Annotated in this window: 52 protein-coding genes and 1 pseudogene (1 of these 53 cut by a window edge); 32 read left to right on the top strand and 21 right to left on the bottom strand. The window is 69.2% G+C overall.

Translation table 11 applies throughout. From position 1 onward, the window contains the following. The 5 genes from cobG to EK403_RS08455 all read left to right on the top strand — a co-directional run. Positions 1-78: the 3' end of a precorrin-3B synthase gene (gene cobG / locus EK403_RS08475; protein ID WP_128777064.1), read on the top strand. Its footprint begins 1,164 nt before the window's first position; only the last 78 of its 1,242 coding nucleotides appear in the window; the start codon falls outside the window, past its left edge; it ends in the stop codon at positions 76-78. 99 nt (positions 79-177) lie between these two features. After that, a complete protein-coding gene (locus tag EK403_RS08470) occupies positions 178-801 on the top strand; it encodes a precorrin-8X methylmutase (RefSeq protein ID WP_128777063.1) in 624 nt (207 codons plus the stop codon). Further along, the gene (locus EK403_RS08465; protein ID WP_128777062.1) at positions 798-1,523 is read left to right on the top strand and encodes a precorrin-2 C(20)-methyltransferase; all 726 of its coding nucleotides are present in this window, start codon (positions 798-800) and stop codon (positions 1,521-1,523) included. Before EK403_RS08470 ends, EK403_RS08465 begins: the two co-directional genes overlap by 4 nt. Then, the gene (gene cobJ / locus EK403_RS08460) at positions 1,520-3,226 is read left to right on the top strand and encodes a precorrin-3B C(17)-methyltransferase (RefSeq protein ID WP_128777061.1); all 1,707 of its coding nucleotides are present in this window, start codon (positions 1,520-1,522) and stop codon (positions 3,224-3,226) included. Before EK403_RS08465 ends, cobJ begins: the two co-directional genes overlap by 4 nt. A 9-nt stretch (positions 3,227-3,235) precedes the next feature. Then, positions 3,236-4,354, top strand: coding sequence for a cobalt-precorrin-5B (C(1))-methyltransferase (locus EK403_RS08455; RefSeq protein ID WP_128777060.1), 1,119 nt, complete (start codon positions 3,236-3,238; stop codon positions 4,352-4,354). Here EK403_RS08455 and EK403_RS08450 read toward each other — a convergent pair. The 8 genes from EK403_RS08450 to EK403_RS08415 form a co-directional block, all read right to left on the bottom strand. After that, positions 4,341-5,306, bottom strand: coding sequence for a glycosyltransferase family 2 protein (locus EK403_RS08450; protein WP_128777059.1), 966 nt, complete (start codon positions 5,304-5,306; stop codon positions 4,341-4,343). The genes EK403_RS08455 and EK403_RS08450 overlap by 14 nt on opposite strands. A 142-nt stretch (positions 5,307-5,448) precedes the next feature. After that, complete coding sequence (locus EK403_RS08445) at positions 5,449-6,462, bottom strand: hypothetical protein (RefSeq protein WP_128777058.1); 1,014 nt, start codon at positions 6,460-6,462, stop codon at positions 5,449-5,451. 47 nt (positions 6,463-6,509) lie between these two features. Beyond that, a complete protein-coding gene (gene aat / locus EK403_RS08440; RefSeq protein ID WP_128777057.1) occupies positions 6,510-7,199 on the bottom strand; it encodes a leucyl/phenylalanyl-tRNA--protein transferase in 690 nt (229 codons plus the stop codon). 155 nt (positions 7,200-7,354) lie between these two features. Next, entirely contained in the window at positions 7,355-8,713 is a 1,359-nt protein-coding gene (gene accC, locus EK403_RS08435) for an acetyl-CoA carboxylase biotin carboxylase subunit (RefSeq protein WP_128777056.1), read from the bottom strand. A gap of 8 nt (positions 8,714-8,721) precedes the next feature. Beyond that, entirely contained in the window at positions 8,722-9,186 is a 465-nt protein-coding gene (gene accB, locus EK403_RS08430; RefSeq protein ID WP_128777055.1) for an acetyl-CoA carboxylase biotin carboxyl carrier protein, read from the bottom strand. 37 nt (positions 9,187-9,223) lie between these two features. Further along, entirely contained in the window at positions 9,224-9,691 is a 468-nt protein-coding gene (gene aroQ, locus EK403_RS08425) for a type II 3-dehydroquinate dehydratase (protein WP_128777054.1), read from the bottom strand. A 144-nt stretch (positions 9,692-9,835) separates the two neighbouring features. Further along, positions 9,836-10,591, bottom strand: a complete 756-nt coding sequence (locus tag EK403_RS08420) for a DsbA family protein (RefSeq protein WP_128777053.1) — start codon at positions 10,589-10,591, stop codon at positions 9,836-9,838. A 92-nt stretch (positions 10,592-10,683) separates the two neighbouring features. Continuing rightward, a complete protein-coding gene (locus EK403_RS08415; RefSeq protein ID WP_128777052.1) occupies positions 10,684-12,090 on the bottom strand; it encodes a M48 family metalloprotease in 1,407 nt (468 codons plus the stop codon). 305 nt (positions 12,091-12,395) lie between these two features. Between EK403_RS08415 and pyrG the strand changes: the two genes are divergently transcribed. The 3 genes from pyrG to kdsA all read left to right on the top strand — a co-directional run bounded on the left by pyrG (position 12,396) and on the right by kdsA (position 15,884). Continuing rightward, positions 12,396-14,024: a CTP synthase gene (pyrG, locus tag EK403_RS08410; RefSeq protein WP_128777051.1), complete on the top strand. Its 1,629-nt coding sequence runs from the start codon at positions 12,396-12,398 to the stop codon at positions 14,022-14,024. Between the two features lie 149 nt (positions 14,025-14,173). Next, positions 14,174-14,995, top strand: a complete 822-nt coding sequence (locus tag EK403_RS08405) for a VOC family protein (RefSeq protein WP_128777050.1) — start codon at positions 14,174-14,176, stop codon at positions 14,993-14,995. Positions 14,996-15,035: 40 nt separating this feature from the next. Continuing rightward, positions 15,036-15,884, top strand: a complete 849-nt coding sequence (gene kdsA / locus EK403_RS08400) for a 3-deoxy-8-phosphooctulonate synthase (RefSeq protein WP_128777049.1) — start codon at positions 15,036-15,038, stop codon at positions 15,882-15,884. 51 nt (positions 15,885-15,935) lie between these two features. Here kdsA and EK403_RS08395 read toward each other — a convergent pair whose 3' ends face one another. Together EK403_RS08395 and queF are read right to left on the bottom strand one after the other, a co-directional pair. After that, on the bottom strand, positions 15,936-16,961 hold the full coding sequence (locus EK403_RS08395; RefSeq protein WP_128777048.1) for a hypothetical protein: 1,026 nt from the start codon (positions 16,959-16,961) through the stop codon (positions 15,936-15,938). A 190-nt stretch (positions 16,962-17,151) separates the two neighbouring features. Then, positions 17,152-17,598 (bottom strand): preQ(1) synthase, encoded by a 447-nt coding sequence (queF, locus tag EK403_RS08390; protein WP_128777047.1) that lies wholly within the window; start codon positions 17,596-17,598, stop codon positions 17,152-17,154. A 121-nt stretch (positions 17,599-17,719) separates the two neighbouring features. Between queF and eno the strand changes: the two genes are divergently transcribed. Beyond that, a complete protein-coding gene (gene eno, locus EK403_RS08385; protein ID WP_128777046.1) occupies positions 17,720-19,003 on the top strand; it encodes a phosphopyruvate hydratase in 1,284 nt (427 codons plus the stop codon). A 14-nt stretch (positions 19,004-19,017) separates the two neighbouring features. Here the strand turns inward: eno and EK403_RS08380 are convergent, their stop codons facing one another. Beyond that, positions 19,018-19,707 (bottom strand): hypothetical protein, encoded by a 690-nt coding sequence (locus EK403_RS08380; RefSeq protein ID WP_128777045.1) that lies wholly within the window; start codon positions 19,705-19,707, stop codon positions 19,018-19,020. Between the two features lie 194 nt (positions 19,708-19,901). Here EK403_RS08380 and recO point away from each other — a divergent pair, with 194 nt between their 5' ends. From recO to EK403_RS08365, 3 genes are all read left to right on the top strand, one after another. After that, positions 19,902-20,633, top strand: a complete 732-nt coding sequence (recO, locus tag EK403_RS08375; RefSeq protein ID WP_128777044.1) for a DNA repair protein RecO — start codon at positions 19,902-19,904, stop codon at positions 20,631-20,633. Between the two features lie 126 nt (positions 20,634-20,759). Beyond that, positions 20,760-21,029, top strand: a complete 270-nt coding sequence (locus EK403_RS08370; RefSeq protein WP_128777043.1) for a hypothetical protein — start codon at positions 20,760-20,762, stop codon at positions 21,027-21,029. 36 nt (positions 21,030-21,065) lie between these two features. Next, on the top strand, positions 21,066-21,329 hold the full coding sequence (locus EK403_RS08365) for a hypothetical protein (protein WP_128777042.1): 264 nt from the start codon (positions 21,066-21,068) through the stop codon (positions 21,327-21,329). A gap of 33 nt (positions 21,330-21,362) precedes the next feature. Here the strand turns inward: EK403_RS08365 and EK403_RS08360 are convergent, their stop codons facing one another. Next, complete coding sequence (locus tag EK403_RS08360; RefSeq protein ID WP_128777041.1) at positions 21,363-22,376, bottom strand: LLM class flavin-dependent oxidoreductase; 1,014 nt, start codon at positions 22,374-22,376, stop codon at positions 21,363-21,365. A gap of 160 nt (positions 22,377-22,536) precedes the next feature. Here EK403_RS08360 and parC point away from each other — a divergent pair, with 160 nt between their 5' ends. Next, positions 22,537-24,777, top strand: coding sequence for a DNA topoisomerase IV subunit A (gene parC, locus EK403_RS08355; RefSeq protein ID WP_128777040.1), 2,241 nt, complete (start codon positions 22,537-22,539; stop codon positions 24,775-24,777). Positions 24,778-24,996: 219 nt separating this feature from the next. On the opposite strand, the gene EK403_RS08350 is transcribed toward parC, so the two are convergent. Both EK403_RS08350 and EK403_RS08345 read right to left on the bottom strand, forming a co-directional pair. After that, the gene (locus EK403_RS08350) at positions 24,997-25,749 is read right to left on the bottom strand and encodes an arginyltransferase (RefSeq protein WP_128777039.1); all 753 of its coding nucleotides are present in this window, start codon (positions 25,747-25,749) and stop codon (positions 24,997-24,999) included. An 82-nt stretch (positions 25,750-25,831) separates the two neighbouring features. Beyond that, positions 25,832-26,335 (bottom strand): RDD family protein, encoded by a 504-nt coding sequence (locus EK403_RS08345; RefSeq protein WP_128777038.1) that lies wholly within the window; start codon positions 26,333-26,335, stop codon positions 25,832-25,834. 169 nt (positions 26,336-26,504) lie between these two features. Here EK403_RS08345 and EK403_RS08340 point away from each other — a divergent pair, with 169 nt between their 5' ends. Continuing rightward, the gene (locus EK403_RS08340; RefSeq protein ID WP_164919539.1) at positions 26,505-27,020 is read left to right on the top strand and encodes a TlpA family protein disulfide reductase; all 516 of its coding nucleotides are present in this window, start codon (positions 26,505-26,507) and stop codon (positions 27,018-27,020) included. Between the two features lie 19 nt (positions 27,021-27,039). Then, complete coding sequence (locus tag EK403_RS08335) at positions 27,040-28,128, top strand: transglutaminase-like domain-containing protein (RefSeq protein WP_128777036.1); 1,089 nt, start codon at positions 27,040-27,042, stop codon at positions 28,126-28,128. 19 nt (positions 28,129-28,147) lie between these two features. Here EK403_RS08335 and EK403_RS08330 read toward each other — a convergent pair whose 3' ends face one another. Then, positions 28,148-28,660 (bottom strand): DinB family protein, encoded by a 513-nt coding sequence (locus tag EK403_RS08330; protein WP_245479587.1) that lies wholly within the window; start codon positions 28,658-28,660, stop codon positions 28,148-28,150. Positions 28,661-28,831: 171 nt separating this feature from the next. On the opposite strand from EK403_RS08330, the gene ndk reads away from it, so the two are divergent. From ndk to EK403_RS08310, 4 genes are all read left to right on the top strand, one after another. After that, positions 28,832-29,254, top strand: coding sequence for a nucleoside-diphosphate kinase (gene ndk, locus EK403_RS08325; RefSeq protein ID WP_128777034.1), 423 nt, complete (start codon positions 28,832-28,834; stop codon positions 29,252-29,254). A 225-nt stretch (positions 29,255-29,479) separates the two neighbouring features. Continuing rightward, complete coding sequence (locus EK403_RS08320) at positions 29,480-30,181, top strand: TerC family protein (protein ID WP_128777033.1); 702 nt, start codon at positions 29,480-29,482, stop codon at positions 30,179-30,181. Between the two features lie 72 nt (positions 30,182-30,253). After that, positions 30,254-31,021 (top strand): TerC family protein, encoded by a 768-nt coding sequence (locus tag EK403_RS08315; protein ID WP_128777032.1) that lies wholly within the window; start codon positions 30,254-30,256, stop codon positions 31,019-31,021. Positions 31,022-31,187: 166 nt separating this feature from the next. Then, positions 31,188-31,466 (top strand): hypothetical protein, encoded by a 279-nt coding sequence (locus EK403_RS08310; protein WP_128777031.1) that lies wholly within the window; start codon positions 31,188-31,190, stop codon positions 31,464-31,466. A gap of 23 nt (positions 31,467-31,489) precedes the next feature. Here the strand turns inward: EK403_RS08310 and purN are convergent, their stop codons facing one another. Next, complete coding sequence (gene purN, locus EK403_RS08305) at positions 31,490-32,137, bottom strand: phosphoribosylglycinamide formyltransferase (protein WP_128777030.1); 648 nt, start codon at positions 32,135-32,137, stop codon at positions 31,490-31,492. After that, complete coding sequence (gene purM / locus EK403_RS08300; RefSeq protein WP_128777029.1) at positions 32,134-33,216, bottom strand: phosphoribosylformylglycinamidine cyclo-ligase; 1,083 nt, start codon at positions 33,214-33,216, stop codon at positions 32,134-32,136. Before purM ends, purN begins: the two co-directional genes overlap by 4 nt. A gap of 152 nt (positions 33,217-33,368) precedes the next feature. Here purM and EK403_RS08295 point away from each other — a divergent pair, with 152 nt between their 5' ends. The 6 genes from EK403_RS08295 (at position 33,369) to EK403_RS08270 (ending at position 40,016) form a co-directional block, all read left to right on the top strand. Further along, positions 33,369-33,896 (top strand): CDP-alcohol phosphatidyltransferase family protein, encoded by a 528-nt coding sequence (locus EK403_RS08295; RefSeq protein ID WP_128777028.1) that lies wholly within the window; start codon positions 33,369-33,371, stop codon positions 33,894-33,896. A 35-nt stretch (positions 33,897-33,931) separates the two neighbouring features. Then, positions 33,932-35,107, top strand: a complete 1,176-nt coding sequence (locus tag EK403_RS08290) for an AI-2E family transporter (protein ID WP_128777027.1) — start codon at positions 33,932-33,934, stop codon at positions 35,105-35,107. A 2-nt stretch (positions 35,108-35,109) separates the two neighbouring features. Beyond that, a complete protein-coding gene (locus EK403_RS08285) occupies positions 35,110-35,790 on the top strand; it encodes a P-loop NTPase family protein (RefSeq protein ID WP_128777026.1) in 681 nt (226 codons plus the stop codon). A gap of 97 nt (positions 35,791-35,887) precedes the next feature. Next, positions 35,888-38,086, top strand: coding sequence for an RNA degradosome polyphosphate kinase (locus EK403_RS08280; RefSeq protein ID WP_128777025.1), 2,199 nt, complete (start codon positions 35,888-35,890; stop codon positions 38,084-38,086). Continuing rightward, complete coding sequence (gene ppx, locus EK403_RS08275; RefSeq protein ID WP_428979585.1) at positions 38,079-39,632, top strand: exopolyphosphatase; 1,554 nt, start codon at positions 38,079-38,081, stop codon at positions 39,630-39,632. The genes EK403_RS08280 and ppx overlap by 8 nt, the downstream gene beginning before the upstream one ends. A gap of 9 nt (positions 39,633-39,641) precedes the next feature. After that, positions 39,642-40,016 (top strand): hypothetical protein, encoded by a 375-nt coding sequence (locus EK403_RS08270; RefSeq protein ID WP_245479586.1) that lies wholly within the window; start codon positions 39,642-39,644, stop codon positions 40,014-40,016. Positions 40,017-40,032: 16 nt separating this feature from the next. On the opposite strand, the gene rnd is transcribed toward EK403_RS08270, so the two are convergent. Then, entirely contained in the window at positions 40,033-41,268 is a 1,236-nt protein-coding gene (rnd, locus tag EK403_RS08265; RefSeq protein WP_128777024.1) for a ribonuclease D, read from the bottom strand. 185 nt (positions 41,269-41,453) lie between these two features. Between rnd and aspS the strand changes: the two genes are divergently transcribed. Beyond that, positions 41,454-43,307, top strand: a complete 1,854-nt coding sequence (aspS, locus tag EK403_RS08260; RefSeq protein ID WP_128777023.1) for an aspartate--tRNA ligase — start codon at positions 41,454-41,456, stop codon at positions 43,305-43,307. 12 nt (positions 43,308-43,319) lie between these two features. On the opposite strand, the gene EK403_RS08255 is transcribed toward aspS, so the two are convergent. Continuing rightward, the gene (locus EK403_RS08255) at positions 43,320-45,305 is read right to left on the bottom strand and encodes a hypothetical protein (RefSeq protein WP_128777022.1); all 1,986 of its coding nucleotides are present in this window, start codon (positions 45,303-45,305) and stop codon (positions 43,320-43,322) included. Positions 45,306-45,480: 175 nt separating this feature from the next. Between EK403_RS08255 and EK403_RS08250 the strand changes: the two genes are divergently transcribed. The 4 genes from EK403_RS08250 to EK403_RS08235 all read left to right on the top strand — a co-directional run bounded on the left by EK403_RS08250 (position 45,481) and on the right by EK403_RS08235 (position 50,611). Beyond that, positions 45,481-47,799 (top strand): NADP-dependent malic enzyme, encoded by a 2,319-nt coding sequence (locus tag EK403_RS08250; RefSeq protein ID WP_128777021.1) that lies wholly within the window; start codon positions 45,481-45,483, stop codon positions 47,797-47,799. A 78-nt stretch (positions 47,800-47,877) separates the two neighbouring features. Then, entirely contained in the window at positions 47,878-49,518 is a 1,641-nt protein-coding gene (locus tag EK403_RS08245; protein ID WP_128777020.1) for an EAL domain-containing protein, read from the top strand. Beyond that, positions 49,487-50,212, top strand: coding sequence for a hypothetical protein (locus tag EK403_RS08240; RefSeq protein ID WP_128777019.1), 726 nt, complete (start codon positions 49,487-49,489; stop codon positions 50,210-50,212). Before EK403_RS08245 ends, EK403_RS08240 begins: the two co-directional genes overlap by 32 nt. Before the next feature lie 111 nt (positions 50,213-50,323). Continuing rightward, positions 50,324-50,611 (top strand): YMGG-like glycine zipper-containing protein, encoded by a 288-nt coding sequence (locus tag EK403_RS08235; RefSeq protein WP_128777018.1) that lies wholly within the window; start codon positions 50,324-50,326, stop codon positions 50,609-50,611. A 58-nt stretch (positions 50,612-50,669) separates the two neighbouring features. Here EK403_RS08235 and trpE read toward each other — a convergent pair whose 3' ends face one another. Next, positions 50,670-52,187, bottom strand: coding sequence for an anthranilate synthase component I (trpE, locus tag EK403_RS08230; RefSeq protein ID WP_128777017.1), 1,518 nt, complete (start codon positions 52,185-52,187; stop codon positions 50,670-50,672). A gap of 49 nt (positions 52,188-52,236) precedes the next feature. Further along, complete coding sequence (locus tag EK403_RS08225; RefSeq protein WP_245479585.1) at positions 52,237-54,120, bottom strand: SurA N-terminal domain-containing protein; 1,884 nt, start codon at positions 54,118-54,120, stop codon at positions 52,237-52,239. A gap of 223 nt (positions 54,121-54,343) precedes the next feature. Between EK403_RS08225 and tpiA the strand changes: the two genes are divergently transcribed. Next, complete coding sequence (gene tpiA, locus EK403_RS08220; protein WP_128777015.1) at positions 54,344-55,105, top strand: triose-phosphate isomerase; 762 nt, start codon at positions 54,344-54,346, stop codon at positions 55,103-55,105. A gap of 99 nt (positions 55,106-55,204) precedes the next feature. After that, positions 55,205-55,654, top strand: a pseudogene (gene secG, locus EK403_RS23045) (preprotein translocase subunit SecG); the annotation flags it as partial. Positions 55,655-56,005: the final 351 nt, after the last annotated feature.

Genomic DNA, 56,005 nt, shown 5'->3' with positions numbered 1-56,005 from the left:
AGGCCGGGCCAAGAACTCGGCCGGCTCGAAGCGCCAGGCGCGGCCGAGGCGCTCGCGCTGCTTGCGACAACCCGTTGACCGCATGGAAGGAAACTACGCCTTGCCTTGCGCCCCCGCCGCCGTCACAAGGCTGACGCACGACGGACGGGTGGCCTTCTCGGGCTTTGAAAGGCAGGCATGCGCTACATCAAGGACGGCGCGGAGATCTATCGTCGCTCCTTCGCGACGATCCGCGCGGAGGCGGACCTGTCGGCCCTGCCAGAGGACGTGGCCGGCGTCATGGTCCGCATGATCCACGCCTGCGGCATGACCGACCTTCCCGCCGAGACACGCTATTCGGCTGACGTCGTCGCCGCCGCGCGCGCCGCCCTGCAGGACGGCGCCCCGATCATCTGCGACGCCAAGATGGTCGCGTCGGGCGTCACCCGGTCGCGGCTGCCTGCCGCCAACGAGGTGCTGTGCTTCCTCGACCAGCCGGAGGTCGCGGACCTCGCCCGAAACCTTTCAACGACGCGCTCGGCCGCTGCCGTCGAGCTCTGGCGCGACCGCCTCGATGGCGCGGTGGTCGCGATAGGCAATGCGCCCACCACGCTGTTCCATCTGCTCGACCGGCTCGACGACGGCTGGCCGAGGCCGGCCGCGATCCTTGGGCTTCCGGTCGGCTTCATCGGCGCGGCCGAGTCCAAGGAGGAGCTTTCCCGCAATCCGCGCGGGACGCCGTTCCTGACGCTGCTCGGCCGCCGGGGCGGCAGCGCCATGGCGGTCGCGGCCCTCAACGCCGTCGCGGACGCGCGGGAATGACCGCTGGCCGCTTCTCCGGCGTCGGCGTCGGGCCGGGCGACCCCGAGCTTCTCACGCTGAAGGCCGTGCGGCTGATTGGGGAGGCCGACGTCGTCGCCTACCCGGCCGCCAAGGCGGGCTCCGGCGTCGCGCTGTCGGCCGCGCGGCCGCATCTGCGCGACGGCCAGGAGCTCTTGCCGCTGGTCTATCCGGTGACGGCTAGCCCGGAGGCGGACCTGCCGTCCTACCCGTCCGTGATGCGCGCCTTCTACGACGAGACCGCGGCCCAGATCGCTGCACGGCTCGACCGCGGCCAGAACGTCTGCGTGCTGTGCGAGGGCGACCCGTTCTTCTACGGCTCGTTCATCTACTGGCACGCGCGGCTGAAGGATCGCTACGACACGACCGTCGCGCCCGGCGTGTCGTCGATCATGGCGGGCCCCGCGGCGCTCGGACGTCCGCTTTGCCTGCGCAAGGACACGGTCACGGTCATCCCCGGCACCTTGCCGGAGGACGAGCTGGTCCTACGGATCGCCGCCGCCGACGCCGCGGTCGTGATGAAGCTCGGCCGGACCTTCGGGAAGGTCCGGGCCGCGCTCGAGACCGCGGGCGCGCTCGACCGCGCCTTCTATGTCGAGCGGGCGAGCCAGCCGGGAGAGCGCGTGATGCGGGCCGCCGAAGTCGCGCCGGAGTCGGCGCCGTATTTCTCGATCATCGTGGTTCCGAGCCGGGAGGTCCCATGAGCCGCCCTGCCGCCGACAGGCCGTGCGCGGCCCGGCCCGCCGTGCTCGCCTTCAACCTCGCGGGCGTGGAGCTCGCGCGCCGAATCGTCGACGCGATCGGCGGGGACTCCTATGGCCTAGCGGGCCGCGCCGACGGTCTCGACAGCGCTTTCGAGGACGCCGCTGCGCAGACCCGCGACCTGTTCCGCGCCGGGCGTCCCATCATCGGCATCTGCGCTTCGGGCATCCTGATCCGCCTGCTCGCGCCGCTTCTCAAGGACAAGCGCGCCGAGCCGCCGGTGCTTGCGGTGAGCGACGACGGCGCGACTGTCGTGCCGCTGCTCGGAGGCCTGACGGGAGCCGATCCGCTTGCCCGCCGGCTCGCTGCGGCGCTTGGCGGGACGCCGGCGCTCACCGGCGCCGGCGCGCGCCGGTTCGGCGTCATCCTGGAGGCGCCGCCGCCCGGCTACGCGCTCGACAACCCCGACGACGCCAAGACCGTGACCGCCGCGCTCCTGTCCGGGGCGGAGGCGCGGCTGGAAGGGTCCGCCGCATGGCTCGAAAACTCGAACCTCCCGCTCGCCCCCGATGGCGAGGTGGTTCTGAGAATCTCGGCGGAAGCCGGCGCGCCGCCGGAGGGCGGGCTTCTCTACCATCCCAAGATCCTGGTCGCCGAGTTCGATCGGCCCGACGCCGCGATGCTGGAGCGCATGACGCAGGCGGTCGACACGCTTGGCCTGTCGCAGTCCGCGATCGCCTTTTCGACGGCGCCCGAGGGGGCGCCTATCCACCACCTGTTCACGGGCGGCCTCGCGGCGAAGGGCGTCCCGCTCCGGCTCGTCGAGCATCGCGTCGAGGGCGGGGAGTTGGTCCATGGCGAGCCCGGCCTGCGGCTCCACCGCTACGCCGAGCCGCAGGATCCGCTGGAGCTCGGCCGCGCGCCCGGCCGAGTGACGGTCGTCGGCCTTGGCCCGGGCGCCAAGGGCTGGCTCACGCCGGAGGCCGCGGCCGCGCTCGACCGCGCGGACGACCTCGTCGGCTATGAGGGCTATCTCGCCATGGTGCCGGAGCGCCCCGGCCAGCGCCGGCACGGCTCCGACAATCGCGTCGAGATCGAGCGGGCCCGCGCCGCGCTCGCGCTCGCGGGACAAGGCCGCGAAGTGGCGGTCGTCTCGTCGGGCGACAGCGGCGTATTCGGCATGGCGGCGGCCGTAATGGAGGCCGTAGCCGCCGAGCCCGTCCGCTGGCCGAGCGTCACGATCGAGGTGACGCCGGGCGTCTCCGCCATGCAGGCCGCCGCCGCCCGGCTCGGGGCGCCGCTTGGGCACGACTTCGCGACCATCTCGCTCTCCGACCAGCTGAAGCCGTGGGCGGTCATCGCGGCGCGGCTCGAAGCGGCCGCTGGCGCGGATTTCGCGCTCGCGCTCTACAACCCGGCGTCGCTGCGCCGGCGCCGGCAGCTCGTCGACGCCCTGGAGGTGATCCGTCGCCACCGCTCGGACGCGACCCCGGTCGCGCTCGCCCGCAATGTTGGCCGCAAGGGCGAATCCGTGACCTTGACCACGCTCGGCGAGATCGACCCCGCGGTGGTGGACATGCGCACTCTCATCATCGTCGGCTCGTCGCGCAGCCGCGTTTTCGCGCGCGCGGACGGCCGGCAATGGATGTACACGCCGCGCGTCTACGAGCTCGAAACCGAAGCGCTGACCGAGGACATCGGCTAGTTTCGCCCGATGGACGAGGGACCCGACGCGCCGCCCGAGCCCGGCCGGCCGCTGAGGCGCGGCTGGACCACCGGCGCCTGCGCGACCGCGGCCGCCAAGGCCGCCTACCGGGCGCTGCTCACCGGCGCTTTCCCGGACCCGGTCGAGATCGTGCTGCCGAAGGGCGAGCGCCCGTCCTTCGCGCTTGCGCTCGAGGAGCGGGGCGAAGGCTTCGCGCGCGCCGGGATCGTCAAGGACGCCGGCGACGACCCGGACGTCACGCATGGCGCGCTGGTGATGTCCTGCGTGCGGCTCGCCGCTCCCGGTTCGGGGGTCTCGTTCCGGGCCGGCGAGGGCGTTGGAACCGTGACGCTTCCCGGGCTGCCGCTCGCGCCGGGCGAGCCCGCCATCAACCCGAAGCCGCGCGAGATGATGCGCGCCGCGATCGCCGAGGTCGCGGCAGAGGAGGGCGCAGCCGGCGACGTCGAGATCGAGGTCTCGATCCGCGACGGCGCGGCGCTCGCCCAGAAGACCTGGAATCCGCGCCTCGGGATCGTCGGCGGCCTCTCCGTGCTCGGCACGACCGGGGTCGTGGTGCCATATAGCTGCTCGGCCTGGATCCACTCGATCCATCGCGGCGTCGACGTCGCGCGGGCCGCCGGCTACCCGCATGTCGGCGCCGCGGTCGGCGCGACCTCGGAGGCCGCGCTGCAGCGCCTCTACGGCCTGCCCGAGACGGCGCTGATCGACATGGGCGATTTCGTGGGCGGGTTGCTCAAGTATCTGCGGGCGCATCCGCTGCCTCGGCTGACCATCGCGGGCGGCTTCGCCAAGATCTCGAAGCTTGCGGCGGGCCGTCTCGACCTGCATTCGGGGCGCAGCCAGGTCGACGCCGGCTTTCTTTCCGCGCTCGCGGCGGAGCGCGGCGCAAGCGAGGAGCTTGTGGCGCGCATCGCAGCGGCCCCGACCGGGCTCGCGGCGCTCAGGCTCGGACATGAGATCGGCCTCGCGGACGCTGTCGCGGCGCAGGCGCGCGCGACCGCGATCGAGGCGCTGCACGGTTCGGAGGTCTCGATCGAGGTGCTGGCGGTCGATCGGGAAGGAGCGGTCGTGGGACGCGCGGCCGACGACGCGTTCAGGCGCGCCTGAGCTCGAGATAGCGCAGCCGCTTGGCCTCGCGCCGGGCTTCGGCCACGGCCTCGACGATCACGCCGCAGACGACGCTCAGCACCGCGAGCTGCATGACGCTCGCGGCGAGCACGGCGGTCGGCAGCCGCGGCACGAGCCCGGTCTCCACGAACTCGACGACGACCGGCGCGCCAAGCGCGACCGACAGGGCGGCGAGACCGAGGCCGATCGCGCCGAAGAAGCGGAACGGTTTCACGGCCCGGTACATCATCGCGATGGTCCAGAGGATGCGGAGGCCGTCGCGGACCGTGGACAGCTTCGAAGCCGAATTGTCGGGCCGCCGGCCGTAGCGAACCGGCAACTCATCGACCGCGAGGCGCAGGTCGAGCGCATGGATCGACAGCTCCGTCTCGATCTCGAAGCCATCTGAGGCCGTCGGGAAGGACTTGGCGAAACGGCGCGAGCAGGCGCGGTAGCCCGACAGTATGTCGGTGAAGCCCGCCCCGAACAGCCGCGCAATGATCCGGTTGAACATCCGGTTGCCGGCGGCGTGGCCCTTGCGGGCCAGCATGCCGTCGCCCTCGCGCGTCGCCACCACCATGTCGAGCTGCCGGGAGACAAGGCGGTCGATTAGCAGGGGGGCCGCGAGCGGATCGTAGGTGAGGTCGCCGTCGGCCATCAGATAGACGTCGGCCTCGACGTCGGCGAGCATCCGGCGCACCACCGCGCCCTTTCCCTGGCGCCGCTCGGTCCGGACGATCGCGCCCGCTTCTCGCGCGCGCTCGACGGTCTCGTCCGTGGAGTTGTTGTCGTAGACATAGATGTCGGCCGCCGGCAGCGCCGCGCGGAAGCCCCGCACCACTTCCGCGATCGCCGCCTCTTCATTGAAGCAGGGCAGCAGGACCGCGACCTTGAGGGGCGAGGGGGCGTCTGCGACGGGCGCGTCGCGGAGGCGTTCAACGACCTGGCGCATAGGCGTGGGTCCGGACGGGGACGGGAAGGGACAGGTCGCGCCGGCGCTCTCGGCTTGGGCGTCACGCCGCGAAGCCTCGCACGAGCGTGCTTAAGCCGGGCTTAAGCCGTTGTTGAGGGTCCCCTTGCCGCTCGCCGGCTTCTCAGAGCTCCTGCCGCTCCAGCACGAGGCCCCGATCGGTCACGACGACCCACTGTCCGTCGCGGCGCTCGATCGAGCGGACGCGGCCGATGCCGGGGGCGCGCGCTCCGCGCACCACTTCGATCATTCCGCGGCGGCCTTCGAGCAAGGCGACGCCGCGATAGACCTCTCGAACCGTCCAGTTGCGGATGATCTGGCCGCCGGCGTCCCGGCTGGCGACCTCGGGCTGAGCCGGTTCGCGGGCGGCCAGGTTCCGCCCGTCGAGCTCCTGCGCGCGCGCGTCGAGCGAGCGCGGCTCTTCTCCGCGGGGAGCTTGGCTCAGGCTGCCGGTGATCTCGGGCCCGACGTCGCGGCGGCTTTCCGCGGGGGCGGGGGCATTCTGGGCCGACGCCTGCTTCTCCATCCGGTCGAGACGCTCGCGCAGTTCGGCGACGCGGGCGGCGTCCTCCTTCGACTGATCGAGCTTCGTCGAAAGCTGCTCGATTCTGGCGGAGGCGCCGTCGCGGGCCGTCTCGAGCGTCCTCTGAAGATTTGCGATCTCGGCCTTGAGAGATCTCACTTCTTCCTGGTTCGAGGCGGCCTGTCCGGCGACCGCCTTGGACTGGGCCGCCTGGTTCGAGCGCGCCTGGTCGAGCGCCCGCTGCAGCCGGGCGATCTCGGACTTCATGGTGCTGACGTCGCGGTTGAGGGTCGCGGCCTTGGTCTGCTGGCCGCTCGAATCGAGGTTTCGGGCGAGGCCCATGGTGCGGGCGTCGAGGGCGGCGACGGTGTCGATCGAATCGTCCAGCGCCGGGGCCGTGGCGAGCGACGCGAAGGCGGCGCCGGCGCCGAGCGCGAGCGCCAGCGCGACGGCGTAGGGCGCGTAGCTCGAAAGGGTCCGCTCGGAGCCCGGCGAATAGGGCCGCTCGCCGGCCTCGGGGAAGGGCGCCTCGCGGCGCTGATGGTCGCGCCAGAGGGTGAGGGCGCGGGCGAAGGACGGTTCGGAGTCGGAGGGCTGCGGAAGGGCTTCGGTCATCGGTAGACCCTCGAAGGGTTGCTACCTTTCAGTAACCATCGTCTTGCTTACCGAACGGTTACCGGAGCCCGTCCGAGCGCCTGCAGGACATCGTTTCCGGAGACGATCTTGTCCTTCGGCCAAGGGAAGAAATCGGGCCGCGCCTCGAGCGCCCGTTCGAGCAGCTGGTGGTAGTCGCGCCGCGAGGTCTCGACGGCTCCGAAGCGCTTCAGATGGTCTGTCACGAACTGGGTGTCGAGCAGCAGGAACCCGCCCGCCTTGAGGCGCGCGACGAGGTGGGTCAGCGCGACTTTCGAGGCGTCCCGCTCCAGGTGGAACATGCTCTCGCCGAAGAACGCGCCGCCGAGCCGGACGCCGTAGAGACCGCCCACAAGCCGGTCGTCGCGCCAGACCTCGACGCTGTGGCAACGGCCGATCTGGTGGAGCTCGCGATAGAGCCGGCGGATGCGGGTGTTGATCCAGGTCTTGGGCCGCCCCGGCGCAGGGGCCGCGCAGCCGTCGATCACCGCGTCGAACGCCGTGTCGATGCGCACCTCGAAACGGTCGGAGCGCACCGTGCGGGCGAGCCGGTCGGAGATGCGGAAGCCGTCGAGCGGCAGCACGCCGCGCAGCTCCGGCTCGATCCAGTAGAGGCCCGGATCGTTGGCGCTTTCGGCCATCGGAAAGATCCCGCAGGCGTAGGCCTTGAGCAGGACCTCCGGCGTGATCTCGACCAGCACGTCGTTGATGCGCGTCATGGGAACACGTTACGGCGCGCGCGCGGCAAGGAGAAGCTCGGAAGACGACCCAGGCGCGACGTCGTCCTCCGGCTTGACCGGAGGACCCATCGGAGGCGTTGAGCTCCGCCTTCGACATGGATGGTCCGGTCAAGCTGGACCATGACGATCTTTCCTCAAGCCTCGACCGGCGTTTCGGCCAGCATCTTCTCCAGCCAGTGGATGTCGTAGTCGCCGTCCTGGATCGCAGGGTTGCGCACCAGGCGGCGGAACAGCGGCAGCGTGGTCTCGACGCCGTCGACCACGAACTCGTCGAGCGCGCGCCTGAGCCGCATCAGGCATTCGGTGCGGTTGCGGCCGTGGACGATGAGCTTGCCGATCAGGCTGTCGTAGTTCGGCGGGATCGAATAGCCCTGATAGGCCGCCGAATCGACGCGCACGCCGAGGCCGCCGGGCACATGGTAATAGGCGATCCGTCCGGGCGACGGTCGGAAGGTCTCTGGGTGCTCGGCGTTGACCCGGCATTCGATCGAGTGGCCGCGGAAGATCACGTCTTCCTGCGCGATCGCGAGCCGCGCGCCGCCCGCGATGCGGATCTGCTCGTTCACGAGGTCGATTCCCGTGACCATCTCGGTCACCGGATGCTCGACCTGGATGCGGGTGTTCATCTCGATGAAGTAGAACCGCCCGTCCTCATAGAGGAACTCGATCGTGCCGACGCCGCGATATTTCAGCTCGCGCATCGCGGCAGCGACGGTCTCGCCGATCTGCTCGCGCTCCTCGGCGTTCAGCGCGGGCGACGGCGCCTCCTCCCAGACCTTCTGGTGGCGGCGCTGAAGGGAGCAGTCGCGCTCGCCGAGATGGATCGCCGCCCCTTCGCCGTCGCCCAGCACCTGCACCTCGATGTGGCGCGGGCGGCCGAGATATTTCTCCAGATAGACCGCGTCGTCGCCGAACGCGGCCTTGGCTTCCGACCGGGCGGTCTGCAGCGCCTCGACGAGATCGTCCTCGGTCCGCGCGACCTTCATGCCGCGCCCGCCGCCGCCGGCCGCGGCCTTCACGAGGACCGGGAAGCCGATCTCCCTGGCGACCAGCATCGCCTCGACGTCGTCCGTGATCCCGCCCTCGGAGCCCGGAACCACCGGAATGCCGAGGCGCTTAGCGGTCTGCTTCGCGGCGATCTTGTCGCCCATGACGCGGATGTGCTCGGGCTTCGGCCCGATGAAGACGAGGTCGTGCTCCTCGAGGATTTCGGCGAAGCGGGCGTTCTCGGAGAGGAAGCCGTAGCCCGGATGGACCGCGTCCGCGCCGGTGATCTCGCAGGCCGCGAGCAGCGCCGGGATGTTGAGATAGCTGTCGCGCGCCGGCGGCGGGCCGATGCACACGCTCTCGTCGGCGAGGCGGACATGCATGGCGTCGGCGTCGGCGGTGGAGTGCACCGCGACGGTCGCGATGCCGAGCTCCTTGCAGGCGCGAAGGATGCGGAGCGCGATCTCGCCGCGATTGGCGATCAGGACCTTGTCGAAGCCGGCCATGTCAGGGGTCAGTCGACGATCAGGAGCGGTTCGCCGAACTCGACGGGTTGCCCGTCCGCGACGAGGATTTCGCGCACCGTGCCGGCGCGCGGGGCGGGGATCGCGTTCATGGTCTTCATGGCCTCGACGATCAGCACCGTCTGGCCTTGCCGGACCGTGGCGCCGATCTCGACGAAGGCGCGCGCGCCGGGCTCCGGCGCGAGATAGGCGGTGCCGACCATCGGCGAGGTGACGACGCCCGGATGGCTGGCGGGATCGGCGCCCGCCGCCGGCGTGGCGCCGACCACCACGGCCGCCGGCGGCGGCGCCGCGTGGACCGACGGAGCGGCGGCCGCCACCAGCTGGCGCGCGACGCGCACCCGGAAGTCGCCGCGCTCGATCTCGATCTCGCTCAGGCCCTTCTCCTCGAGAAGTTCGGCGAGGTCGCGGACCAACGCGTGGTCGTCATTCACGCGGACGGGGGACTTGCTCATGGGATCGGCTCGTTCTCCGGTGCGCAGGGCGTCGCGTTCAGATCGCGATCGTGTCGGATGGGGCCTCGCGGCCGATGCGGCGCGCAAGCGCGTGCAAGGCGAACTCGTAGCCCTCGACGCCGAGGCCCACGATGACGCCGTCGGCGACCGCCGAGACATAGGAATGGTGGCGGAAGCTCTCGCGGGCGTGGATGTTCGAGACATGAACCTCGATGGTCCTGACGCCCGCCGAGCGGATCGCGTCCTGGATCGAGACGGAGGTGTGCGACAGGCCGCCGGCGTTCAGGATGATCCCCTTCGCCGCGGTGCGCGCCTCCTGGATCCAGTCGACCAGCACGCCCTCATGATTGGTCTGGCGGAAATCGACCGCGAGCCCGAGGCTCTCTCCGACCGTGCGGGTCCGAGCCTCGACGTCGGACAGCGTCGCGGAGCCGTAGACGGAGGGCTCGCGCACGCCGAGGAGATTGAGGTTCGGACCGTTGAGGATGAAGACGACGGGATTCAAGGAGCGGCTCGCTCGGGGAAACGGGATGAGGCCGTACAAACGCCGGCCGACGGGCGGCCCTTATAGGAAAGCCGGGCCGAAACCCCAAGCGATTCCGGACCGCCTGTCTCCGGAGCGATCCACGAACATCCGACGCGGCGTGCTTCAGCACATCGCCTTGCCGCATTTGCGCAGCGCCGCGATGCGGCCGGTGAGGTCGTCGACGACGCGCGTCGTGTTCGGCACGACGGCGTCGCCGATCACATAGGTCGGAGTCGCCTCGACGCCGAGATCGTCGGCGAGCTCCTTCGACTCCATCAGCGTCGCCTCGACCTCCGGGGCGGTCATGGCCGCGGTGAGCTTCGCCGGGTCGACGCCGAGCTCCTTCGCCACCGCCATCGCCTTGTCGCGGGTGGCGAGCGCCTGCTGGCCGAGCAGCTTGTCATGGAACGCGCGGAATTTCTCCGGCGCGATGCGGTTCACCGCGATCGAAACCTGCGCGGCGCCCACCGACTCCTCGCGGATCACCGGCAGCTCCATCACCACGACCCGGAGCTTCGGATCGCTGTCGACGAGCTTGTCGATGTCCTTGATGGCGCGGCGGCAGAAGCCGCAATTGTAGTCGAAGAACTCGAGTAGCGTGACGTCGCCCTTCGGGTTGCCGAGCACGGCGTGAAGCTTCGACTGGTCGAGCTTCGCCACATAGTTCTTGAGCGTCGCGTCGCGCTTCTCGGCGAGCTTGGCCTGCTGGCGGCGGTTCCACTCCTGCTGCGCCTCGTAGAGCACGTCGGGGTTTTGGATGAGATATTCCCGGACGACGCCTCGGATCTCATTCTTCTGGGCCTCGTCGAAAGCGAGGGCCGGCGCGGACGCGGCGGCGAAGAGGGCGCCGGCGAGCGCGATGCGGGGCAAGAGGGTCATTCCGGGTCGTCTCCCTTCGGGCCGCGGCGAGCCGCCTGCGAATCCCGGCGTCTCTTGTCGTGGCGATCGGTGTCGAAATCGCGGCGAGGAACTCAGTCCCGTTTCGGCGGCGTGTAGGTCGCGATGTCGTCGGCCTTCAGCCAGTTCGGCGTGCCGGGCTTCAGGCCCGCCTTGGCGCGGTTCGCGATCTGCCGCGCGGTGCCGTAGTCGCCGGACGCGAAGGCCGCCTGCGCGGTGGCGAGGTCGGCCTCGGGGATGCGTCCCTTCTTGGCGAGCGCGATGGCGAGCTCGCGGAAGCCGTCGGCGTTCTTCGGGTCGCGCGCCGTCGCGCGGGTGAGCTCCGCGACGGCGTCGCCGCCCGTCTTGCCGCCGCCCGCGTTGAGCGCCTGGCCGAGCATGGTGCGGACCAGCTGCGCGTTGGGCGCGAGCGCCAGCGCGCGCTTCAGCGGCGGGATCGCCTGCTGCGGCTTACCGTTCTCGAGATAGGCCTGGCCCTTGAGCTCGTTGAACCACGGATTGTTGGGCTGCTCCCTGATCAGCCCGTCGATCTGCGCGATCGCGCCGTCGAGCGAGGAGGAGCGATAGGAGGCGATCGCCCGGGCGTAGCGGGCCGGCAGGCTGTTGTCGCCGGGCGGATAGCGCCGGCCGACGCCCTGGGCCGTGTCCACGAAGCCGAACAGCTTGGCGCGCATCAGGTCGTGGCGCGCCTGCAGCGCCGGCGGGTCGAGCTTGTCGAAGAACGGGCTCTTCTTCGCGATCGCCTCGAGATTGGCGATGCGGTCGGCCGGCATCGGGTGGCTCTGGGCGTAAGGGTCGATGAAGCGCTTGGAGAACGCGATCTGGTCCTCGAAGCGCTTGAAGGTGGTCAGCATGCCCTTGGCCGACTGGCCGGACTTGCTGAGATAGCCGACCGCCGCACGGTCGGCCGCCTCCTCCTCGCCGCGCTGATAGGAGAGCAGCGAGCGCCGGATCGCCTCCTGCGGGGCCATGGCCGCGCCCATCACCGCGCCGCCGTCGTGCTGGCCGCCGCTCGAGATCGCGGCGGCCGCGCCGCCGATGCCGAGCAGCATGGCGACGATCGACATGGTCTGGGCCTGTTCGAGCCGCAGGCGCAGGCGCGCGAGATGGCCGCCGACGATGTGCCCGGTCTCGTGCGCCAGCACGCCGATCACCTCGTTCGGCGTCTTGGCGTCCATCAGCGTGCCGATATTGACGAAGATGCGCCGCCCGTCGGCCACGAAGGCGTTGAACTCGCGCGAATTGATCAGCGTGATCTCGACGACGCCCTCGTTGATCCCCGCGGCGCGGAAGATCGGCGTCATGTAATCGCGCAGCAGCCCCTCGATCTCGGCGTCGCGGATGACCGGGAGTCCGCGGGTCGACTGCGCGCCGGCCGGAGGCGTCGCGCCCGCCACGGCGATCGCGGCGGCGGCGAGCAAGGCCGTGGCCCGCCGCACGCCGCCGCGCAGGATCGATCTCGTGGTCGCGATGAAGCTCATGCCGCTCTGGCCGCCGTTCCAAAGACGCGGCGGACAGTACGGGGCGGCCCGTCTCTGGGTCAACGCAAGCGGGCGCGAGCGCCCGCGCCCTATGCGCGGGCGTCGCGGCGCGCTAAGAGGGGCGACGGCCCACATCGACGGCGCTCCCGAAACCGACGCAAGTCCGCTTGCGCCGGCCGCGGGCGTGGTCGAGGCGGCCATATGTGGACAAGGCCTCGCCGCGGCTCGTCGAATCGCGCCTCCGGCGTTTAAGGCTGAAGAGTCGTGCCGTCGCGGCGCGAGCTTCGCGAGGAATGAGAGAACGGATGGCGCGCTACGTCTTCATCACCGGCGGCGTGGTCTCCTCGCTCGGCAAGGGCCTGGCCTCCGCGGCGCTCGGCGCGCTCCTGCAGGCGCGCGGCTATTCGGTGCGCCTCAGGAAGCTCGACCCCTATCTCAACGTCGACCCGGGCACGATGAGCCCGACCCAGCATGGCGAGGTGTTCGTCACCGACGACGGCGCCGAGACCGACCTCGACCTCGGCCATTACGAGCGCTTCACCGGCCAGCCGGCCTCGATCAACGACAACATCACGACGGGCCGCATCTATCGCGACATCATCGCCAAGGAGCGGCGCGGCGACTATCTCGGCGCGACCGTGCAGGTGATCCCGCATGTCACCGACGCCATCAAAAATTTCGTGCGCGAGGGCAATGAAGGCTTCGACTTCGTGCTGGTCGAGATCGGCGGCACGGTCGGCGACATCGAGGGCCTGCCGTTCTTCGAGGCGATCCGCCAGCTCGGCAACGATCTTCCGCGCGGCGACTGCATCTATATCCACCTGACCCTGCTGCCCTGGATACCGTCCGCGGGCGAGCTCAAGACCAAGCCGACCCAGCACTCGGTCAAGGAGCTGCGCTCGATCGGCATCCAGCCCGACATCCTGCTCTGCCGCTGCGACCGGCCGATCCCGCCCGAGGAGCGCCGCAAGCTGGGGCTGTTCTGCAACGTTCGCGAAAGCGCGGTGATCGAGGCGCGCGACGTCGAGACGATCTACGAGGTGCCCGAGGCCTATCACCGCGAGGGCCTCGACGTGGAGGTGCTCAAGGCGTTCGGCATGGAGCCGGGCGCGGCGCCCGACCTTTCGCGCTGGCGCAACGTCACCCACCGCATCAAGAACCCCGAGGGCGAGGTCACGATCGCGATCGTGGGCAAATACACAGGGCTCAAGGACGCCTATAAATCGCTCTATGAGGCGCTGGTGCACGGCGGGGTCGCGAACGTCGCCAAGGTCAATGTCGACTGGATCGAAAGCGAGATCTTCGAGCGCGAGGACCCAGCGCCGTTCCTCGAGCACGTCCACGGCATCCTCGTCCCCGGCGGCTTCGGCCAGCGCGGGGCCGAAGGCAAGATCAAGGCCGCGACCTTCGCGCGCGAGCGCAAAGTGCCGTATTTCGGCATCTGCTTCGGCATGCAGATGGCGGTGATCGAGGCCGCGCGGAACCTCGCGGGCGTGGCCGAGGCGAACTCCACCGAGTTCGGCCCGACGCCCGAGCCGATCGTCGGTCTGATGACCGAATGGGTGAAGGGCAACGAGCTCGAGAAGCGCTTCGCGCAGGGCGACCTCGGCGGCACGATGCGGCTCGGCGCCTATGACGCGACGTTGAAGCGCGGCTCGAAGGTCGCCGAGATCTACGGAGCGACCGCGATCTCCGAGCGCCACCGCCACCGCTACGAGGTCAACACCGCCTATCGCGACCGGCTCGAGCAGCGCGGCCTGATCTTCTCCGGCATGTCGCCCGACGGGCTGCTGCCGGAGATCGTGGAATACGCCGACCACCCGTGGTTCGTCGGCGTGCAGTTTCATCCCGAGCTGAAGTCGCGCCCCTTCGAGCCGCACCCGCTGTTCGCGAGCTTCGTGGGCGCCGCGCTCGACCAGAGCCGGCTGGTGTGAGGACGATGCGGTGACGAACTGCGTGCTTCGAGACGCGGCCGTGCGGCCGCTCCTCAGCATGAGGACAGTTTGCGCAGCCCCAACGGTCCTCATGCTGAGGAGCCCGCGTCAGCGGGCGTCTCGAAGCACGCAGTTCGCCCCCTACTGACATGACCACGCCCCGCCGCATCGACCACCTGATCCACCTCGTCCGCGACCTCGACGCCGCGGGCGCGGCTTACGAGCATCTCGGTTTCCAGGTCGGCGACGAGAACCGCCACCCCTTCGGCACCAGGAACCGCATCGTCCAGTTCCCCGGAGTCTTCATCGAGCTCCTCGCCGTCGGCGACCACGCGCCGATCCCGGAGCATGGACCGAAGAGCTTCTCCTTCGCCGCCTTCCATCGCGACCGCCTCGCGCGGGCGGGCGAGGGCGGCTCCGCGCTCGTGCTGGCGAGCCGCGACGCCAAGGCGGACGCCACGGCCTACGCCCGCGCAGGCATCGGCGAGTTCGATCCCTTCTTCTTCGAACGCCACGGCCGCCGGCCGGACGGATCGGAGGTCCATGTCGCCTTCGAACTCGCCTTCGCCGAGGACGCGGCCTCGCCCGACACGGCGTTCTTCGCCTGCGAGCACAAGCATCCGGAGAACTTCTGGAGCGCGGCCGCGGAGCGCCATCCGAACGGCGCGACCGGCGTGCTCGGCCCCGTGCTGACTGCCGAGAACCCGTCCGACCACGCGGCCTTCCTCTCGACCTTCACGGGCGTCCGCGACTTCCGCGCGACCTCCCTCGGACTCTCGATCCCGCTCGCGGGCGGCGCGATCGACGTGCTGACGCCCGACGCTTTCGCGCGGCGCGCGGGCGTCTCGGCGCCGGGGGGCGGGGGGCTCAGGCTTTCGGCGATCCGGATCGCGGCTCCCGAGAGCCGCGTCGTTTCGGCCCAAGACCTCTTCGGCCTGACGCTTCTGCTGGAAGCCGCCGCCCCGGGCTGATAGGCAGGCGCAAGAAGCGAACCCGACAGAGCCCGTCGCGATGAACGCACCCTTGCAGAACCGCCCGAACCCGGTCGTCGAGATCGGCTCCGTCCGTTTCGGCAACGATCTGCCGCTCGCGCTGATCGCAGGCCCCTGCCAGATGGAGAGCCGCGACCACGCGCTCGAGGTCGCGTCGGCGCTCAAGGAGCTCTGCTCGGGCCTCGGGATCGGCCTCGTGTTCAAGACCTCGTTCGACAAGGCGAACCGCACCAGCGCGAACGCGCAGCGAGGCATGGGGCTGAAGGCGGCGCTGCCGGTCTTCGCCGAGATCCGCGATAGCCTCGGGCTTCCGACGCTGACCGACGTCCATGACGCAGCCCAGTGCGCGCCGGTCGCCGAAGCCGTGGACGTGCTGCAGATCCCGGCCTTCCTGTGCCGTCAGACGGATCTGCTGCTCGCGGCCGCCGCTACAGGCCGTGCGGTCAACGTCAAGAAGGGCCAGTTCCTCGCGCCCTGGGACATGAAGAACGTGGTGGCGAAGCTCACCAGCGCCGGAAACCCCAACGTGCTGCTGACCGAGCGCGGCGCCTCGTTCGGCTACAACACGCTCGTCTCCGACATGCGCGCGCTGCCCGAGATGGCGAAGACCGGCGCGCCGGTGATTTTCGACGCCACCCATTCGGTCCAGCAGCCGGGCGGGCAGGGGACGTCGTCGGGCGGCCAGCGCGAGTTCGTCGCCGTGCTGGCGCGCGCCGCGGTCGCGGTCGGCGTCGCGGGCGTGTTCATCGAGGCCCATCCGGACCCCGACCACGCGCCCTCCGACGGGCCGAACATGGTGGCGCTGAAGGACATGCCGGCGCTGCTTGAGCGCCTGATGGCGTTCGACAGGCTGGCGAAGGCCGGCTGAAGCGTCGCGTCCCAGCCTTGTGCCGGGACCCGTTCTCCTCTGCGGCGCTCGTCACATCGGCGCGACCAGCTGCCCGCCCGCCCGATCGTAGCGGATCAGGGCCGCGGGCGAGACGTGGACGCCGCCGACCCAGTGGTCCGCGCGGTTGACGACGCGGTGGTCGAGGCGCCCGGAAAGCACGTCGCGGCCGGTCTTGGTCAGGCGCAGGCGGGCGCGGGCGAACTCCGCATAGCCCCGGTCCGGCGCGCGGCCGAGGCCGCAGCACTCCTTCGAGGGCGCCGGCAGCCCGTCGATCAACGGCCGCTCCGCGAAGGCGAGGCCGTCGAGCCGCCGGAAGAAGCTGGCGTCGCCGAGAAACTGGGCCTGGTCCTCCTCCGTCACGCGGCGGAACAGCTCGCCCGTGGTGATCTCCTCGCGGGCGAGATGGGCGAGCGCACGTTCCTCCGTCAGCGTCAGGCCCCGCACCGGGTCCGGCAACTCGGCCAGCAGGCGTTTCAGCGCGGGCGCCAGATGCGGCAGCGCGCTGGTGTCGGCCGCCGCGAACCTCGCGAGCGCGTGCGGCGTGGCGCTGGTGAACGCGGCCCAGACGTCGCTCGCCAGGCGCTGCTGCTCGTCGGTGACCGGCGCGGCGCTGTCCGCAAGGCGGCGCATGGCGTCGGGCGGCTGATGACCGAGATAGTCGTCGGCCTGCACGAGATAGAGGCCTTCGAGCCGCTGCTCGCTCCTGAAGAAATCGAGGATCTGAAGAAGTTGCAGCTGGTCGTAGAGATCGTGCTCGAGCCAGATCTCGACCCGCGGAAAGCTCGCGTGCCGGCGGATCGTGGCGTCGCGGCTGCGGAACTCGGTCGCGACCTCCTCGGCCCCAAGGCCGAGATCGGCGGCGATGAAGGTGGCGCGGATCGCCGACAGGCTTTCGAGCTCGGCCATAGCCGGCACCGGCCCGTCATGCAGCACGTCCCGCCACGGCGTGATCAGCCCCGCGACGCCCGCCTCCTCGAGCCGCGCCACCGCGCTGTCGCCATTGGTGATGACGAGGACATCGTCGGGTCGTTGGTCCGGCGTGCTCTTGGTGCTCATGGCGGCGGCCTTGCTCGGTCATGCGTCGATTCGAGGCCGACGAAGGTGAGCGGGGCGTGGGGCGTTTCCGGGGCGGACCGCGCTCACGAGTCCTTGGCTTACGGGCTCTCGGCGCGAGGACTCGCGACCGCCCCGCGCATGACTCCCGCATGACGGCCGCCGCCCCATTTGGGCCATGTCGAAAGCCGGCTCAGCCCCTACCCCGGTAGGGCGCGACGCCTTGGTCCGGCGCCCAGACGCCCTTGGGCAATTCGCCCTGCTGGAAGAACACGTCGATCGGGATGCCCCCGCGCGGATACCAGTAGCCCCCGATCCTGAGCCATTTCGGCGCGAGCGCCGCGATCAGCCGCTTGGCGATCGCGACCGTGCAGTCCTCGTGGAACGCGCCATGGTTCCGGAAGGCGCCGAGATAGAGCTTCAGCGACTTCGACTCGACCAGCCATTCGGCCGGGACGTAGTCGATCACCAGATGCGCGAAGTCCGGCTGGCCGGTCACCGGGCAGAGCGAGGTGAACTCCGGCGCGGTGAAGCGGGCGACATAGTCGACGTCCGGATGCGGGTTCGGCACGCGGTCGAGTTCGGCCTCGTCCGGCGAGGCGGGAAGCGAGACGGGCTTGCCGAGCTGAAGGTCGCTCATGAGGTCTCCTGAAAACCTTGGGCGATTTAGCGCAGCCGCGGCGAAAGCGCGATCTTTCGCGTGGGCGCGCCTTCCGCTAGAGGTGCGGCGCCTCCCCGAAGCGATCCTCCGGAGCCAGCCCATGACCGCCATCGTCGACATCGTCGCCCGCGAGATCCTCGACAGCCGCGGCAATCCGACGGTCGAGGTCGAAATCGTGCTGGAGGACGGCTCGGAGGGCCGCGCCGCCGTCCCGTCGGGCGCCTCGACGGGCGCCCATGAGGCGGTCGAGCTGCGCGACGGCGACAAGTCCCGCTATGGCGGCAAGGGCGTCACCAAGGCGGTCGACGCCGTCAATGGCGAGATCTTCGACGCGATCGGCGGCTTCGACGCCGAGGAACAGGTGAAGATCGACGAGACCATGATCGCGCTCGACGGCACGCCCAACAAGGCGCGGCTCGGCGCCAACGCCATCCTCGGCGTCTCGCTCGCGGTGGCGAAGGCCGCCGCCCAGTCCTCGATGCTGCCGCTCTACCGCTATGTCGGCGGCGCCTCGGCCCGTGTGCTCCCCGTTCCGATGATGAACATCGTCAATGGCGGCGCGCATGCCGACAACCCGATCGACTTCCAGGAATTCATGATCATGCCGGTCGGCGCGGAGAGCTTCTCCGAGGCGCTGAGGACCGGCGCTGAAATTTTTCAGGTCCTCAAGAAGCAGCTGAAGGACGCCGGCCACAACACCAATGTCGGCGACGAGGGCGGCTTCGCGCCGAACCTCAAATCCGCCGAGGACGCGCTCGGCTTCGTCATGAAGGCGATCGAGAAGGCCGGCTACAAGCCCGGCAAGGACGTCTATCTCGCGCTCGACTGCGCCGCGACCGAGTTCTTCAAGGACGGCAAGTACGTCTATGAGGGCGAGGGCGAGACCCGCGACCCCGAGAAGCAGGCCAAATACCTCGCCAAGCTCGTGAAGAACTATCCGATCGCCTCGATCGAGGACGGCATGGCCGAGGACGACTGGGAGGGCTGGAAGGCCGTCACCGAGCTCGTCGGCGACAAGTGCCAGCTGGTCGGCGACGACCTGTTCGTCACCAATGTCGAGCGGCTCTCGAAGGGCATCAAGAAGGGCGTCGCCAACTCGATCCTGGTGAAGGTCAACCAGATCGGCTCGCTGACCGAGACGCTGGCGGCCGTCGACATGGCGCATCGCGCCGGCTACACGGCGGTGATGTCCCACCGCTCCGGCGAAACCGAGGACGCGACCATCGCGGATCTCGCGGTTGCGACCAATTGCGGGCAGATCAAGACCGGCTCGCTCGCCCGCTCCGACCGGATCGCGAAGTACAACCAGCTGCTCAGGATCGAGCAGGCGCTCGGGCCGCAGGCGGTCTATGCGGGACGCGGGGCGCTGAAGGCGCTGGGGTGAGCGACTAAAAAAGCTTACTCATAAAGACGTCCATTGAGAAGATACCGGCGACCATAAAGATAAGGGAGTGGATCACGCTCTCTAATCTCAAGGATACTTAATAAATCCGATGGATAAATAAGCGTGCACGGAAAGCGCGCGCTGCCGTTCGCGGTGACGGCATTAACGAACTTTTTGTCTATTAGGACGAAATAATCCATTTTATTTCGTATTGCACTCCAAAAATGGAATGCGTCAGAATATTGTATCTTCGACAGCCCCGAGCATATATTTTTTAAATCGCTAATTTGATTTATGCTTTCAATTTCAAATTCGGTAAGTCGATTTTTGATATACTCATTTCTTAATAAGCGCGAGGCACCGCCGTTAATTAAAAATCCTACGTAATTGTTTAGGCCACTACTGTCACGCAGCTGTTCATAACCCAAAGAGAAAATCTTGCTCCTTTCTATTGCCGAAGGCATATCTATTATGTTTGTAGATCTAAATACATCTCCAAATAAACTTGGAGGAAAACTTCCAGGTCGTCGCATTGCCTCATGTGTAAGTTCGCTATAGCTAAATGGTTTTATGATTTCGTCCTTTGCGAGCCGGGCAATCGTTGGCAATGCTTCAATCTGAGATTTCAGCCATTGCTCATTCTGTCGTTTCTCCGGTTTCGCTTCTATTAAAAGAAGTCGGTTGCTGAAACCAGAAATAGGCACGCTGATTGTACGTGCAAAAAGTCCATAACTTATAACCGAGTTATCTATTAGACATCGCATGTCTACGTATTCTAGCCAATAACGGAGCGTTGCGCGTAAATGTAAGTTCGGTTCCAATTCCCTGCAACAGCGCTTGCGTGGATTCCGACCGTCTGCGCTTGTGTGATCCTTTTTCTCGGCGCCATCTTCTCCCCATGCAATGGACCGATGACGGCCTGATCCTCGGCGTCCGCCGGCATGGCGAGACCTCGGTGGTGCTGGAGCTCTTCACACGCGCGCATGGCCGGCATCTCGGCCTGGTGCGGGGAGGGCGGTCGCAGAGGCTGCGGCCGACGCTTCAGCCCGGCAACACGGTGCGGGCCGTCTGGCGGGCGCGGCTCGACGACCATCTCGGGGCCTATGCGGTCGAGCCGCTGGCCTCGCGCGCCGGACGGCTGATGGAGCGCGCCGACGCGCTGCACGGCGTCGCGCACCTCGCGGGCCTTCTCCGCCTGATGGCGGAGCGCGACCCGCATGAGGCGCTCTACGAGACCGCGGAGATCGTCGCCGAGCATCTCGACGACGCCGCCAGCGCCCCGGCCCTGCTGGTGCGGCTCGAGCTCGCGGTGCTCTCCGAGCTCGGCTTCGGGCTCGATCTCGGCTCCTGCGCGGCGACGGGCGCGACCGAGGACCTCGTCTATGTCTCCCCGAAGTCCGGGCGGGCGGTCAGCCGGGAGGCCGGGGCTCCCTATGCCGAGAAGCTGTTCGCGCTGCCGCCCTTCCTGATCGCGCATGGGCCGAACGCCGCCCCGACGGAAGACGACGTGCTGGCGGGCTTCGCGCTGACCGGCTTCTTCCTCGCCTCGCGGGTCTGGGAGCCGCGCGGCCTGAAGCCTCCGGACGTCCGCGCCGCCTACCTGAAGGGCCTCCTCGCGCTGGCCGGGTGAGGGGCCCGCGAGCGGCCGCCGCAAACCCTTCCGAGGGAACGATCCGGCGCGCCGAGGCCTTGTTCTGGCGAGAGGCGCATGGCGGCGCCCGTCGCCGCCGGACAAAATGCGAAGAGGATTCAACCGATGAGAGCCCTGATGCTGGCCGCCGGCGCGCTGGCGTTCGCCGCGGCGGCGCACGCCCAGAGCGCCGTCACGACCCAGGAATCCGGCGTCCGGTCCGCGCCCATCGCCGGCGCGACCCCGCAGGCCCGCGAAAATCCGTCGCCCGGCACCACGATGCTGGAGCAGCGCGAGCGCACCACCGTGACGGAGCCCCGCACGACGGTGATCGAGGAGCGGGGAAGCTCGGGGGTCGCGGTCGAGTCGCGGACGAAGGTCCGAACGTCGGACTGACCTTTCGGGCTTCGGACAAAGACAGGAGATCCTGTGATGAAGAACGTTCTGTTTGCGGCCGCCGCGGCGGCCGTCATCGCGACGCCTGCCCTCGCCGACACCGTCGTGGTGCGGCCGGGCTCGAGCGAGCGGACGGTCGTGGAGCCGTCGACCACCGGAACGGTGGTCGAGGAGCGCGGCGCGGTGGTCGAAGAGCGCAGCCCCTACGCGCCGCGCTACGAACTCAACACCCAGGCGCGCGAGCGTACGCCGGGCGTCGGCGACGGCACGAGCAGCTCGCGCAACGCCAACCAGAACTGACGGGTCAAGGGGCCGCGCCCGCTTGGGCGCGGCTCACCCGCAGGCCGCGACCGGAGCGCTGACCTCCGGCCGCGCCGCCTCGGCCAGGATCTCGTAGGAGTCGAGCCTCGCCTGCCGGTCCCAGATCGCGGACGCGACGATCAGCTCGTCGGCCGCCGTCCGATCGAGGATGTGGTCGAGGCCGCGCCGAACGGTCGCTGGCGAACCCACGACTGAGCAGGCGAGCATCGCTGAGGCCTGCAGCATTTCGCGCGGCGTCCAGAAGGTCTCGATGTCGTCGATCGGCACGGGAAGCTTTCCGCGCTGTCCGCGGAACATCATCGCGAATTTCTGCTGGGCCGAGGTGAAGAGCCGACGCGCCGCCGCGTCCGTCTCGGCCGCGAAGACGTTGACCCCGACGGCGACATGCGGCCGCGACAGCTGCTCCGACGGCTGGAACCGCTCGCGGTAGACCGCGATCGCCTGGTCGAGCGCGTCCGGCGCGAAATGCGACGCGAAGGCGTAAGGCAGGCCGAGCGCCGCCGCGAGCTGCGCGCCGAACAGGCTCGAACCGAGGATCCACAACGGCACGTTGGTGTCTGTCCCCGGCACCGCCTGGACCGTGCGGCCCTCGTCGAGCGGGCCGAGCAGGGTCTGCAGCTCCAGCACGTCCTGCGGGAACGTGTCGGCCGCCATGGCGTCTCGGCGGAGCGCCCTGAGCGTCTGCTGGTCGGTCCCGGGCGCCCGGCCGAGGCCGAGATCGATGCGGCCGGGATAGAGCGTCTCCAGCGTGCCGAACTGCTCGGCGATCACGATCGGCGCGTGGTTCGGCAGCATGATCCCGCCGGCGCCGACGCGGATCGTCTTCGTCCCGCCCGCCACATACCCGACCGCGACCGCGGTCGCCGCGCTCGCGATCCCCTCCATGTTGTGGTGCTCGGCGAGCCAGAAACGACGATAGCCGAGCGCCTCGACATGGCGCGCGAGTTCGAGCGAGCGGTGGAGCGCCTCGGCTGCGTCGCCGCCTTCAGGGATGAAGGCGAGGTCGAGGACGGAAAGATCGGCCATCGGGGGCCTCCGGATAGTTCGATGTCGATCGTAAGGTCAGGGCGCCGCCCGCGTTCTGCAAGGGCGCCCGGCCGTAGACGAGCCTCCCGCGGAGCGCAGGGCTGTGGGCGCATCCCAAGCGTTTCTTGAACCGAATCGGCTCCCGGCCTAACCAGACGGCATGAGCGAACTCGTCCCCCCGCCCGAGGACGGCGTCCTCCCCGTCGACCTGCGCTCGGCGCTCGAGGAGCGCTATCTCGCCTACGCGCTGTCGACCATTACCCAGCGCGCGCTGCCGGACGTCCGCGACGGGCTGAAGCCCGTGCATCGCCGCGTGCTCTGGGCGATGCGGGAGCTGAAGCTCGACCCCGGCGCGGCCTTCAAGAAATGCGCCCGCGTCGTCGGCGACGTCATCGGCAAGTACCATCCGCATGGCGACCAGTCGGTCTATGACGCGCTGGTGCGGCTCGCGCAGGACTTCGCGCAGCGCTGGCCGCTGGTCGAGGGGCAGGGCAATTTCGGCAATGTCGACGGCGATAACGCCGCGGCCATGCGTTACACCGAGGCGCGCCTCACCGAGGTCGCCCGCCTGCTGCTCGACGGGCTCGAAGAGGACGCGGTCGACTTCCGCCCGACCTATGACGGCTCGGAAGAAGAGCCGATCGTGCTGCCCGGCGCCTTCCCGAACCTGCTCGCCAACGGCAGCCAGGGCATCGCGGTCGGCATGGCGACCGCGATCCCGCCGCACAATGTCGCGGAGCTCGTCGACGCCGCCCGCGTGCTGCTCGCGAACCCGCAGGCCGAGACCGACGAGCTGCTCGCCCATGTGAAGGGGCCGGACTTCCCGACCGGCGGCGTGATCGTGGATTCTGCTTCGGTCATCGCCGAGAGCTATCGCACGGGCCGGGGCGCGTTCCGCACCCGGGCGCGCTGGCAGGTCGAGGATCTCGGCCGCGGCACATGGGTCGCGGTCGTCACCGAGATTCCCTGGCTCGTGCCGAAGAGCCGACTGGTCGAGCGCCTCGCCGAGCTGATCAACGAGCGCAAGCTGCCGCTGGTCGTGGACGTGCGCGACGAGTCGACCGACGAGATCCGGCTGGTGATCGAGCCGCGCGCCCGGCAGGTCGACCCGGTCGTCATGATGGAGTCGGTGTTCAAGCTCACCGAGCTCGAGACCCGCATCCCGCTCAACATGAACGTGCTGGCGCGCGGCGCGACCCCGATCGTCATGGGGCTGAAGGACGCGCTGCGGCATTGGCTGGATCACCGCCGCGAGGTCATCCAGCGCCGCGCGCAGCACCGGCTCGCCGCGATCGTCCGGCGGCTCGAGATCCTCGACGGCCTGCTGATCGCCTTCCTCAATGTCGACGAGGTGATCCGCATCGTCCGGCAGGCCGACGATCCGAAGGCCGAGCTGATGGCGGCGTTCTCGCTGACCGAGCTGCAGGCCGACTCGATCCTCAACATGCGGCTGCGCTCGCTCGCCAAGCTCGAGGAGATCGAGATCCGCCGCGAGCACGAGAAGCTGACCAGGGAGGGCGAGGACCTCCGCGGGCTGCTGGCCTCCGAGGCGAAGCAGTGGAAGCGCGTCGGCAAGGAGCTCGACGGGCTGGCCAAGTCCTTCGGGCCGGACACGCCGCTCGGCAAGCGCCGCACGACCTTCGAGGCGCCGCCCGCGACGGCCGCGGCGGACGTCGCCGACGCCTTCGTGGAGCGCGAGCCGATCACCGTCGTGGTGTCGGAGAAGGGCTGGATCAGGGCGCTGAAGGGCCATGTCGCGGACGTGTCCGGCCTCGCCTTCAAGGCCGACGACCGGCTGAAATTCGCCTTCCCGACAGAGACGACCGCGAAGCTCATCGTGGTGACGTCGAACGGCAAGGCCTTCACGCTCGACGCCGCGAAGCTGCCGGGCGGCCGCGGCATGGGCGAGCCGATCCGGCTGATGGTCGATTTCGACGACGGCGCGGACATCGTCGGCGCCTTCCCGCACAAGGCGGGCGCGAGGCGCCTCGTGGTGACGACTGCGGCGCGCGGCTTTGTGGTTGGCGAGGACCAGCTTCTGTCTTCGACCCGCAAGGGACGGCAGGTCGTCAATCTCGACGACGCGCAAGTGCTGCTGTTCGCCGAGGCCGCCGGCGACACGGTCGCGATCGTCGGACAGAACCGAAAACTGCTGCTGTTCCCGATCTCGCAGGTCGCCGAGATGGCGCGCGGTTCGGGCGTCCGTCTGCAGCGCTACAAGGAAGGCGGCGTCTCGGACGTCAAGGTCTTCGCGCTGGCGGAGGGATTGAGCTTCACCACCAATGGCGGCGTCGCGCGGCGCGTGTTGGGCGAGGAGCTGCGCGACTGGTTGGGGAATAGGGCCGAGGCGGGACGGCTGCCGCCGCACGGGTTCCCGAAGTCGAACAGGTTCGGGGGATGAAGCGCGTCATCCCGGCCGAAGCGAAGCGAGAGCCGGGATCGTCTTCAGAACTGAGGGCCGTCATGGTCCCGGCTTGACCGGACCATCCATCTCAGTCGTCGCGCTCCGCGCCGACCATGGGTCCTCCGGGTCAAGCCGGAGGACAACGGCGGTTCTGAAGCTTCATTCTGATAACGATCCCGGCTCTCGCTTCGCTCGGCCGGGATGACAGCCAGACGGCTACTCCCCCTCGCGCAATGTCCACCCGGTCGGCGCCAAATATTCCTGCGGTCTGAACCTGCGCTTGTAGTCCATCTTTGGCGAGCCATCGACCCAGTAGCCGAGATAGAGGTAGGGGAGGCCGAGCTCCCGCGCCCGCTCGACATGGTCGAGGATCACATGGGTGCCGAGGCCGCGCTCGCTCTCTTCCGGATCATAGAAGCTGTAGACGAGCGAGAGCCCGTCGGAGAGCCGGTCGACGAGCGCGACCGCGAGCAGGGGGCCGTCCCCGCGGCGGTTGATCGCCGTGTCCGGTCCGCGGCGGCGGTATTCCACGAGCTCGGTGCGGACATGGCTGTCCTCGACCATCGTCGCGTAGTCCAGCACCGTCATGTCGACCATGCCGCCCTCTGCGTGGCGGGCGTCGAGATAGGCGCGGAACAGCGAATATTGCTCCGAGGTCGGGGTCGCGCCGATCGCCTCGCGGACCAGATCGGCGTTCACCGCGCGGTTGCGGCGGAACGCCTTGGTCCAGGCGAACTCGCCGACCCTGACCCGGATCGATACGCACGCCCGGCAGCTCTCGCAGGCCGGCCGATAGGCGATGGTCTGGCTGCGGCGGAAGCCGCCATGGGTCAGAAGGTCGTTGAGGGTCGCGGCGTCCTCGCCGACCAGGTGGGTGAACACCTTCCGCTCGAACTGTCCCTTGAGATAGGGGCAGGGCGACGGCGCGGTCAGGTAGAACTGCGGCGTGTCTCGTGAGTGCGCGGTCAAGGCGTCGTCCGGCGGAGCGCCCCGGTCCCGTCGCGGCGCCTGAACGTCAGGATAGCACCGGCCGGTCGCGCGGCAAGCGAGCTTAGCGCCGGCCCTCGAGCGTTCCCCGGTCGACGAACAACGTGCCGAGCACAAGGTCGTGCAACAGCTGCTTGCGGCGCGTGAACAGGCCGACCAGCAGGATGAAGGGGGTGAGGAACGTCACCGACATGTAGAGGAACACCACATGGGCGGCGGCGATCACGAAGCCGGGCTTCGCCCCGTGCCAGATCCGGCAGGTCAGCCCGGTGAGCCGCATGCCCCAGGTCGCGGCCCTGTCGCCGCCGAGCGTCGCGCCGGTGTAGAGAATCGCGATCGCCTGGAACAGGAACGGATAGACCAGCCAGCCGAGGCCGAGCGTCAGCAACCCGAGCACGCCGACGATCGGGATCGCGATCGCGGTCAGGGTGACGGCGACGCAGAAATCCACGCAGAAGGCGAGCACGCGGCGGCCGAGCACGCCGTCATAGAGCCGCGGCTCGACCAGCGGGTCGATGAACTCGCGGGGCGGCTGGGCCGCGGGATAGAGAGGGGCGGAGGTCGTCATCGTTGCGTCGGCTCCTGGCCAAGTCGATCGCGGGTCGTCTGATGCGGCCGCCATCAAGAGTTGGTGCGTGGCGCGCGTCCCCGCAAGTCGGCGGCTTGACCGGCGTCCCGGCGCGGGACATCGTTCGAGGCAGTGTCTGTTTGCGAGGATCTGCCGCGTGACGGCGATCATGGCCAGCTTGCCCTTTCGCGCCGTCCTTTCGGCCGTGGCCGCGCTCGCAGCTGCGCCTGCCTCCGCGCTGGAAGCCGCGACCCTCGCGCCGTTCGCCGGCGCGCCGTCCGCCACGATCGAGGCGAGCGACCTGGAGGGACGCGCGTTCCCGATCGGGTCCGACCCGGACCGTCCGGTGATCCTGCATTTCTTCGCGAGCTGGTGCGAGCCCTGCCGGGAGGAGTTCCCGGGGCTGATGGCGTTCATGAAGGGCCAGGGCGACGCCGTCCGGCTGATCGGCGTCGACGTCGGCGAGCCGGCGTCGCGCGCCCGCGCCTTCGTCCGGACGCTCGGATTCGCGGCGCCTGTCGCGCTCGATGAAGACAAGAACATCGCGGCCGCCTTCCTGCGACGCGGCCTGCCCGCGACCGTCGTTCTGGCGCCCGGCGGCGGAGCGGCGCTCGCCGCGGCGGGACCCCTGGACTGGACTTCGCCCGCGGTGGGCGATGCGATCAATCGCTTGAAGAAACAGTGAGAAGACTAGGGAGAAAAAGATGTTTCATCGACGCACGATACTGAAGGGCGCCGGCGCGGCCGTCGCCGTCGCCGCGATGGGCCGCGCGGGAAGCGCGCAGGCCGAAACCGGCTTCGCGCCGAAGCCCGGCGCGTGGCGCAGCTTCGAGATCCGCACGAAGATCGAGCTCGCCGCCGCCAAGGGCGAGGCGCGCGCCTGGGTGCCGGTCCCGAGCTTTTCGGCCGACGACTGGACGAAGCCCGGCGACACCCGCTTCGAGGGCAACGCCGCGACGGCCGAGCTGGTGGCGCTGCCCGCCGGCATGGTGATGGCCGAGTGGAAGGGCTCGGATGCGCCGAAGCTCGAGGTGGTGAGCCGGGTCTCGACCCGCGACCGCGCCGTCCCGCTCGAGGGCGGGTCCGCGACCCTATCGGCCGACGAGCGCGCCAAATACCTCGCGCCGAGCAAGCTCATCCCGACCGACGGCATCGTGAAGGTCCGCGCCGACGAGATCGTCAAGTCGGCGACCGACGACCGCGCCAAGGCGAAGGCGATCTACGAATGGGTGGTGGAGAACACCTTCCGCGACGCCAAGGTGCGCGGCTGCGGCCTCGGCGACATCGCCACGATGCTCGAGAGCGGCAATCTCGGCGGCAAATGCGCCGACATCAACGCGCTCTATGTCGGGCTCGCCCGCGCCGCGGGGCTTCCCGCCCGCGACGTCTACGGCATCCGGGTCGCGCCCTCGCAGTTCGGCTACAAGAGCCTCGGGGCGAACAGCGAGACCATCACCAAGGCCCAGCACTGCCGCGCCGAGGTCTGGCTCGACGGGATCGGCTGGCTGCCGGTCGACCCTGCGGACGTCCGCAAGGTCGCGCTCGAGGAGCCCCCGACCAAGCTCGCGATGGACGACCCCAAGGTCACGGCCGCCCGCAAGGCGCTGTTCGGCTCGTGGGAGACCAACTGGCTCGCCTATAACGACGCCCACGACGTGAAGCTGCCGGGCTCGCAGGCGGCCCCGCTCGGCTTCTTCATGTATCCGCAGGCCGAGACGGTGGCGGGGCTGCTCGACTGCCTCGACCCCGACAACTTCCGCTACTCGATCACCGCACGCGAAGTGACCGCGTGATCCGGACCGGCCGCGGCGCTCATCGCGCCGCGACCGCCTCCTTCTGAAAGACGAGCAGGTCGAGGACCGGTCCGGCCTTCCGTCCGCCAAACCGCGTGACCAGCGCATGCGCCTGGCCGCGGTGATGGGTCTGGTGGTTGAAGAAATGCGCGAGCGCCTCGACGAGGGGCTGCCCGATGTCGTCCGGCGCAGTGATCCGCCGGTAGCGCAGGACGCCTGCCAGATCGTCGTCCGACAGCGACGCGACCCAGTCCGAAATCCGCCTGTCCTCGGCGATGCGCGCCGCGGAGAGCGTGTGGAGGTCGTCATGGAGGATCGCGTCGAGCCGTGCAGGGGCGTCGCCTCCGCCGGTGAAGCGTCTCATCCAGATCCGGTCGGCGACCAGGAGATGGTTCAGCGTCGCGAGGAGCGAGCCGAAGAAAGCGCCGGCGTCCTCGTGGAGACGCTCCGGCGGCAGCGCGCGAGCCGCGGCGTAGAGGCGGGCGTTGGCCCAGGCGTTGTAGCCCGCGAACGTCGTCCATCGGCCTGGCACAGGCGCCTCCTCCTCGCTGACGGCCAGCCGATCGCCCGGGACGCGACGGCGTCGCGAGGGGCGACCTTTCCCGGTCCTCGGGGCCGCGCTATAAGCCGCCCGCTTTCCGCAATTCCAGAGCGTGCCGGCGTCGATCGAGCGCCCGCGCAAAACCACAGGATCCGCCATCCCATGGCCATCGAGCGCACCTTCTCCATCATCAAGCCGGACGCGACCCGCCGCAACATTACGGGCAAGGTGCTGTCCTATCTCGAGGCCGCCGGTCTCCGGGTGATCGCGCAGAAGCGCATCCACATGACCAAGGAGCAGGCCGAGGGGTTCTACGCCGTCCACAAGGAACGGCCGTTCTTCTCCGACCTCGTGACCTTCATGACCTCCGGCCCGGTCGTGGTGCAGGTGCTGGAAGGCGAGGACGCGATCGCCAAGAACCGCGAGGTGATGGGCGCGACCAACCCGGCCAACGCCGCCGCCGGCACGATCCGCAAGGATTTCGCCGAATCGATCGAGGCGAATTCGGTGCATGGTTCGGACGCTCCGGAGACCGCCAAGCAAGAGATCGCCTATTTCTTCAAAGAGGAAGAGATCGTCGGCTGATCACCCTGGGCGTCGCCGCTCAAATTGCTTTGTGACATCCGGTATACATGATACCAAGCGCCGGCCGTGGCGACATGGCTGGCGGGCGGTGCCGATGCGGCGCCTCCGCTCCGTCTCATGCGCGCGGTTGAACCGAGGGCCGCGCGCTCCAGAAAATTGACGACGCGCGCTTCCCGACGGGAGCCAAGCGTCGCTCCTCGGAGGGGGAAGCGGGAGGCGCGAGCCATGGGCTTTGGGTCGGCCGAGTGGCTTGCGCTCGGTGAAATCATCTGGATCAACGCGCTGCTGTCCGGCGACAACGCGGTCGTCATCGCGATGGCCTGCCGGTCGCTGCCGGCGCGCCAGCGCACGGTCGGCATGGTGGCGGGGGCGGGCGTCGCCATCGGGCTGCGCGTGCTCTTCACGCTGATCATCGTGCGCCTTCTGGGCGTGCCATACTTGAAGATTCTGGGCGCTCTCGCGCTGCTCTACATCGCCGTCGACCTCGTGGGCCCTCAGGGCGCCGAGGACGAGCACGGCGTGAAGAGCCATGAGAGCCTCTGGCGGGCCATCATGACCATCGCGATCGCCGACGTGGTGATGAGCCTCGACAATGTGATCGCGATCGCGGGCGTCGCGGGCGACCACTTCGGGTTGCTCATTCTCGGACTTGTGATCTCGGTTCCGATGATCGTCGCGGGCAGCGCCGTGATTCTCGCCATAATGGACAGGTTCCCGCTCATCATCTGGGCCGGCGCGGCGCTGCTCGGCTATGTGGCCGGCGAGATGCTGGTGTCCGATCGGGCGCTCGAGGACCGCTTCGGCGGCGAGTACGTCCACAGCTGGGAGACCACAGCCGCGATCACGCTTGCGGTCGCCGTGGTGCTCATCGGCTGGCTGATGCGACGAATGCGGGTCCGGGACAAGGTGGAGCATCCGGCGGGCTGAGTTCGTCCGTCAGAGACATCGCCCTAGATCGTTGACGCGCCGCGACGACGCGCCGGCGCTTCGGAGGACGGCATGGAATTCAGCTTCGCTTTCGATCAGCCGGCCTTCTGGGTTTCGCTGATGCAGATCATCTGGATCGATCTGCTGCTGTCGGGCGACAACGCCGTCGTCATCGCGCTGGCCTGCCGCAAGCTGCCGCAGGACCAGCGCAAGGTGGGCATCCTGCTCGGCGCCGGCGCCGCGGTCGGCCTGCGCATCATCTTCGCCTTCTTCATCACCTTCCTGCTCGGCGTGCCGTTCCTGAAGATCGCCGGCGGCCTCCTGCTGTTCTGGATCGCGGTCAAGCTCGCCACCGACGAGCAAGAAGAGCACGAGGACGTCGCGGCCAGCGAGAACCTCTGGGGCGCGGTCCGCACCATCGCGATCGCCGACGCGGTGATGAGCCTCGACAATGTCGTGGCCATCGCGGCCGCCGCGAAGGGCCATCCGGAGCTCTTCATCTTCGGCCTGCTGCTGACCATTCCCCTGATCATCGCCGGCTCCACGCTGCTGTCGGCGATTCTGCAGAAATATCCGTTCCTGATCTGGCTCGGCGCTGCGCTGCTCGGCTGGATCGCCGGCGAGATGATCGTGGACGACGTGCTCGTCATCGGCTGGTTGCAGAGCTTCGACCCGGCCTATGTGATGGCCGATCCGGAGACCCAGGGTCAGTTCACGGCTGTCGGCTGGCTGCATTACGCGGCGGCGGCGCTGGGCGCGGCGATCGTGATCGCGATCGCCTTCGTCCTGAAGCGTCGGAAACACGCGACCGTCGAGGGCACGATCCGCGACGCGTCGTGAGGACGTCGCGACAGGGTCGGGAGGGCGCGGCGAACGCCGCGCCCTTTTTCGTTGCGCGGTCGTGATAGGCTGGGAGCCGGCGCTTCGCCCGACGGAGGGCGTCTTCGAGGGGCACCTTCGCGTCGAAGATCGCGCCTTACGCTGCGTCGGCTACGGGGGATTTGTCATGGTTGTTCGGAACGGCGTTCTTCTGCTCGCGCTGGTCGCGTCGCTTGCCGCTCTTCCCGCCGTGGCGCGGGACAGACTCGACCCGGCGGGCGTCGACGCCGGCGATAATCCCGGCGAACTCGACAAGGGCCTAGGCGTCACCGTCCCGCTCGGCGCGAACCCCGACCGGGATAAGCCGCGCGAGTGGGGGCCGGTCAATTGCGGCGAGACCGTCACCACGACGCTCGACGCCTCCGGCAACATGATCGAGCACGTCACGCCGAAGCCTTGCAACTGACGGAGGCATGACGTCCGGCCGCGTCAGGGCCAGATCAGCGCCGCCGGCGGCTCGCCGTCCCGACCATCGGTCCGCACCCGGCCGCCGGCAAGCCGCGCCTCGCCGCGCGCCCACATCGCGAGGGCGCGCGGGTAGAGCCTGTGCTCCAGCGCGAGAACGCGGGCGGCGAGCGTCGGCTCGTCGTCGCCGTCGAGCACCGGCGCCGCCGCCTGGGCGACGATCGGCCCCGCATCCATCTCGGCGGTGACGAGATGCACCGTGCAGCCATGGAGCTTGACGCCCGCCTCGAGCGCGCGGGCGTGCGTGTCGAGCCCCTTGAAGCTCGGCAGCAAAGCAGGGTGGATGTTCAGCATCCGGCCCTCCCAACGTTCGATGAAGCCTGCCGTCAACAGCCGCATGAAGCCCGCGAAGCAGACGACGTCGGGTGCGAGCCGCACGAGTTCGGCGTGGAGGGCGTCGTCGAACGCCTCGCGGGACGGAAAGGCCTTGTGGTCGACGACCGTAGTCGCGACGCCCGCACGCTCCGCGATGGCGAGCGCGCCCGCAGAAGGCCGGTTCGAAATGACGCCGATGATCTCGGCCGGAAAGCTGGGCTCCGCGGCGGCGTCGATCAGCGCCGCCATGTTGGAGCCGCGGCCCGAGACCAGGATCGCGACGCGGCTCCGGCTCATGCGAAGGCGAGCCGCCCGGAGAAGCGCACCGGGTCGTCGGCGGCGGAGATCGGCGTGATCTCGCCGATGCGCGTCACCGTCTCGCCTTCGCCGCTCAGCATTTCGGCGACGCGGTCGGCGTCAGCTGCGCCTGCGACCGCCACCATCCCGACCCCGCAGTTGAAGGCGCGCAGCATCTCCGCCTCCTCGACGCCGCCGGCCTGCGCCAGCCAGCCGAAGACCGGGGGCGGCGTGATGGCCGACAGGTCGATCGCGGCGCCGAGCCCGTCCGGCAAGACGCGCGGCAGGTTGTCGGGCAGACCACCGCCGGTGATGTGGGCGAGCGCCTTGACGTCGCGGCCGGCCTTCAGCGCCGCGAGCAGCGGGCGGACATAAATTCTGGTCGGCTGCAGCAGCGCGCGGCCGAGCGTCTGGTCGGCGGAGAAGGGGCAGGGGCCGTCGAGCCTAAGTCCCGAGCGAGCCACGATCCGCCGCACGAGCGAGAAGCCGTTCGAGTGGACGCCCGAAGATGCGAGCGCCAGCAGCACGTCCCCGGCCTTCACGTCGCGGCGCGGCAACAGGCGGCCGCGCTCGGCGGCGCCGACCGCGAAGCCCGCAAGGTCATAGTCGCCGTCCGGATACATGCCCGGCATCTCGGCGGTCTCGCCGCCGACCAGCGCGCAACCGGCCTCCATGCAGCCCGTGGCGATGCCCTTCACCACCTCATAGGCGGTGTCGCCGGCGAGCTTGCCGCAGGCGAAATAGTCAAGGAACAGCAGGGGCTCGGCGCCCTGCACGACGACGTCGTTGACGGACATCGCCACGAGGTCGACGCCGACCGTGTCGTGGATGCCGGTCTCGATCGCGATCTTGAGCTTGGTGCCGACGCCGTCATTGGCGGCGACGAGGATCGGGTCGGCGTAGCCCGCGGCCTTGAGGTCGAACAGGCCCCCGAAGCCGCCGATCTCGGCGTCGGCGCCGGGTCTGCGGGTCGCGCGCACCAGCGCCTTCAGGCGCTCGACAAGCGCGTTGCCGGCGTCGATGTCGACGCCCGCATCGGCATAGGTCAGGCCGGCTGCAGTCACATCGTCTCCGGCCATGTCCGCCTCGTGTGGAAAGCTCGCGCCCCCTTAGACCGGCGCGGAAACGCGCGCAACCGGCGCGAAATCCCCCGGAGGTCGCGCTTTCCAGGGCGCCGGCCGGTGATTATCTCATAGCCGGCGACGCAAGGCGGCGCCTCCGGAGGACCAGCGTGAACCTGCCGAACCTGTTGACCATCGGCCGGATCTTCGCCGTTCCCCTCGTCGTCTGGCTGATCGCCAGCGGGGAGCATCTCGCGGCCTTCTGGCTGTTCTCGCTCGCGGCCGTGACCGATGGGCTGGACGGCGCGCTCGCCCGCGCCTTCGACCAGCGCACCGAACTCGGCGCCTATCTCGACCCGATCGCCGACAAGGCGCTTCTGGTCTCGATCTATGTGACGCTCGCGATCTACGAGGAGATCCCACGCGCGCTGGCGATCGCTGTCGTGTCCCGCGACCTCGTCATTATCGGCGCGGTGATCCTGACCTGGCTGATCGACAGGCCGGTTCCGATCGAGCCGCTGAAGATCAGCAAACTCAACACCTTGGCGCAGATCCTGTTCGCGGGCGCGGTGCTGGCCTCGAGCGGCTTCGCGCTCGATCTTCATACTGTCGAAGAGATCGGAGCCTATCTGGTCGGCGCCTTGACGCTCGCGTCGGCGGGCGCCTATCTCGCAGCCTTCATCCGGCACATGGCCTGAAGGCGAATGCGCGGGATACCGAGGGAGCCCGGGCTATGACGCTGCAACGCCAGGCCCTGTTCTGGCTCGGCGCCCTCCTGGCGCTCGGTTACTTCCTCTATCTGTTCTCGGGCATTCTGCTGCCCTTCGTGGCGGGGCTGGCGCTTGCCTATCTGCTCGATCCGCTCGCCGACCGGCTGGAGCGCGTCGGCCTGTCCCGCGTCCTGGCCACGGTCGTGATCCTGGCCTCCTCGGTCCTCATCATGGTCCTGCTGATCGTGCTGATCGTCCCGGTGCTCGGCGGCCAGCTCGCGAACTTCATCGAAAGGCTGCCCGAGACGGTCGCGAAGCTCCAGGAACTGGTCGCCGCGCAGAACAAGGAGTGGGTCGAACGGCTGCTCGGCCAGGGCATGGGCCAGATCAAGTCGTCGTTCGGGCAGGTCGTGAGCCAGGGCGTGAGCTGGCTGACCAGCTTCCTCGCCTCGGTTTGGACCGGCGGCCAGGCGCTCGCCTCGGTGCTGAGCCTGCTGGTGCTCGCGCCCGTGGTCGCGTTCTACATGCTGATCGACTGGGACCGGATGGTCGCGGCGATCGACGACTGCGCGCCGCTCCGCCACAAGCAGACGATCCGCCGTCTCGCCCATGAGATCGACCTCAGCATCGCGGGCTTCGTGCGCGGGCAGGCGCTGGTCTGCCTGATCCTCGGGACTTTCTATGCGATCGCGCTGTCGATCGTCGGGCTGAATTTCGGCCTCGTCATCGGCCTTGGCGCCGGGCTCATCGGCTTCATCCCCTATGTCGGCTCGATCACCGGGCTGCTCGTCTCCGTCGGGGTCGCGATCGTCCAGTTCTGGCCGGACTGGACGATGGTCGCGGTCGTGCTCGCGATCTTCGTCGGCGGGCAGTTTGTCGAAGGCAACATCCTGCAGCCGCGGCTGGTCGGGCGCTCGGTCGGGCTGCATCCGGTCTGGCTGATGTTCGCGCTGGTGGCGTTCGGCTATCTGTTCGGCTTCGTGGGCCTGCTGGTCGCCGTGCCGGTTGCGGCGGCGGTCGGCGTGCTGGCGCGCTTCGCGGTCGAGCGCTACCGCGAGAGCCCGCTTTACACCGGCGAGGAGACGGACGAGCCGCCGGTGCTGCCCGGAGGCCCGGAGGGCGCGGCCCCGCTGCGCGGCGACGCCTCGGAGCCGAAGATCGCTCCGCCCGCCGCGAAACTGTCTGGCCCGGGCGTCTGAGCATGCCGCGGGAGGCGCCGCGCCAGTTCCCGCTCGACCTGCCGGTCGAGACGCGCTTCGGCGCCGAGGACTTCCTCGTGGCGTTGCACAACGCGGGCGCCCACCGCCTGACGACGGGCTGGCCGAACTGGCCGGACCGCATTCTCCTGCTGGTCGGACCGGAAGGGTCGGGCAAGAGCCATCTCGGCGCGATCTGGCGGCGCCAGGTCGGCGCGCATGGGGCGCGCGACGTCGACGACGCTCTTGCGGCGACGCTGGGCTCGGACGAGCCGTTCGTCTTCCTCGACGATGGCGACCGCGCCGATGAGACGACGCTCTTCCACCTGCTGAACGCCATGCGCGAGCGCCGCGGCTTTCTGCTGCTCGCCGCTCGGACGACGCCGACGCTGCTCTGGCCCAGGCTTCCGGACCTTGCCTCCCGCCTGCGCGCCTTGCCGGTCGCGAGGCTCGATCCGCCCGATGAGGCGACCGTGACGGCGGTGCTCGTGAAGCTGCTTGACGACAGGCAGTTGCGCGTCGAGACCGGGGTGGTGGAGTTCCTGGCGCGCCGCGCCGAGCGCTCGCTCGGCGCGATCCGGTCGCTGGTCGCCGAGCTTGACCGAGAGTCGCTGGCGCGGGGCAGAGCGGTCGGGCGCGGGCTCGCGGCGGACGTTCTTGCGCGGATGGAGGCTGAGGGTGACTGAGACCGACGTAGCGAAGCCGTCATATGACCGTCGTATCCAGCGCGCGCCACGACGCAGGCGCCCGGTCCGGCCGCCTGTCGACCACGGGAGCGATGAGATGACCGAGAACGTCCGCGTGCCGCCGCGCGCCGCGATCGCCGAGGCGCAGCTCGAGACGCCCGCCTCGGCCGAGGCGACGCTGCCGGCCGGGGATCCGTCGCGCTTCGTCAACCGGGAAGCCTCTTGGATCGGCTTCAACCGACGGGTGCTGGAGGAGGCTTCGAACCTCAACCATCCGGTTCTCGAACAGCTGCGCTTCCTGTCGATTTCGGCCAACAATCTCGACGAATTCTTCATGGTGCGCGTCGCGGGCCTGCGCGGTCAGCTCCGGACCGGCCTCACCGAGCTCAGCCCCGACGGGCTGACGCCGGCCGAACAGCTGGCGCGCATCGGCGAACTGGTCTCCTCGCTCGCCCACGACCAACAGATCCGCTGGCTCGAGCTCCGCGATCAGCTCGCCAACGCCAAGGTGTTTCTGGTCGAAGGACCGCAGCTGACCAAATCGGAGATGGTCTGGCTCGAGGACTACTTCCTCAACTATGTCTTCCCGGTGCTGACGCCGCTCGCGGTCGACCCGGCGCATCCCTTTCCCTTCATCCCCAATCTCGGCTTCACGATCGCGCTCCAGCTCGCCCGTCAGTCGGACGGCCGGCCGCTGAACGCGCTGATCCGCATGCCGGCCAAGAGCGAACGCTTCACGCGGCTGCCCGACGGCGACAGGGGCGCCCGCTTCATCAGCCTGGAGCAGATCATCGGCCTCTTCATCGGGCGATTGTTTCCCGGCTACGCTGTCGTCGCGCAGGCTGCGTTCCGCGTTATCCGGGACAGTGACCTTGAGGTGGAGGAGGAGGCCGAGGACCTCGTCCGCACCTTCGAAAGCGCGCTCAAGCGCCGCCGCCGTGGCTCGGTGATCCGCCTCGAGATCGAGAACACCATGTCGCCGGAGCTGCGCGCCTTCGTGGTCGCGGCGTTGAACGTTGCGGACGACGAGGTCTTCGTGGTCGACGGCGTGCTGGCGCTCGGCGACCTCAGCCAGATCGTCTCGATCGACCGGCCCGACCTCAAGTTCAAGCCGTACAATCCGCGTTTCCCGGAACGCATCCGCGAACATGCGGGCGACGTCTTCGCGGCGATTCGGGAGAAGGACTTCATCGTCCATCACCCGTATGAAAGCTTCGACGCGGTCGTTCAGTTCCTGTACCAGGCCGCGCGTGACCCCAACGTGGTGGCGATCAAGCAGACGCTCTATCGGACCTCGTCCGACAGCCCGATCGTGCGGGCGCTGGCCGAGGCCGCCGAGGCCGGCAAGTCGGTGACTGCCCTTGTCGAGCTCAAGGCCCGCTTCGACGAGGAGGCCAACATCCGCTGGTCGCGCGACCTCGAGCGGGCCGGCGCGCAGGTCGTGTTCGGCTTCATCGAGCTGAAGACGCATTCGAAGCTCTCGCTCGTTGTGCGCCGCGAGGGGGCGGGGCTCACCACCTACTGCCATGTCGGCACCGGCAATTATCATCCGGTCACGGCGCGCATCTACACGGACCTGTCCTTCTTCACCGCCGATCCCGTCATCGGCCGGGACGTCGGCCGCCTGTTCAACTTCATCACCGGCTACGCCGAGCCGGACGAGCTCGAGGTGATGGCGGCCTCGCCGCATACGCTGCGCAAGCGCTTCCTGCAGCATGTCCGCGAGGAGATCGCGCACGCCAAGGCGGGGCGTCCGGCTGCGATCTGGGGCAAGTGCAACAGCCTGATCGACCCGCAATCGATCGACGCGCTCTACGAGGCCTCGCAGGCGGGCGTGCAGATCGACTTCGTGGTGCGCGGCATGTGCTCGCTGAGGCCGGGCGTGCCCGGGCTGTCGGAGAACATCCGGGTGAAGTCGATCGTCGGTCGCTTCCTCGAGCACAGCCGGATCTACGCCTTCGGCAACGGGCACGGGCTTCCTTCGCCGCAGGCCCACGTCTACATCTCGTCCGCCGACCTCATGCAGCGCAATCTCGACCGCCGCGTCGAGGCGCTGCTGCCGATCCTCAATCCGACCGTGCATGAACAGGTGCTCGACCAGATCATGGTGGCCAACCTGAAAGACAACCAGCAGAGCTGGACGCTGTTGCCGAACGGCGACTCGCGGCGCATCGCGCCGGCCGAGGGCGAGGAGCCGTTCAACGCCCACCAGTATTTCATGACGAATCCGAGTCTCTCGGGGCGCGGCAAGTCCGTGAAGACCAGCTCGCCGCGGCGGCTCGCGAAGCGTGGCTAAACGACAACCCGCGCCGCCTCCGGCCCGGTTGGAGGGCAGGAGGGAGCTACCGCCGGGCCGCCTGCCTTACGGCGCCCCGGTCGCGATCGTGGACATCGGCTCGAACTCCGTGCGCATCGTGGTCTACGAGGGGCTCTCGCGCGCGCCGGCCGCGATGTTCAACGAGAAGGAGCTGTGCGCGCTCGGCCGGTCGGTGGCCGTGACGGGCCGCCTGTCGGACGATTCGGTCGCGAGAGCTCTGTCGGCGCTCAAGCGGTTCCGCAAGCTCGCCGACGTCATGAAGGTCGGCAGCATGCACGTGCTTGCGACCGCGGCCGCGCGCGACGCCGCGAACGGGCCCGACTTCATCCGCGACGCCGAGTCGATCTGCGGCTCGCCCGTCGAACTGCTCTCGGGCAAGCGCGAAGCGCATCTGTCGGCGCTCGGCGTCCTGTCGGGCTTCTTCCGGCCTGACGGCGTCGTCGGCGATCTCGGCGGCGGCAGCCTCGAACTGGTCGACGTCGCGAAAAAGCGGGTCGGCGCCGGCGTGACCTTCCCGCTCGGCGGCATCCGCCTTCAGGACGTCTCGGAGCGGTCCATCAAGAAGGCCGACCGTATCGTCCGCGACGCGCTCGAGGGCGCGGCCTCGCTCGCCAAGCTGAAGGGCCGCGCCTTCTACGCCGTCGGGGGGACGTGGCGGGCGCTCGCCCATCTCCACATGGTGCAGAAGAACTATCCGCTGCACGTCCTCCACGGCTACACGATCCCGGTCAAGGAGGCGCTCGAGTTCTGTCGGCTGGTGCGGCGCGTCGATCCCGACACGCTGCCCTCGGTCGGCATCGTGTCGTCCGACCGCCGCCCGCTGCTCGCCTATGGGGCGCTGGTGCTCGAGCACATCATCCGCATCGGCAAGCCGACCGAGATCGTGATGTCGGGGCTCGGCGTGCGCGAAGGCCTGCTCTACGAGCTGCTCGACGAGGAGGCGCGGCGCGAGGACGCGCTACTGGTCTCGGCCCGCGATCTCGGCTGGCTGCGCGCGCGGGCGCCTCGCCATGGCGACGACCTGATCGAATGGACCGACCGGCTGTTCCGCAGCGTCGACATCGACGAAACCGCCGAGGAGCGCCGCTGGCGCCACGCGGCCTGCCACCTTGCCGACCTCGCCTGGCGCGCCCATCCGGACTATCGCGGCGAGCAGGCCCTCGACGTGATCGCCCATGCGGCCTTCATGGGCGTCGACCATCCGGGCCGCGCCTTCATGGCGCTCGCGATCTTCTACCGCCATATGGGCCTGCTGGACGACGAGGCGTCGCCGCGCATCCGTGAGCTCGCCTCGACCCGAATCCTCGACCGCGCCCGCACGCTCGGCGGCGCGATGCGCATCGCCTATCTGGTGTCGGCCGCGGTGGCGGGAACGCTGCCGAGGACGCCGTTGACGCTGAAGCGCGATGTGCTCACGCTGAAGCTTCCGGCCGAGCTCGGCGACCTTGCGAGCGACCGGCTGAAGAACAGGCTGAACAGGCTCGGGCGGTTGCTCGCCCGGCCGACCCAGATCGAGCTCGTGTAGACTGGCGCGATGGAGCAAGGGTCCGAGGAGCCGAGGGAAGGCGACCTGCTGCGGACGGCGCCGACGCCCGCCGACGGCGTGACCACCGAGATCGCGCGCAGCATCCTGCCGATTTCCGGCACGATGATCGGCATCTGCACGACGCTGATCGGCCTCGTGAAGATCAACGAGAGCATCCGCGACCAGACGCAGGTCGACGAATATGGCGCGCTGGTCGCGGTGGCGTTCCTCGCGAGCGCGGCGCTGTCCTACGTCGCGATCCGTTTGGCGAAGGTCCGGCCGAGCCTCGCCCGGCGATTGGAGCGCGTCGCGGACGCGTTCTTCCTGGCGGGGCTCCTCAGCCTCGTCATTCTCGCGGGAGGCTTCGCGTTCGAGGTCGTGTGAGCCTCGGATATGAGGATCAGTCGGAGACCGGAGCGCCTTCGCCCGAGCCGCGGTCGCGTCCGTTCCGCCTGCGCCGCGGCCGGGGAGCGGGCAGCGGGCCGTCCTCGCCCGGCTCGCGGTCGAGCGTGACGACGCGGCCCCGCTCGACTGCGAGCGCGAGCGTGCCGGCCTTCAGCTTCAGCGCGATCTCGCCGAATAGCTCGCGGCGCCAGCCGCTGAGGGCCGCGACCTCGGCCTCGTCTTCGGCAGCGATCCGCTCGAGGTCGTCGACATTGGCGATCACCTTGGCCGCGACGGCGTGGCGCTCGGCGATCATCCGCAGCAGCACCTTGAGAAGCTCGACCGTCGCCGGATTGCCGCCGCCCGCCCGCTCCCGGTCGAGCGCCGGGAGGTTCGCCGGATCGCGGTCGAGCCCACGGGTGACGGCGTCGAGGATTTCCTGTCCGGCCCGCGAGCGCTCATAGCCTCGCGGGAAAGCGCGCAGCGACCCAAGCGCGTCGACGGTCTTCGGCGCACGCGTTGCGACCTCGACCAGCGCGTCGTCCTTCAGCACGCGCGAGCGCGGCACGTCGCGCGTCTGCGCCTCGCGCTCGCGCCACGCCGCGACCTCGATCATCACCGCAAGGTCGCGCGGCTTCCTCAGCCGCGAACGGAAGCGCTGCCACGCCTGCTCAGGATGCGACTCGTAGGTCGCGGGCGAGGTCAGCACCTCCATCTCCTCGCTCACCCAGCCGGAGCGGCCGCGGCGGTCGAGGTCGGCCGACAGCTTCTCGAAGACGGTCCTGAGATGGGTGACGTCGGCGATCGCGTAATCGACCTGTTCCTGGGACAGCGGACGCCGGCTCCAGTCGGTGAAGCGCGACGACTTGTCGAGCGCGACGCCGGCGGTGCGCTGAACGAGCTGGTCGTAGGAGATCGAGTCGCCGAAGCCGAGCACCATGGCGGCGACCTGGGTGTCGAACACCGGATGCGGCACCTTGCCCGCCAGATGATGGAAGATCTCGATGTCCTGGCGTCCCGAATGGAACACCTTGAGCACCGCCTCGTCGGCCATGAGCTCGAACAGCGGCGCGAGGTCGAGCTCCGGCGCGAGCGCGTCGACCACTTCGGGACCTTCGGCGTCGGCGAGCTGCACCACGCAGAGCTTCGGCCAGAAGGTCGTCTCGCGCAGGAACTCGGTGTCGACGGTGACGTAAGGCGCCTGCCTCAGGCGCGCGCAGGCTTTCGCGAGGGCTTCGGTGGTCGTGATCATCAGGAGCGCTATAGCCGAGGACGGCGGCAGTGTCTTGCGCGCGAGGAGGATATCAGGCCCGCAGAGACCAGAATGCGGCGCGGGGCGTGAGCAGCACGCTCCTTGACAATGGAGGCGACGCCATGCGGTTTTCCGCGCGCCGCCGGAGCCTCAGCGCCCCGCGCCCCGAAGCCAGGACTGCCGCCATGCATCGCTACCGCTCCCACACCTGCGCCGCGCTCCGTCCGGAGCATGTCGGCCAGACCGTCCGGCTCTCGGGCTGGGTGCATCGGGTGCGCGACCATGGCGGCGTGCTGTTCGTGGACCTGCGTGACCACTACGGCGTGACCCAGGTGGTGGCCGACCCGGACTCGCCCGCCTTCGCGGCGATCGAGAAGGCGCGCGCGGAATGGGTGGTCCGGATCGACGGGCTGGTCCGCACGCGCCCAGAGGGCACCGAGAATTCCGAGCTGCCGACCGGCAAGATCGAGGTGTTCGCGACCGAGGTCGAAACTCTCGGGCCCGCGGCTGAGCTGCCGCTGCCAGTGTTCGGCGACCAGGACTATCCGGAGGACACGCGGCTGCGCTACCGCTTCCTCGACCTCCGGCGCGAGCGCATCCACCGCAACATCATGAAGCGCGGCGCCATCATCGACAGCCTGCGCCGGCGGATGCGCGACCAGGGCTTCTTCGAGTTCCAGACCCCGATCCTGACCGCGTCCTCGCCCGAAGGCGCGCGCGACTTCTTGGTGCCGTCGCGGCTCCATCCGGGCAAGTTCTACGCGCTGCCGCAGGCGCCCCAGCAGTTCAAGCAACTGCTGATGATGTCGGGCTTTGACCGCTACTTCCAGATCGCGCCCTGCTTCCGCGACGAAGACCCGCGCGCCGACCGCTCGCCCGGCGAGTTCTACCAGCTCGACATCGAGATGAGCTTCGTCGAGCAGGAGGACGTCTTCCAGGCGGTCGAGCCCGTGATGCGCGGCGTCTTCGAGGAGTTCGCGGACGGCGAGCCGGTGACGCAGGTGTTCCCGCGCATCGCCTACAAGGACGCGATGCTGAAATACGGCACGGACAAGCCGGATCTCCGGAACCCGATCGAGATCGCCGACGTCACCGCCGAATTCTCGGACCCGTCCGTCACCTTCAACGCCTTCAAGCGGGTGATCGAGGCGGGCGGCGTGGTGCGGGCGATCCCGGCGCCGCATGCCGGCCGCCAGCCGCGCTCGTTCTTCGACAAGCTCAACGACTGGGCGCGCGGTGAGGGGGCGCCGGGCCTCGGCTACATCACCTTCGAGGAGGGCGGCTCGCTGCCCCAGACCTTCGGCGGCGAGCATCTGCCGCCCTCGGGCGCGAAGCTGCTCGAGGGCAAGGGACCGATCGCGAAGTTCGTGCCGGTCGAGATCCAGCGCAAGATCGCCTTCAAGCTGAAGCTTCAGGCCGGCGACAGCGTGTTCTTCGCCTGCGATGCGCCCGACAAGGCCGCCGCGCTTGCGGGCAAGGCCAGGACCCAGATCGGGACGCAGCTCGGCCTGTCCCGCACCTCGGGCTTCGAGTTCTGCTGGATCGTCGACTTCCCGATGTTCGAGTGGAACGAGGACGAGAAGCGCGTCGACTTCTCCCACAACCCGTTCTCGATGCCGCAGGGCGGCCTCGAGGCGCTCGAGACCCAGGACCCGCTCAGGATCAACGCCTATCAGTACGACATCGTCTGCAACGGCGTGGAGCTGTCATCCGGCGCGATCCGGAACCATCGGCCGGACATCATGCGCAAGGCGTTCGAGATCGCGGGCTATGGGCAGGACGTGCTTGAGGAAAAGTTCGGCGGTATGCTGAAAGCGCTGCAGTACGGCGCGCCGCCGCATGGCGGCATCGCGCCGGGCGTCGACCGCATCGTGATGCTGCTCTGCCGCGAGGAGAATTTGCGCGAGGTCGTGGCCTTCCCGATGAACCAGCGCGCCGAGGACCTGCTGATGGGCGCGCCGTCCGAGGTCGGGCCGAAGCAGCTCCGCGAGCTCCATATCCGTCCCGCTCTGCCGCAGCCCGGTCCCGCGAAGGCCTGACCGGCCGGCCGGTCAGAACCGGCCGAGGATCGAGACGTCGACGACCTGAGCGAGCCCGGCGGGGCCAAGGTCGAACGCCCGGATCAGATCGATCAGCCGCTGGTCCGGGCCCCTCGGCGTGACCGTGACCTCGACCGACCGGGGATTGCGGATGAACCGCGCCGCGGATGCGGCGGAGTTTTCGGCGGGCGGCCCGAACAGCCGGAAGATCTGGGCCTGCGCCTCGCGCGCGATCTGCTCGCGATAGACTTCGGCCGGCGTTCCCGCCTCGGTGGCCGCGCGGCGGATCAGCAGGTCGACCAGGCCGTCGTCCTTGAACGAGGACTGCAATTCGCCGAGCTCGATCGCCGAGAACTTGTCGACGAGGTCGGCGCCGGTCGCAATGGCGAGCAGTGGGTCCACCGACATCAGATCGCCGCGCGCCGTGAGCGAGCCAAACTGTTCGACGCGGTAGATAAGATTGTCCAACCTCAGCGTCCAGCGTTCGGGATCGAGAGTCAGGCTGAACGCCGTCGAACCCCGCAACGCGTCGAGCTGCGCCGCCTCGAACCAATTTTTCAACGGACTTCGCTCCGAGGGCGTCATGTCTAGCCCGTCGAGCTGGAATGCGACGCGCTGCGGAACAGCGTCGAGCGGTGCGTTGAGGTCGATCTTCGTTCCCGCGATTCTGATCTCACCAGCTTGGCCCGCGGCGTCGAGCCCGCGCAGCTCGACGCTTCCGATCCGAGGCGCGGACCTCACGACCTCTTCGGCCGTGGGCGACGTCGTGAGCAGCGCTTCGTCTCGCCCGATGCGATCCGCATGGTCGAGGAACCCGCGCGCGTCGAACGCCGTCGCCTCGGCAAGGTCGATCGCCGCCCTGCGGCCATCATCCTGCTGATAGTTGAGCTCAGACGCCGTGAAGAGTTCGATCCGGCCGTCGGCGTAAGGTCCGATCTCGGCCGAAGCCAGCCGGGCGCTGCGGCGCGGTTCGCCTTCGACGGCGATGTCGGCTTGCACGCCCGCCACGGCGATCCGCTCGAACGAAACTGCTCTCAGGAGATCGACGCCGAATAGAAGCTGGTCGCGGATCTCGGCGGGCGTCAGGGGTCCACCGAGGCGCAGCTTCGTCGCGATCGGGTCGAAGGTCGTGACGGGAAACTTCAGGGGTCTCAGCGCAACCTTCTCGACCTGCACGGTCTTGGCGGTCGCCTCGGCGCGGCCGCCGGGCCTCAGCGTCAGCGCCGCCGCGAAATTGGAGAGTTTCGCGGATTTCAGGAATTCGTCGCGGTCGCCATAGCCGTCGCCCGCGTAGAATCGCCAGAGCGTCGGCAGGTCCAGCCCTTGATAGACGATCGGCCCGGCGCTGATCGCGATCGACGACGTCGTCGGCGCCTGGTCCGGCGGAAGATAAGGCGCCTCAATCGCGACCGTGCTGATCGAGGCTTCTCCGATCACGCCATTGACGGCCTTGACGATCGTCGCGTTCCGCACCGTGCGGCGGACGCCGGTCTCGTCGCCCATGAAAACGATGAGCGGCGCCACGGCGCGGTCCATCGACACCTGACCGATCAGGTCGGCCTGGCTGCGGGCGTTTCGGCCGACGCCGGGCGTCGCGGTCAGCCCCCGCTCGGGGCCGGAATAATTGTCGAGCTCGAAGCGCGGAATCGTGATCGTCTCGCCGGCGGAGCGGATTGTGATGTCCAGGAACGTCACCCGGCGCGCGATCAGCTTTTCGGCGTTCGTGGTCGGCCGCTCGATGATCAACTCGCCGACATGGGTGCGGGACTGACGATTGCCGCCCTCGATCGAAAGATCGCGGACCCTGATTCTCCTTTTGGAGAGTTCGACCGATACTTCTCCGCGGTTCACCACCGACGTCGTCTGGCGGCGGATGCGCTTCAAGGCGGCGTCGACCTTGGACTCGGCGTAGACCCGCACCAGAGAGGGCGTGGCGACCGTTGCCGCCGCCCCGATCAACAGGGCGGCCGCCGTCGCGATCGCAATGATCCGCAGCATGCTCGGCAGTTCCTCCCCTGCGCGCTGGGCGGCGGGCTTTCCTCAAAGTCGACACGCGCCCGTCGATCGTCCCCTGCGCGTGGCCGCCTGTCTTGACGGTCGCGCCGACGGCGCGCCATTGCCTATCTCATCAACGCAGAAAAATGAGCCGGAGATCCGGCCTGAGGAGAACGCGATGGCCAGCAATATGTCGGACGAACTCAGGACCGGCGCGCTGGTCTACCACCGCGGCGCGACGGCGACGGGCGCGCGGGCGCGGCCCGGCAAGCTGGAGATCCAGGCCACCAAGCCGCTCGGCAACCAGCGAGATCTGGCGCTCGCCTATTCGCCGGGCGTCGCCGCCGCCTGCGAGGCGATCTACGACGACCCCGCCCAGGCGGCGGAACTCACCATACGCCAGAACCTCGTCGCGGTCCTGACGAACGGCACCGCGGTGCTCGGCCTCGGCAATATCGGGCCGCTGGCCGGCAAGCCCGTGATGGAGGGCAAAGCCGTCCTGTTCAAGAAGTTCGCCGGCATCGACGTGTTCGACATCGAGGTGGCGGAGACCGACGCCAAGCGGCTGATCGAGGTGGTGTGCGCGCTCGAGCCGACCTTCGGGGGCATCAATCTCGAGGACATCAAGGCGCCGGAGTGCTTCGAGGTCGAGGAGGCCTGCCGCGCCCGCATGGGCATCCCGGTTTTCCACGACGACCAGCACGGCACCGCGATCATCGTCACGGCCGCGATCGTCAACGGCCTCGAACTCGCCGGCAAGGCGCTCCCGAGCGTTAAGATCGTGACGTCGGGGGCCGGCGCGGCGGCGCTCGCCTGCCTGAACCTGCTCGTCACGCTCGGCGCGAAGCGCGAGAACATCTGGGTCACTGACATCGAAGGCGTGGTGTTCGAAGGCCGCGAGTCGCTCATGGACCGCTGGAAAAGCGTCTACGCCCAGAAGACCGACGCGCGGACGCTCGCCGAGGTGATTCCCGGCGCCGACGTCTTTCTCGGGCTCTCGGCCGGCGGCGTCCTGAAGCCCGCCATGGTGGCGTCCATGGCCGACAAGCCGATGATCCTCGCGCTCGCCAACCCAACGCCCGAGATCATGCCGGACGAGGCCCGCAAGGCGAGCCCGGGCGCGATGATCTGCACCGGCCGTTCGGATTTCCCGAACCAGGTCAACAACGTCCTGTGCTTCCCTTACATCTTCCGCGGGGCGCTCGATGTCGCCGCGAGCGAGATCAACGAGGAGATGAAGGCCGCCGCCGTGCGGGCGATCGCGGCGCTCGCCCGCGAACCGTCGTCTGACGTCGTGTCGCGCGCCTATGGCGGCGAGACCCGCCTGTTCGGCCCGGACTCGCTGATTCCGAGCCCGTTCGACCCGCGCCTCATCCTCCGGATCGCGCCGGCGGTGGCGCGCGCCGCGATGGAGAGCGGGGTCGCCAAGCGGCCGATCGAAGATCTCCGCGCCTATGAGGACCAGCTGAACCGCTTCGTGTTCCGGTCCGGCTTCGTCATGAAGCCGGTCTTCACGGCGGCGCGCGCGGCGCCGAAGCGGGTGATCTACGCCGACGGCGAGGACGAGCGGGCGCTGCGCGCGGCCCAGGTCGCGATCGAGGAGGGCATAGCGGTTCCAGTCCTGATCGGCCGACCGCACGTCATCGACGTCCGGGCGCGCCGATACGGCCTGACGTTCAAGCCCGGCGTCGACGTCGAGATCATCAATCCCGAGGACGACAAGCGCTACCGCGACTACGTCGCGCTCTATCTCGAGCGCGCGGGGCGCCGGGGCGTGAACCCGGACCGGGCCCGCACCGTCGTGCGCACCAACACCACCGTGATCGCCGCTCTCGCGCTTCAGCGCGGCGACGCCGACGCGATGATCTGCGGCCTCGAAGGCCGCTTCCGCAATCATCTCAGATATATCGACCAGGTGATCGGGCTCGGCCCGGAGGCGCCCGACTATTCCACTCTGTCGCTGCTGATCAGCGGCCGCGGCGCCTATTTCCTGACCGACACCTACGTGACCCCCGACCCCACCGCTCAGAGCATCGCGGACTGCGCGATTCTCTGCGCCCGCAGCGTCGAACGCTTCGGGCTGACGCCCAAGATCGCGCTGCTGTCGCATTCGAATTTCGGCTCCGACGACACGCCGTCGGCGGAGAAGATGCGGGAGGCGCTCGCCATCCTCCGTCGCACGGCGCCGGGACTTGAGGTCGACGGCGAGATGATGGGCGACGTGGCGGTGACGCCCATCTTGCGCGATCGGCTGCTGCCGAATTCGACATTGTCGGGGGTGGCGAACCTGCTGGTCTTTCCGAACCTCGACGCCGCCAACATCGCGACGCAGCTCATCAAGGCGCTGGCCGACGCGCTGCCCGTCGGCCCGATCCTCGTCGGCGCCGCGAAGCCCGCCCACATCCTGACGCCCTCGGTGACCGCGCGCGGGGTGGTGAACATGACGGCCGTCGCGGTCGTGGAGTCGCAGGTCGCAGGGCCTGGGTCGGCGGCTTAGGCCGCCATTAAGCCGGCTCTTGCAACATCCGCCGCCGGAGCGGCGCGAACGCCGTCCGGAGACCCGGAGCGGGCGCAGTTGACGCGGTACGGCGGACATTCCTGGAGGCGAGCCCTGCTCGTTGGGGTCGTCATCGTGGCGGGTCCGATCGTCGGCCTGAACGCGCTGCTCGCGCTCAACATCGTCACGACGGCCCAGGAGGAGGTCGACGGCCTCGCGGCCGAGACGCTTGCGCTCGCCGAAGCGAGGCTCGACGCCGCCGCCACCTCCTTGATCTCGCTCGGCCTGAACGACGTCAGGGAGTGCTCGGCCAACGACCTGGACGCGATGAGGGTCGCGGGCCAGAGGGCGCAGTTCGTGTCGGAGATCGCCGTGGTGGACGCCGCGGGGGCGGGGCAGTGCGCGGCCTTCGGCGATCCGCGCGTCGTGCGCAGGATCTCGCCCGAGCACGGCACGCTCAGCCCCGACGTCCAGATGTCGCTGGTCGGGGTCGGCGAATCGACCTCGCTCCAATTGATCCGCCTGCAATGGCGATACCAGGACGGCGTCGGGCTGCGCGTCCTGATGCCCGGCGAGAGCCTGTTTCCCTTCTTTCTCAAAAGCCGCCTGACCGCAGGCTTCGCGGCTCGCGCCGTCACGATCGACGGCGCGGTGATCGCGCGGAAGCTGGTCGACCCGTCGCTCGAGGACGACGCCCCCTCCGCGCTGCCGACCGTCGAGGCGGCCGCCGCCTCGCAGCGCTATCCGATCCGGGTCGAGATCTCGACGCCCGGCTCGGCGCTTGCGGCCGCGAACGCCAGCCTGTTCCTCTACGCCAACGTCAGCGGACTCGCGCTGGCGCTGATCGCCCTGTCGATCGCCGTGCTGGTGAGTCGGCGGTCCGGCGGCCCGGTGCGCGAGATCGCCGACGCGATCAGGAACGGCCAGTTCACGCCCTATTACCAGCCCGTGATCGACATCATGTCCGGGCGGCTCGCGGGCTGCGAGGTCCTCGTTCGCTGGACGAAGCCCGACGGCAGCGTCCTGCCGCCGGGACGGTTCATCACGCTCGCGGAGGCGAGCGGACAGATCTTCCCGATGACCATCGCCCTGATGGAAGCTGCGCGCGACGACCTCGGCCCGCTCTACGCCGAGCGCCCGAACCTGAAGCTCGGCTTCAACCTGTTCGCCGGTCATTTCGACGACGTGTCGATCGTGGAGGATGTCGAACGCATTTTCGCGGCTTCGTCGATCCGGATGACGCAATTGATGTTCGAGGTGACCGAGCGTCAGCCGCTGCCCAACATTCCGGGGGCCCGACTCGTCATCGCGAAGCTTCAGGCGCTCGGGGCGCGGGTCGCTCTCGACGACGTCGGCACCGGCCATGGCGGCCTGAGCTACCTGCTCAAGCTCGGCGTGGACGTCATGAAGATGGACAAGATGTTCGTCGACGCGATCGGCACCGACCGCTACTCGGTCGCGATCGTCGACAGCCTGGTCAAGCTCGCCGAGGACATGAACCTCGACCTGATCGCCGAGGGCGTCGAGACAATCGAGCAGGTCGAATATCTCAGGGGCAAGGGCGTCCGGATGGCGCAGGGCTACGTGTTCGCGCCGCCCTTGCCGGCGTCGTCGTTCCGCGCCCTGGTCGAGGCGATGGTCCCGGCCCGCAAAGGCGAGGGGCGGGACCAGAGGGCGGGCGGGCGCTATGTCGGCCCGCTCCGCCACGCCTCCGCCTGACGCGCCGCTCGTGAGCTTCTCGGCGCAGGTCCTTGGCGTCTATTGCGAGCGTGGGACCGATCCGGCCCTCTGGGCCGAGCCGCTCAACGCGATCAGCAATGCGGGCTTTCTGATCGCGGGCGCAGTCGCGCTCCGCCGTCACGGAGGCGACCGCTCGGTCGCGCTGCTCGGCGTCCTCGCGATCACGATCGGAATTGGCAGCTTCCTGTTCCACACGCTCGCGACCCGCGCCGCGATGATCGCCGACGTCGCGCCCATCCAGGCCTTCATCGCCGCCTATTTCTTCTTCGCGATGCGCCGGCTGTTCGGCCTCGGCGCGCTTGCGGCGGCGCTCGCCACGCTCGCCTTCATGGCGGCGGCCGCTTTCGCGCCGCGGCTTCTCGCCGATCTGGCGCCCGCCGGCGAGCCTTGGCGCGGCCTCTCCGGATATCTCGGCGGGCTGTTCGGGCTGGTGGGCGTCGGGCTGGCGCTGCTCGTCCGCGAGGGCGCGGCCTCCCGGACGGGGCGCGCGCTGCTCGCCATCGCCGGATTGTTCGCCGTCTCGCTCGTCTTCCGGACCATGGACCGCTGGGTCTGCTCGGGGCTCCCCACGGGCACGCATCTGGTGTGGCACGTCCTCAACGCGGTCGTGCTTTTCGCCCTGATGGAGATGCTGGCGCGAGCCCGCCGCGATTTCGGCCGAATCAGCGGGTGACGTAAAACCCGCAATCTTTGCAATCGGGTAACGAGTCCGTCGGAAGAGTCTGGTCGAGCGGCGGCGCAGTCCCAGTTCCAGCTACGTCAGAAAATCGGAGCATGAACGCCCATGAAGAAGATCGGCTCTCTCATCGCGGTCTCGGCGATTGCGCTGGGTCTCGCGGCCTGCGGCGAGACCCGCAACGAACGCACGCTGAGCGGCGCGCTGATCGGCACCGGCGTGGGAGCGGCGATCGGCGGCGCGGCCACGGGCAAGGCGAGCGGCGCGCTGATCGGCGGCGCGCTCGGCGCCGGCACGGGCGCGATCATCGGCTCCGAGAGCCGTCCGCGCCGCCGCGGCCCGCGCTGCTACGCCGAGAACCGCTACGGCGAGGAAGTCCGCGTCCCCTGCGACTGACGCGGCGCTCGTTTCCGAAGGAATGACGGGCGGGCGCCTCCAGGGGCGTCCGCCTTCTTTATTGGCCGCGTCGGCCGCCGCTCGCGAAGCGCCGGGCTTCCTCGGCGGCGCGGAACAGGGCCTTGGCCTTGTTGACGCATTCCGCCTGCTCGGAAGCCGGCGAGGAATCCGCGACGATGCCGGCGCCGGCCTGCACGAAGATGCGCCCGTCCTTCACCACCGCGGTGCGGAGCACGATGCAGGTGTCCATCTCGCCATTCGCGCCGAAATAGCCGACGCAGCCGGCGTAGACGCCGCGCTTGTCGCGCTCGAGCTCGTCGATGATCTCCATCGCCCGGACCTTCGGCGCGCCCGACACCGTGCCGGCCGGGAAGCCGGCCGCCAGCGCGTCGAGCGCGTCGTGCTCGGGCGCGAGCGCGCCCTCGACGTTCGACACGATGTGCATCACGTGGCTGTAGCGCTCGAGGAAGAACTGGTCGGTCACGGCCCCGGAGCCGATCTCGGAGACGCGGCCGACGTCGTTGCGGCCGAGGTCGAGCAGCATCAGGTGCTCGGCGCGCTCCTTCGGGTCGGCGAGCAGTTCGGCCGCGAGCGCCTTGTCCTCGGCCGGCGTCGCGCCCCGCGGCCTGGTGCCGGCGATCGGCCGGATCGTGACCTTGCCGTCGCGCGAGCGGACCAGGATCTCGGGGCTCGACCCGACGATCTGGAACGAGCCGAAGTCGAGATGGATCAGGAAGGGCGCCGGGTTCGTCCGCCGCAGCGCCCGGTAGAGCGCGAAGGCCGGCAGGTCGAACGGCGCCTCGAAGCGCTGCGACAGCACCACCTGGAAGATGTCGCCGGCGGCGACGTACTCCTTGGCACGCAGCACCATCGCCTCATATTCGGCGGGGGCGGTGTTCGACGTCATGTCGTAGCCGTCGAGCCCGCGGACCTCCGACGCGGCCTCCTTCGGGACGGCGCGGTCGAGGCCCTCGACGATCTCGGTCAGGCGGTCGACCGCGCGCGCATGAGCCTGCGCGGCCGTCACGCCCGGCTCCGGCCGGGCCGGCGTCACCACGGTGATCTCGTCCTTCACGGAGTCGAACACCACGATGACGGTCGGCCGCATCATGATGGCGTCCGGCACGCCGAGCGCATCGGGGTTAGGGGGCCCGAGCTCCTCCATCTCGCGCACCATGTCGTAGCCGAGATAGCCGAACACCCCGGCCGCCATCGGCGGCAGCGCCTCCGGGACCTCGATGCGCGATTCGGAGAGCAAAGCGCGCAGCGTCTCGAGCGGGCGTCCGTCCGCCGACTCGAAGGCGTCGCGGTCGCGCGCCGCCGACCGGTTGATCTCTGCGCGGCCGCCTTGAGAGCGCCACAGAAGGTCGGGCTTCAGGCCGATGATCGAATAGCGGCCGCGGACCGCGCCGCCCTCGACGGACTCGAAGAGGAAGGCGTTGGCCTGGCCCTCGGCGAGCTTCAGATAGGCCGAAACCGGGGTCTCGAGGTCGCCGACCAGCGTGGTCCAGACGAGCTGCGGCCGCCCGTTCTCATAGGCGGGCGCGAAATCTTCGAGCGCGGGCGCGATCAGCATGGCGGCGGCGTTCTGGATGGCGAGGCTTCGAGGGGCGCGGGCAGGAGGCTCACCCCGCGCCGCCGCCCGTCACCTGGGCGATCGCCGCGGGATCGAAAGTGGTGCCGAGCTTCGCGCGGAGCTGACGGACGAGCGCCGAGACCACGTCGGACCCCATGCTCTGCGAGATCCGCTCGACCTGGCCGCTGTCATCGGGCATCGCGGGATCGAACGGACGGTCGTTGACGGCCGTGACCTTGTAGACCAGCCGTCCGCCCTTCTCGTCCGGTGGCGTCTGGCCGAAGCCGTCGGCCGGGGTCTCGAAGATCGCCTTGGCCTGCGCCGGCGTGATCGAGGGGGCGCCGCCCATCCGCGTCGTCTCGGCCTGTTCGACAGAGGTCTTCTGGACCGTGGCGACCTGTTCGAAGGTCTTTCCGCTCTGCAACTCGGCGAGCGCAGTCTCCGCGCGCGCGTCGAGCCGCTTCTCCGCCTCCTCGGCGCGCCAGCGCGCCTCGACGGCCGCGCGGGCCTCTTCGAAGCTGCGCTCGCGCGGCGGCGTCACGCCGCGGACCTCGTACCAGACATAGGCGTCACCCTCGTTCAGCGTCTCGCCGTCGGCGCCCGGTTCGGTGCGGAACGCGGCCTCGAGCAGCTTCGACGACAGAGGCAGATCGGCGATCTCCTGGCCGTCAGGCGTCTTTCCGGTCTGGTCGATCGCCGCGATTTCGCGGACCTGAAGGCCGTTGGTCTTTGCGACCTCGTCAAGCGTCGCGCCGCCGAGCCGCGCCTCGTCGATCTTGTCGTGGATCGACAGCACGTTCTGCTTGGCGCGCTCCTCGGCCATGACAGCGCGGATCTCGTCCTTGACGTCCTCGAAGCTCTTGGCCGTCTCCTGCTGGACCCCCGTGACCCGAAGGATCACGTTCGAATAGGTCCCCTGGATGGGCTCGCTCACCTCGCCCTGATTCAACGCGAAGGCGGCGTCCGCGATCTTCTGGTCGAAAATCTGCGACTTGGCGAGATTGCCGAGGAAGGCGTCCTCCGGCTTCATCTTGCGCTGGATCATGATCTGCTCGAACAGCGTCCCGCTCTTGATCTTCGCGGACGCCTCGCGGGCCTCCTCGATGGTCGGGAAGGGGATCTGCTCGATCGACCGCTTCTCGAGCTCGGAATAGCTCGGCTTGTTCTGATCGAAATAGGCCCTGAGCTCCGCCTCCGGGATGTCGATCGACGCCGCGACCGATTTGGGATCGAGCGCAAGCACGGCGACCTTGCGGAATTCGGGCGCGGCGAAGCTCGCCTTGCGCTCCGTATAGAACGCTTTCAGCTGGTCCGCGCTCGGCGCCGGAACGGCGGCCGGCGCCTCCGGGCTGAGGGCGACATAGGAGATCGACCGGCTGTCGGAATTGTAAGCGTGGATCGCCCGGCGGAAGGCGTCCGGCGCGGCGACGTTCGCCATCAGCGCGTCGGTAAGCTGCTTGCGGAGCGAGAACGACCGCTGCAGCTCGATATAGCCGGCCTCGTTGAGGTTGTTCTGCCGCAGGATGTCCTGGAAGGCGGCGCGGTCGAACCGGCCGTTCGCGCCGCGGAACATCTCGTCCTGCTGGATCTCGCGGGCGACCTCCTCGTCGGAGATCGCGAGGCCGAGCTCGCCGATCTTGGCGTTCATCGCGGCCTCGTTGACGAGGTCGCCGAGGACCTTCTGGCCGATGCCGGCCATCCGCGCCTGCTCCGGCGTGATCATGCGCTTGGCCTGATTCGAGATCCGCCGGAGCTCGTTGGTGTAGGCGGTGCGGAACTCCTCGACCGTGATCTTGCGCTCGCCGACCACGGCAGCGTTTTCGGAGCTGCGGCCGATGCGGAAGATGTCCTCGATCCCCCACACGGCGAAGCTCAGGACCAGCAGCCCCAGGAAAATCTTGGCCACCCATCCGGCGGCGCTGCTGCGGAGCATCTGGAGCATCGAAGGTCACACGGCTTTCTGCGCGGGAACGATTTGCGATCGTCCCCAAGAACAAGGGTACGACATTAGCGGGCGGCGCGCGGCAGGGCCAAATCGCAAGGAAGGGAGCAATTTGCAAGCTCCCGAAGGGCTGATTGTGCAAGGGCGGCGGCATCTGATAGGTGGCCGGCGCCGGGGACGCACGCCTCGGACCTTGAGCCACGAGAGGTCGAGCATGCCGGACGCGAGGAAGAAGCTGGTCGCGGGCAACTGGAAGATGAACGGTCTCGCGGCCTCGGCGCCGGAATTCGTGCGGATCGTCGGCGCCTATCAGGGCGCCATGAAGTCCGGCGTCGACCTGATGGTGTTCCCGCCCTTCACCCTGCTCACGAGCTTCGCGACCGCGACCCGCGGCGCGGGGGTCGGTGTCGGCGCGCAGGACTGCCACGCCAAGGCCTCCGGCGCCCATACCGGCGACGTCTCGGCCGAGATGATCGCGGACGCGGGCGGCCAGGCGGTCATCGTCGGCCATTCGGAGCGCCGCGCCGACCATGGCGAGACCGACGCCGACGTGTGCGCCAAGGCTGAGGCCGCGCGCCGCGCGGGGCTCGTCGCGGTGGTTTGCGTCGGCGAGACGCGCGAGCAGCGGGAGGCAGGCGACGCCCGGAAGGTGGTGGGCGGGCAGCTCGCCGGCTCCCTGCCGGACAACGCGGACGCGGACCATGTGGTGGTCGCCTACGAACCGGTCTGGGCGATCGGCACCGGGCTCACGCCCACGGTCGACGAGGTCGCCGAGATGCACGGCTTCATCCGCGGCGAGCTGTCGAACCGCTTCGGCCCGGACGGCGCCGCGATCCGCGTGCTCTATGGCGGCTCGGTGAAGCCCGACAACGCCAAGGAGCTGCTGGCGGCGGCCGACGTCGACGGCGCGCTGGTCGGCGGGGCGAGCCTCAAGGCGGACGATTTCCTGGCGATCGCCAAGGCCGCCATTCGGTGAGGGCTTTCGCATGCCCTGTGGCGGAGCGGGCCGTGCGGGTGTAATAAGCGCCCCCTCGCCCTACATCCATATTCCAGTTCAATCGGCGAACCGAGCGTCATGCAGAACGTCCTGATCGTCATTCACCTCATGATCGTGCTCGCGCTGGTTGTGGTCGTGCTGCTCCAGAAGTCCGAGGGCGGCGCGCTCGGCATCGGCGGCGGCGGCGGCTTCATGGCTGGCCGCAGCGCGTCCAATCCGCTGTCGCGGCTGACCGCCTACCTCGCAGCCGGCTTCTTCTCGACCAGCATGGCGCTGACCATCATCGCCGGCTATGGCGGCGGCTCGGTGTTCGACCGGCTTCAGCCGAGCGCCTCGGCGCCGCAGCCGGCCGCAGCGCCGGGCGGCCCGATGGCGCCGCTCGGCACCGGGCAGGGCGGCATTCTGGATCAGCTGAAGCCTAGCGGCCAGCAGCAGGGGCAGGGCTTCGAGCCCCCGCCGCAGCCGACGCCGGCGGCCGCGCAGGCACCGGCCGGAGCGGCTCCGCAGCCGCCGATGGGCGGCGCGCAGCCGGCCGTCGACGCCGGCGCGCCGCCGCAGGGCGACGTCAACAGCCCGCCGCAGGGCGGCGACCGTCAGGCGCCGGACGCCCAGACCGCTCCGATGTCGAAGGACGCCGCGCCCGTCGCGCCGCAGGTCTCGGATCCCAAGGACGCGACCGATGGCGGCGAGGAGCCCAAGCTTGCTCCGGCGCAGCCGCAGGCCCCGGAAGGCAGCGACCGGCCGACGGCCACAGACGTCACGCCCGGCCCGCGCGCGACGCCCGGCGGACCATAAGCCGCCGGACGAAGCCGGCATCCAGAAAGCAGAAAAGGCCCGGAGCGATCCGGGCCTTTTCTTTGTCTATCCACTGGGGCGTGA

It is taken from the genome of Hansschlegelia zhihuaiae (genome assembly GCF_004103825.1).
Lineage (GTDB): Bacteria > Pseudomonadota > Alphaproteobacteria > Rhizobiales > Methylopilaceae > Methylopila > Methylopila zhihuaiae.
This window is presented reverse-complemented; position numbering and strand designations above follow the sequence as displayed.

Excerpts from the sequence above, each read along its gene's own strand:
- EK403_RS08470 (WP_128777063.1), top strand. The coding sequence starts at position 178 with ATGCGCTACATCAAGGACGGCGCGGAGATCTATCGTCGCTCCTTCGCG.
- EK403_RS08465 (WP_128777062.1), top strand. The coding sequence starts at position 798 with ATGACCGCTGGCCGCTTCTCCGGCGTCGGCGTCGGGCCGGGCGACCCC.
- cobJ (WP_128777061.1), top strand. The coding sequence starts at position 1,520 with ATGAGCCGCCCTGCCGCCGACAGGCCGTGCGCGGCCCGGCCCGCCGTG.
- EK403_RS08455 (WP_128777060.1), top strand. The coding sequence starts at position 3,236 with ATGGACGAGGGACCCGACGCGCCGCCCGAGCCCGGCCGGCCGCTGAGG.
- EK403_RS08450 (WP_128777059.1), bottom strand. The coding sequence starts at position 5,306 with ATGCGCCAGGTCGTTGAACGCCTCCGCGACGCGCCCGTCGCAGACGCC.
- EK403_RS08445 (WP_128777058.1), bottom strand. The coding sequence starts at position 6,462 with ATGACCGAAGCCCTTCCGCAGCCCTCCGACTCCGAACCGTCCTTCGCC.
- aat (WP_128777057.1), bottom strand. The coding sequence starts at position 7,199 with ATGACGCGCATCAACGACGTGCTGGTCGAGATCACGCCGGAGGTCCTG.
- accC (WP_128777056.1), bottom strand. The coding sequence starts at position 8,713 with ATGGCCGGCTTCGACAAGGTCCTGATCGCCAATCGCGGCGAGATCGCG.
- accB (WP_128777055.1), bottom strand. The coding sequence starts at position 9,186 with ATGAGCAAGTCCCCCGTCCGCGTGAATGACGACCACGCGTTGGTCCGC.
- EK403_RS08420 (WP_128777053.1), bottom strand. The coding sequence starts at position 10,591 with ATGACCCTCTTGCCCCGCATCGCGCTCGCCGGCGCCCTCTTCGCCGCC.
- EK403_RS08415 (WP_128777052.1), bottom strand. The coding sequence starts at position 12,090 with ATGAGCTTCATCGCGACCACGAGATCGATCCTGCGCGGCGGCGTGCGG.
- pyrG (WP_128777051.1), top strand. The coding sequence starts at position 12,396 with ATGGCGCGCTACGTCTTCATCACCGGCGGCGTGGTCTCCTCGCTCGGC.
- EK403_RS08405 (WP_128777050.1), top strand. The coding sequence starts at position 14,174 with ATGACCACGCCCCGCCGCATCGACCACCTGATCCACCTCGTCCGCGAC.
- kdsA (WP_128777049.1), top strand. The coding sequence starts at position 15,036 with ATGAACGCACCCTTGCAGAACCGCCCGAACCCGGTCGTCGAGATCGGC.
- EK403_RS08395 (WP_128777048.1), bottom strand. The coding sequence starts at position 16,961 with ATGAGCACCAAGAGCACGCCGGACCAACGACCCGACGATGTCCTCGTC.
- queF (WP_128777047.1), bottom strand. The coding sequence starts at position 17,598 with ATGAGCGACCTTCAGCTCGGCAAGCCCGTCTCGCTTCCCGCCTCGCCG.
- eno (WP_128777046.1), top strand. The coding sequence starts at position 17,720 with ATGACCGCCATCGTCGACATCGTCGCCCGCGAGATCCTCGACAGCCGC.
- recO (WP_128777044.1), top strand. The coding sequence starts at position 19,902 with ATGCAATGGACCGATGACGGCCTGATCCTCGGCGTCCGCCGGCATGGC.
- EK403_RS08370 (WP_128777043.1), top strand. The coding sequence starts at position 20,760 with ATGAGAGCCCTGATGCTGGCCGCCGGCGCGCTGGCGTTCGCCGCGGCG.
- EK403_RS08365 (WP_128777042.1), top strand. The coding sequence starts at position 21,066 with ATGAAGAACGTTCTGTTTGCGGCCGCCGCGGCGGCCGTCATCGCGACG.
- EK403_RS08360 (WP_128777041.1), bottom strand. The coding sequence starts at position 22,376 with ATGGCCGATCTTTCCGTCCTCGACCTCGCCTTCATCCCTGAAGGCGGC.
- parC (WP_128777040.1), top strand. The coding sequence starts at position 22,537 with ATGAGCGAACTCGTCCCCCCGCCCGAGGACGGCGTCCTCCCCGTCGAC.
- EK403_RS08345 (WP_128777038.1), bottom strand. The coding sequence starts at position 26,335 with ATGACGACCTCCGCCCCTCTCTATCCCGCGGCCCAGCCGCCCCGCGAG.
- EK403_RS08340 (WP_164919539.1), top strand. The coding sequence starts at position 26,505 with ATGGCCAGCTTGCCCTTTCGCGCCGTCCTTTCGGCCGTGGCCGCGCTC.
- EK403_RS08335 (WP_128777036.1), top strand. The coding sequence starts at position 27,040 with ATGTTTCATCGACGCACGATACTGAAGGGCGCCGGCGCGGCCGTCGCC.
- ndk (WP_128777034.1), top strand. The coding sequence starts at position 28,832 with ATGGCCATCGAGCGCACCTTCTCCATCATCAAGCCGGACGCGACCCGC.
- EK403_RS08320 (WP_128777033.1), top strand. The coding sequence starts at position 29,480 with ATGGGCTTTGGGTCGGCCGAGTGGCTTGCGCTCGGTGAAATCATCTGG.
- EK403_RS08315 (WP_128777032.1), top strand. The coding sequence starts at position 30,254 with ATGGAATTCAGCTTCGCTTTCGATCAGCCGGCCTTCTGGGTTTCGCTG.
- EK403_RS08310 (WP_128777031.1), top strand. The coding sequence starts at position 31,188 with ATGGTTGTTCGGAACGGCGTTCTTCTGCTCGCGCTGGTCGCGTCGCTT.
- purN (WP_128777030.1), bottom strand. The coding sequence starts at position 32,137 with ATGAGCCGGAGCCGCGTCGCGATCCTGGTCTCGGGCCGCGGCTCCAAC.
- purM (WP_128777029.1), bottom strand. The coding sequence starts at position 33,216 with ATGGCCGGAGACGATGTGACTGCAGCCGGCCTGACCTATGCCGATGCG.
- EK403_RS08290 (WP_128777027.1), top strand. The coding sequence starts at position 33,932 with ATGACGCTGCAACGCCAGGCCCTGTTCTGGCTCGGCGCCCTCCTGGCG.
- EK403_RS08285 (WP_128777026.1), top strand. The coding sequence starts at position 35,110 with ATGCCGCGGGAGGCGCCGCGCCAGTTCCCGCTCGACCTGCCGGTCGAG.
- EK403_RS08280 (WP_128777025.1), top strand. The coding sequence starts at position 35,888 with ATGACCGAGAACGTCCGCGTGCCGCCGCGCGCCGCGATCGCCGAGGCG.
- EK403_RS08270 (WP_245479586.1), top strand. The coding sequence starts at position 39,642 with ATGGAGCAAGGGTCCGAGGAGCCGAGGGAAGGCGACCTGCTGCGGACG.
- rnd (WP_128777024.1), bottom strand. The coding sequence starts at position 41,268 with ATGATCACGACCACCGAAGCCCTCGCGAAAGCCTGCGCGCGCCTGAGG.
- aspS (WP_128777023.1), top strand. The coding sequence starts at position 41,454 with ATGCATCGCTACCGCTCCCACACCTGCGCCGCGCTCCGTCCGGAGCAT.
- EK403_RS08255 (WP_128777022.1), bottom strand. The coding sequence starts at position 45,305 with ATGCTGCGGATCATTGCGATCGCGACGGCGGCCGCCCTGTTGATCGGG.
- EK403_RS08250 (WP_128777021.1), top strand. The coding sequence starts at position 45,481 with ATGGCCAGCAATATGTCGGACGAACTCAGGACCGGCGCGCTGGTCTAC.
- EK403_RS08240 (WP_128777019.1), top strand. The coding sequence starts at position 49,487 with ATGTCGGCCCGCTCCGCCACGCCTCCGCCTGACGCGCCGCTCGTGAGC.
- EK403_RS08235 (WP_128777018.1), top strand. The coding sequence starts at position 50,324 with ATGAAGAAGATCGGCTCTCTCATCGCGGTCTCGGCGATTGCGCTGGGT.
- trpE (WP_128777017.1), bottom strand. The coding sequence starts at position 52,187 with ATGCTGATCGCGCCCGCGCTCGAAGATTTCGCGCCCGCCTATGAGAAC.
- EK403_RS08225 (WP_245479585.1), bottom strand. The coding sequence starts at position 54,120 with ATGCTCCGCAGCAGCGCCGCCGGATGGGTGGCCAAGATTTTCCTGGGG.
- tpiA (WP_128777015.1), top strand. The coding sequence starts at position 54,344 with ATGCCGGACGCGAGGAAGAAGCTGGTCGCGGGCAACTGGAAGATGAAC.